Source organism: Dyella amyloliquefaciens, assembly GCF_004296575.1.
Classification (GTDB): Bacteria; Pseudomonadota; Gammaproteobacteria; order Xanthomonadales; family Rhodanobacteraceae; genus Dyella; species Dyella amyloliquefaciens.
Window position 1 is genome coordinate 113,784 of record NZ_SAYT01000001.1, and the last position, 57,671, is coordinate 171,454.

Below are 57,671 nucleotides of genomic sequence, written 5' to 3' on the forward strand. Positions count from 1 at the left end.
CAACGGCCAGGCCGCGCAGTCGCCGTCCACCACCGATCAGGACACCAGCCTGAAGGCGGCGGACAAGAAGGTGAAGGAACTGAGCACCGTCACGGTGACCGGTATCCGCAACAGCCAGGCATTGTCGCTGGACACCAAGCAGGCGGCCGACTCGCACGTTGAAGTGATCTCGGCCGAAGACATCGGCAAGCTGCCGGCCAAGAACGTGGCCGACACGATCGCGCAGATCCCGGGCGTGAACATTTCGGACGCCGCTGGTGCCGAAGGTGGCTTCGACGAAGCCGACCGCGCCAGCCTGCGCGGCAGCGCCCCGTCGCTTACCCTGACCACCGTCAATGGCCATGCCATCGCCTCGGGCGACTGGTTCATCACCGGTGGCGGCGGCAGCCGCTCCGTCAGTTACGCCATGCTTCCGTCGGAAGTGGTCAGCCAGGTGGTGGTGCACAAGACTTCCGAAGCCAACCAGCTCGAAGGTGGTTCGGCCGGCTCGATCGACATCATCACGCGCAAGCCGCTGGAGTTCGACAAGCCGTTCTCGGCCGAAGGCCAGGTGGGCGGCGTGTACTCCGACCTTCCGGGCAGCACCAAGCCGCAGTTCAGCGGCCTGGTCAACTGGAAGAACAACGACAACACCTTCGGCGTGATGGCGCAGGCCTTCTACGAAGATCGCGAGCTGCAGCGCAATGGCCAGGAAATGCTGGGCTATTCGTACATCCCGTCCGGTTCGGCCGCTGCCACGCAGCTGGGCCTGACCGACAAGGGCCATGGCAGCACGGGCGTGTTCTATCCCAACCTGCCGGGTGCCGCGCTGTTCACGCAGGAGCGCAAGCGCAAGGGCGGCCTGGTCGACATCGAGTGGAAGCCGCTCGACAACCTGACCTTCGATTTCAGTGGCTTCTACTCGCACCTCAACGCCACCGACTACAACCGCAACTACATGCTGCGCCTGCGTGATCGTCTGCCGGCCGACACGCTCTCCGGTACCTCGATCAACGACAACATCCTCACCTCGGCCATTCTGGCGCCGCAGGCGGGTGTGTCGCAGGGCATCTACGACATGATCTCGCGTCCTGACGAGAGCGAGTCGAGCCAGTACTACACGATCGATGCGGACTGGAAGACCACCGATCACCTGAGCTTCAAGTTCCAGCTGGGCTGGACCAAGGGCACCGGCAACACCCCGACCCAGGACATCATGGAGATGGACACGGGTTACGGCCAGGGCGCCGCTTACCAGATGAATGGTCTGGGCAAGCCGGTCAACTGGGGCATGACCGGCACCAACAATGCCTACAACCCGGCACAGGTCGGTCTCGACTGGATCTTCGGTGACCAGGGCATCCACGTGGTCGACAAGGAACGCTGGTTCCAGGCCGACGGCGAGTATGACTTCGACGACGCCGGCCCGCTGTCCAACCTGCAGTTCGGCGGGCGCATTGCACGCCACAACCACGACAGCCCGTTCGCCATCAGCCAGGGCCCGAACTGGGCTTCGGCGGTCGACTTCGTCCCGAACTCGTCGCTGTGGCCGGCCTCGACCCAGAACTATCCGAGCGGCTTTGCCGGTGATCTCGGCGTGGGCCAGATGCCCTCGAACATCTGGTACTGGACGCCCGCGCAGCTGAAGGAACTGAACGCGCTCTACGCGAACCGCGCCAGCAGCGGCCCGAACTCGCGCTTCTATCCGAATGACATCTATTCGATGAAGGAAGACAACAAGGCCGCCTACTTCCAGGCCAACTTCGTTGGCGATCGCTGGAGCGGCAACGTGGGTCTGCGTTACGTCTCCACCAACGAGAACATCGGCTACACCTCCGGCTCCATCCAGGAAACCGACCACAGCGGCCAGTACTGCAACTCGCCCTGGTATCCGTGTAATCCAGACGGCACGGGTGGCTGGTACTGGAACTACTACAAGAACCACTACGGCAAGCTGCTGCCCAGCATCAACCTGAAGTACAACCTCAACGAAGACGGCAGCCTGCTGACGCGCTTCGCGGCCTCGCAGACCATGACCCGCCAGGATTACGGCCAGCTGGCTGGCTTCCTGTCGCTGAGTGATCCGCAGGCGGTAGGCGAACTGGGCGGTGGTCTGGGTCCGAACCCGCGCCTGAAGCCGATGATCTCCACCAACTTCGACGCAGCGCTGGAGTGGTACTTCGCTCCGCGTGGCCTGGTATCGGCCAGCGTCTACATGATGGATCTCAACAACTACTACGACTACGGCACGGTCACCCAGACGTACCTCAACAACTACCTCACCTACGGCATCAGCAATCCGTCGCACACGCCGGTGTACAGCCAGTACCTGATCAGCCAGCCGACCAACGTCAACGGCACGCTGAAGGGTGTGGAACTGAACTACGTGCAGCCGATCGGCGAATACTTCGGTACGCAGCTCAGCTACACCTACGCCAATGGCCACACCTCCGGCGGTACCTACCTGTACAACGGTGACGGCACCTACGGCAACAACGTGGCTGCCGGCAACCGTCCGCTGTACGGCACGTCGCGTGACACGGTCAACGCCTCGGCGTTCTTCGAGAACGACCACTGGAACGCACGCATCAACTACACGTACCGCTCGTCGTTCTACGACGGCATGATGCCGGTCCAGGCGGGCACGCTCGGCAACACCATGCCGCTGCTGCCGTACTACCAGGCGGGTGCGGGTTACCTGTCGGCATCCATCGGCTACAAGCTCAACGACCACGTGAGCTTCTCGTTCGATGCAATGAACCTCAACAACCCGACGCTGCGTTACTACGTGTATGGCCACCAGGCCGGTCTGGACTTCGGCAAGGTGCCGGAGGCGTTCTACACGAACGGTCGCCAGTACTACCTGACGGCGAACTTCAAGTTCTAAGTTTCTTCCCGCCAAGGACCTGGCACGATTGCCAGGTCCGCTTTTTCCCGACCCATGGACGACGGGAAAGGGTGACGAAGAAAAGCATCAGGATGCCATCCGCTGCGATGTCGGGACACCGGCATCGCAGTTTTTGTGTCAGCACCCGCAATTTTCGCGCCGGTGTTGCATAGTGCATGACGATTGCGTGGTGGAGGACAGGTCGTGAGCGAACATTCCGAAGCGATACCTGCGCCCAAGGCCATCGAGGAATACCATGCGGAGCCCGGTCGACCCCTGAAGGTGGAAGACCTCATGGGTCGCGATCGCCCGCTGGTGATTCGCGGGCTCGTGCGCGACTGGCCAGTGGTGAAGCTGGCGCTGGAGTCGGACACTGCCTTTGCGCAGGGTATGGCCCAGTGGGACAACGGCAGCGACGTCAGCACGCTGATGGTCGCACCCGAAGCCGAAGGCATCGTCGGTTACACGCCCGACTTGAACGGTTTCAGCTACCAGCACTTCAAGGTGCCGATCACGCTGGGCCTGCAACGGCTCGCGAAATACAGCCGGCGTCCGGATGCACCGGGCCTGGTGATCCAGAGTGCCGTGATCCGCGACTGCCTGCCGGGTTTCCTGGCGGAGCATTCCCTGCCATTCCTGGACGCGAGCGTGGAGCCGCGCCTGTGGATGGGCAACAAGGTCACCACGCCGACGCATTTCGATTCGCAGCACAACATTGCCTGCGTGGTGTGCGGTGTACGCCGTTTCACGCTGTTTCCGCCGGAACAGCTGCCCAATCTCTACGTAGGCCCGCTGGACTACGCGCCGACCGGCGCGGCCATCAGCCTGGCTCGACTGGACCAGCCGGATGATCCCCGTTATCCACGCCTGAAGACCGCGCTGGCGGCCGCACAGGTGGCCGAACTGCATCCAGGCGATGCGATCTACATGCCGCCACTGTGGTGGCACAACGTCGAATCGCTGGAACAGCTCAATGCGCTGGTGAATTACTGGTGGGCCACTCTCGACGTGGAGGGCTATAGCCCCGGCCACGCAAGAGCGGCCCTGTACCACTGCCTGCTTGCCTTCCGCGCCCTGCCGGCTGCCGAGCGCGCCAACTGGGCCAACCTGTTCAACCACTATGTCTTCAGCGACGCGGATGCCGCATCGCATATCCCCGAGCATCGTCGAGGCGTACTGGGTCCGCTCACGCCTGAGACGGTGGAGCTGCTGAAGCAAGGGGCGCGCGCCCAGCTCTGACTCCACGCGTCGATCATCGCAATGCCGTCATGAAGGAACCGCCGGTTCGCCGGCAACCACCGCTATCAGGAAATGCATTCGTGAAAGCCATTGGCCTCCTCTTTTGTCTTGCCATGGTGGGTGTGACCCACGCCGCGACCTTGCCCGTGCTCCCGATGCCGGCACAAGTCAGCGTCGCCAGTGGCAATTTCACCGTAACGGCCGCCACGCCCATCGTGGTGGATGGCCATGACGCCGCGGCGCACCGCACGGCCGACTACCTCGCCGAGCTCACCGCGCGTACGCGGCATCTTTCGCTGAAGGTGGTCAACGGACCGGTGAAGGGGCCGGCCATCGTGTTGCAGCGTGATCCCCATGCGGCGGTGTCCAGCGACGAAGGCTATGTGCTCGACGTGACGCCCCAGGGCATTCGCATCGTTGCGCGTGGCGAGGCTGGCCTGTTCTATGGCGCCGTCACCGCGTGGCAGCTGCTGACGCCGGGCAGCGGCCAGGGCGACGTTCGGGTGGACGCCGTGCATATCCAGGATCAGCCGCGCTTCGCATGGCGCGGCTTCATGCTCGATTCGGTGCGTCATTTCCAGACGACCGGCGAGGTGCGCGCCATGATCGACCAGATGGCGCAGCACAAGCTCAACGTGCTGCATTGGCATCTCACCGATGACCAGGGCTGGCGCATCGAGATCAAGAAGTATCCCGAGCTGACCCGCATCGGCGCATGGCGTACGCCACCCGGGGCCGGTGAGAACGGCGAGCCGCAGCGCTACGGCGGGTTCTACACGCAGGACGAGATCCGCGCCATCGTCGCCTACGCGGCGGATCGGCACATCACGATCGTGCCCGAGGTCGATATGCCGGGCCATGCGCAGGCCGCGGTTGCCTCGTATCCCGCGCTTGGCGTCACCGGCAAGCGCCCGCCCGTGTCGGTGGACTGGGGCGTGCATCCCTATCTCTACAACGTCGACGACTACACCGTGCACTTCCTGCAGGACGTGCTGGACGAGGTGACGGCGTTGTTCCCATCGACCTACATCCACATCGGTGGCGACGAGGCGATCAAGGACCAGTGGGAAGCCTCGCCGTCCGTGCAGGCGCGCATCCGCGAGCTCAAGCTCAAGGACGAGAATGCGCTGCAGAGCTGGCTGATCGAGACGATGGGCAAGTACCTCACGGCGCATGGCCGCCGGCCGATCGGCTGGGACGAGATCCTCGAAGGCGGCGTGCCTCCCAGTGCGACGGTGATGTCGTGGCGCGGCACGCAGGGTGCGATCGATGCCGCCAGGCAGGGACATGACGTAGTGCTTTCGCCGGCGCCGCAGTTGTACCTCGACCAGATGCAGAGCAATCGCGACGACGAGACCACCGGCCGCCTGCCGGTGATGTCGCTGGAGAGCTACTACAACTTCGAGGCCGTGCCGAAGGAGCTGGACGCGGCGCAGGCCAAGCATGTGCTGGGCCTGCAGGCGAACATGTGGAACGAGCACCAGCCCACGATCCATCACGTCGAGCATGCCGTGTTCCCGCGCATGGCGGCCCTGGCGGAAGCTGCGTGGTCGCCGGCGTCGTCGCGCGACTGGCACGGTTTCCTCGATCGCATGCCGGCGCAGCTGGCGCGCTACCGGGCCCAGGATATCGGTTACGCCGACAGCGCCTTTGCGGCCGATATCGATGTGGATCGCAATGCGGCCATCGTCGCCGGTCAGGCGAAGGTGACGCTTGGCAACCAGACGCACTACGGCAACCTGCACTACACCATCGACGGGAGCCAGCCGACGGCCAGCTCGCCGACGTACGTCGGTCCATTCACGGTGAAGCTCCCCACGACGGTGAAGGCGGTGGCGTTTACCAACGACGGCACGCCACTGGCCGGAACGCGTGAGCGCGTGCTCGACACCGAAGCGCTGCGCACGCGCGGTACGGCGGAGATGGACAACTGTGCGGGCAGTGATTTCCGCCTGCGCGTGCAGCCGACCGCCGATGCCACCAGCATGGCGCCCAGCTACGTGATCAACGTGTTCGACAACTGCCGCATGTATCGCGCGGCGAAGCTCGACGGCATCACCCGCATCCGCGTGGACACCGCCCGCCTCCCGCGCAACTACCAGCTGGCGCATGAGGCCAAGCTGGTCGTCTCGCGTCCGGGCAGCACGCCCCAGGGCGAGCTGGTGGTGCGCATGGATGACTGCAAGGGCAAGACCCTGGCCACGCTGCCGTTGCCTGCGGGTGGGCCGATCGCCTTCGCCTTGCAGGGTGCGATGGCGGCGCAGGCCGGCGTGCACGACCTGTGCATGATGTTCACCGGACCCATCACCGGGCCGCTGTACGGCATCGGATCGGCCACGCTGATGCCGGCGACGGCCGCCAAGCCATCCATGTGACCCGGCGCCTCGCATCGGTAGACGCACTGCGCGGCTGCACCGTCGCGCTGATGCTGCTGGTCAACGATGCGGGCGACTGGGGGCACACCTATGCGCCGCTCGAGCATGCGCAGTGGCATGGCTGCACCCTGACCGACCTGGTGTTTCCGTTCTTCCTGTTCGTGGTCGGCGTATCCATTGCGCTGACGATCGGCCCGCGCATCGAACGCGGCGATGATCGCGGCGCGTTGGCACGCGCGGCGATGACGCGTGCGCTACGTATCGTGCTGCTGGGACTGGCGATCCATGTGCTGGGCTGGCTGCTCTATCCGGGGGGACATATGCGTTTCCCCGGCGTGCTGCAGCGGATCGGGTTCTGCTTTGCCGTTGCCGCACTGTTTGCCATCTACACAAGGGCGCGCGTGCAGTGGATCGCCATTGCGGTGATCCTGCCTGGTTACTGGGTGTTGCTGCTGGCCGGCGGCTCGCTCGAGCCCTTCGTCAATATCGCCAGTCGCACGGACTCGGCGATCTTCGGCCGCTTCGTCTACCTGATCGACCCGGCAACGGGCCGGGGGCATGACCCGGAAGGCCTGCTCAGCAGTTTTCCGGCGCTCGCCACCAGCCTGCTCGGGTTGCGCGCGGGCCAATGGCTGCGCGACGGCAGCACGAAATCGCTGCTCGTGGCTGGTGTGCTTGCACTGCTGCTGGGTTATGCGTGGTCGCTGGTGTTGCCCTTCAACAAGAACCTGTGGACGTCCTCGTTCGTGCTGTGGACCGGTGGCTGGGCCATGCTTGTGCTCGCGCTGTTCCACGCGCTGGTGGATCGCCACGGCTGGCCGGCCATGGGTCGCCGCTTCGGCATGAATGCCGTCGTCGCCTACGCAGGATCGGAGCTGATGCAGATCCTGCTGCCTGCATGGGGCATCCAGGACCCGCTCTACCGGCGTGCATTCGCCAGCTGGATCACACCCCTGGCCGGCCCTTACGTGGCATCGCTCGCCTATGGGGTGGCGTTCGTTGCCCTGTGGTGGGCCGTCGTCTACGCCATGGATCGCCGGCAGCTCTACCTCAAGTTGTGATCGGTGCACGGGCGAGGGATACATCCTCGTCGCCCGATTCGTCGGCCATGCAGACGCTGTTGCCGCCGATCTTCTTCGCGCGGTACATCGCGTCATCGGCGGCACGGGTCAGGCTGCGCGATTCGTCGCCGTGTTCCGGGTAGGTGGCCACGCCGATGCTGGCGCAGACCTGTGCCGATCCGACGGTGAGCTGGAACGGTTCGTCGAGTGCGACACGCAGCTTCTCCGCCACGATCAGGCTGTCCGCCGGGTGTTGCAGGCCATTCAGGAGCACGACAAACTCGTCGCCGCCCACGCGGCCCACGACATCGCCTTCGCGCACGGCATGCCGGATGCGCTGCGCGGCTTCGCACAGCAACACGTCGCCGACATGGTGGCCATGGCGATCGTTGACGTCCTTGAACTTGTCCAGGTCGAGGTAGAGCAGGGCAAGGCAGCCGCCAAACCGTCGCGCCTGTTCCAGTGCCGCGTCGAATTGCTGGTAGAACAGGTCGCGGTTGGCGAGATCCGTTAGCGGGTCATGGCGGGCGATGTGGTGCAATCGCGCTTCCGCTTGCTTGCGCTCGACAGCCGCCGCCACCTGCGTGGACACGAACTGCAGCAGCTCCTTGTCCGTCTCGGTGTAGTGCGTGGCGTTGGAGTAGCTTTGCACCACCAGGGCGCCGATGGTGATGCCGCGCGAGGTCAGTGGCGCGCCGAGCCAATGCACGGCATCCGTGCCGATGACCGGCAGCGAGGGATCGGAGGGATGAGTGGGCGTGAACAGCAGCGGCTGGCCGCTGCGGATCAGCTCGGCCGTCAGCGTGCCCGAATCGAGGGGGCGCGGCGCGGGCCGCTCATCGATCTCGTCCACCCAATAGGGAAAGCTCAGTTCGTTGCGCGCATGGTCGTACAGCGCCACGAAGAAGTTGTCCGCCGGCAACAGCTTGCCGATGATGCGATGGATCTGCTCGAACAGCGACGACAGGTTGTCGGTGGCATGCGCGGCCTCGGAAATGGCGTGCAGTGCCGAGGTCATCGATTCGGCCTGCTTGAGTTCCGTGATGTCGCGCGCAACGGCGATGCGCACGCGGTCGGTCTCCGACCAGCGCGCCGACCACATGATGTGAACCACCTTGCCGTCCTTGCGGACATAGCGGTTCTGGAAGTGCGGTTGCGGTTGCCCCTGCATGATCGCGGCCGCCGTGCGCAGGGTCAGGTCGCGATCGTCGGGATGCACCAGCTCGATCATCCTCCGCCCGATGACCTCCTGCGGCGCATATCCGAAGATGCGTTCGTAACTGGCACTGACGAACACATAGCGGCCCTGCTCATCGACCACGCAGATCGCGTCCCACAGGAGGTCCATGATCTTGGTGAGCGAGGAGGGCAGCACGGTCTGCATGTCGTCACCCGGCCCGATGGCGGGTGACAGGACGCGGAGGGACGCGGCACGGTATCGGGCGAGCGGTGCCCGATGAGAGGTGGAGCCAGACGTGGATGCAGTTGGCGGTCATGGCTGGCGCGGCGAAAGGGGCCCGACGTGGGCCCAATATAGGCGCTATGCCGCCACTGCGCACGTGAAAAGCAGGCCACCGGAGTATCCCGGTGGCCATAACGAGGCTTACTGGCCGATGTCGCGCAGGCGCTTGCCGGCCATCAGGTTCCGCTCGATCTGCTCCAGGGTGACGCCCTTGGTTTCCGGCACCAGCCAGAAGGTGAGCACGATGAACACGGCATTGAGGCCGGCGTAGAGCCAGAAGGTGTTGGCGTTGCCAATGCCGTTGAGCAGGCTCAGGAAGCTGATGCCGACCAGGTAGTTGCAGGCCCAGTTGGTGAAGGTGGAGCAGCCGATGCCGAAGTCGCGGCCCTTGAGCGGCTGGATTTCCGAGCACAGCGTCCAGATCAGCGGGCCGGCGGACATCGCAAAGCCGACGATGAACATCAACAGCATCGCCACGGTGAAGATCTGCGTGCCCTGGTCGTGGATGCCGTTGTGCATCATCAGGCCGACCACGGCGAGGCCGACGGCCATCACGGTAAAGCCGGTGTAAAGGATGGGCTTGCGGCCCCAACGGTCAATCAGCGCGATGGCGATGAAGGTGGCAAGCACGTTGGTCAGGCCCACCAGTGCGGTGAACCACATCTGCGCGGCCGTGTCGTAACCCATCACCTTGAAGATGCGCGGCGCGTAGTACATCACCACGTTCATGCCGGTGAACTGCTGCATCAGCTGCAGCAGCACGCCCAGCCACACCGAGCGGCGGAAGTTGCGGTTCTCAAGGAACATGTGCCAGCCGCGCTGCGGCGTCTTGAGCTGTTCGTCGATGTCGGCGACTTCGCTCGACACGACGTCGCTGTCACCGCGCAGGCGCTGCAGCACGTCGATGGCTTCCTGTCGGCGACCGCGCATCAGCAGCCAGCGCGGGCTGTCGGGTAGAAACAGCACGCCCAGCAGGAACAACACGCCCGGAACCGCGATGATGCCGAGCATCCAGCGCCAGGCGCCGCTGTAACTGAAGGCCGTATCGGAAAGAAACGCCACCAGGATGCCGATGGTGATCATCAGCTGGTAGGTGGAAATCATGGCGCCGCGAATGTATTCCGGCGCAACTTCGGCCAGGTACAGCGGCGCCGTGAAGGACGCAATGCCGATGGCAATGCCCAGCACGACGCGAGAGGCGATCAGCGTCTCCGGCGACCATGCCATGCCCGACAGCAGCGAGCCGATGACGAACAGCACGGCACCGAGCACCAGCGAACGCTTGCGCCCGAGATGGCCCGACAGCCAGCTGGCCGCCAGGGCGCCTACGGCGGCGCCCAACGTCATGGAACTCACGATCCACTCGATGGTGTGGTCGCTGACCTTGTATTCGGCCTGGATGAACTGGGTGGCCCCCGAGATCACGCCGACGTCGAGGCCGAACATGAGGCCCGCCAACGCTGCCAATACGCAGACGAAGACGACGGTGGCCTTGGATTGCGTCGAAGATGACGCGATGGCTTGGGCATTCATGGGTAAAGCTCCCCCGCTGGCGAGTGTTGCCTCTGTGGGCATTGGGTGGGCCGCGATCCCTACGCGGCGGCGATGACGTGTGGCGGCGGCCCGGGGAAACGCGGTTCGGGCAATCCACCGATATCCGAATGCACGGCGAACAAGGCGCCCGCATACGGTTGACTGGCGAGCGCGGCGTCGTCCAGACCGTCGCGCGCGCTGGTGATGTAAATCGTCGACAGCCCGGTGCCACCGAAGGCGACACGCGTGGGCTGCGATGCGGCGACGTCGATACAGCGATCCATCTTGCCCTCGCTGGTGTAGCGCACCACGCGGCCCAGTCCCCACTGGGCGTTCCACAGGCCACCATCGCTGTCGACCGACGACCCGTCCGGTTCCCCATGCGGACCGTCGAGTTCGACGAACACGCGAGGCGAACCGATGAGGTCGCCGTAGTCGCAACACTGGATCCTGCGCGTGAGCGAGTCGCAGAAATACATGGTGTCGCCATCAGGGCTGAAGGCGACGCTGTTGCTGATCGCCACGCCCGGCAGCGGCAGGCGCTCCAGCGAGAGATCGTGGTTCAGTCGATAGAACCCGCCGACCGGCTGCTTCGGCCCGCCACCGGGCGGCTCGTGCAGCGTGCCGAACACGAAGCGGCCCTGGCGGTCACATGCACCGTCGTTGAGGCGCGTGGGCAGCTCGGCCTCCACGTCCATGATCGGTGACAGGTGCCCGCTGGCCGGCTGGAAGAACGCCAGTTGCGAGGCCAGTCCGAGCAACAGCCAGCCGTCCGCTTCGCACAATGCGAATGAAGCCAGCCGCTCTGGCATGTCCCACTGGTGCAGTGCGCCGTCATGCGGACGGTAGCGCCACAGCGTGCTGGCGTGGATGTCGGTCCAGTACAGCACCTGGCCACGATCGCACCACAGCACACCCTCGCCCAGCGTGTTGTGCACCTGCATGGCGACGGTGGCGCGCGCGTTCATACCCAGCCACCATCCACGATGAAATCCTGGCCGGTGCACATGCGGCTGTCGTCGGCTGCGAGGAACAGCGCGGCACGCGCGAGATCGTCGGCCATCAGGTAACCGGACAGGCACTGCACACGGGCGATTTCCGCCTCGCCGTCGGCATCCAGCCACAGGCGGCGCTGCTTCTCGGTGATTACCCAGCCGGGCACCAGCGCATTGATGCGGATGCGGTCATGGCCGAGCTCACGCGCAAGTCCGTTCACCAATCCGTGCACCGCGGCCTTGGCCATCGCGTACATCGGGTAACCGGCGTTCTTCTTCATCCAGCCGGTGGAGCCCAGGCAGATTACCGAGCCACCGCCCAGTGCGCGCATGTCCTCGCGCACGGCCTGCGTGGCGAAGTACTGGTGGCGAAGATTGATGGCGATGTTGCGGTCGAACTCTTCGGGCGTCGTCTGGCCGAAGGTGTGGCGCACATCATTGGCGGCATTGTTGACCAGTGCGCCGATGGGACCATGCACCTTGCGCGCCTCGTCGATGGCCGACTGCAGAGAGCTGAGATCCGTGACGTCGCACGTGCTGAACAAGGGGCGATGGCGAGCGTCGCCGAGACTCTCCACCAGGGCTTCCGCACTGGCGCGGTCGATGTCGACGAAAGAGACGCGGCTTCCCTGGCGCGCGAAGTGCTCCACGAACGCGGCGCCGATACCGGTGGCTCCGCCGGTAATGAAGACGTGGCGATCGGCGAGACTGGGATAGGTAGCAAACGCGGACATGCTTACCACTCCGCCACGCTGCCATCGCGATGGCGCCACACCGGATTGCGCCAGCGGTGACCCACGACTGCGCGCTCGGCGACGTAGTCCTCGTTGACCGAAATACCCAGGCCCGGACCTTCGGGAATCGTCACGAAGCCATCCTGGTAGGCGAATACGCTGCGATCGTTGACGTAGTCGAGCAGATCGTTGGAAGCGTTGTAGTGGATACCCAGGCTCTGCTCCTGGATGAAGGCGTTATGGCACACCGCATCCAGCTGCAGGTTCGCGGCCAGTGCGATCGGGCCCAGCGGGCAGTGCAGCGCAATGGCGACGTCGTAGGCTTCGGCCATGGCGGCGATCTTGCGCGTCTCGGTGATGCCGCCCGAATGCGACGGGTCGGGCTGCAGGATATCCACGCCACCCATGCTGAGCACGCGCTTGAAGTCGTAGCGCGAGTACAGGCGCTCGCCCAGCGCGATCGGCGCGGGCGACAGCGCGGCGAGTTCCGGCAGCGCTTCGAGATGGTCGGACAGCACCGGTTCCTCGATGAACATCAGCTTGAACGGCGCCAGCTCGCGCATCAGCACCTTGGCCATCGGCTTGTGCACGCGGCCGTGGAAGTCCAGGCCGATGCCGATGTGCGGTCCCACCGCATCGCGGATCGCCTGCACGTTGGCCAGCACCTGCTCGACCTTGTCGTAGGTATCGACGTACTGCATCTCTTCGGTGGCATTCATCTTCACCGCGGTGAACCCGCGCGCCACGGCTTCCTGCCCGGCACGCGCGGTATCGGCCGGACGATCGCCGCCGATCCACGAATACACGCGGATGCTGTCGCGCACGCGGCCACCCAGCAGTTCATGCACCGGCACGCCCAGGTGCTTGCCCTTGATATCCCACAGCGCCTGGTCGATACCGGCGATCGCGCTCATCAGCACAGGGCCGCCACGATAGAAGCCGGAGCGGTACATCACGTTCCACAGGTCTTCGATGCGGCGCGGATCCTTGCCGATCAGGTAGTCGGACAGTTCCTCCACCGCGGCGGCCACGGTATGCGCGCGGCCTTCAACGATCGGCTCGCCCCAACCGCAGATGCCGGCATCGGTTTCGATGCGCAGGAACAGCCAGCGCGGCGGCACGAGGAAGGTGGAGAGGCGGGTGATCTTCATGCAGCAGTTCCTTTCGAAGCGAGATGTGCCTGCCAGGCACTGGCGAAGGCGCGCGCACGCGCGGCGACGTCGCTGGCCGGTCGGCCGGGAGCGTAGAGCGAGGAGCCGATGCCGAAGCCGCCGGCGCCAGCGGCAAGCCATGGGCCCATGTTGTCCGGTGCAATGCCGCCGACGGGCATCACCGCCGTACCGGCGGGCAGCACGGCACGCCATGCCTTGAGCACGGCAGGGCTGGCCTGTTCGGCCGGGAACAGTTTCAGTGCGTCCGCGCCTGCACCGAGCGCGGCGAAGGCTTCGGTCGGCGTGGCGACGCCAGGCACGCAATAGAGGCCGGCCTGCTTCGCTGCGCGGATCACTTCCACGTCGGCGTGCGGCATCACGATCAGCTTGCCGCCGGCGGCCGCCACTTCGTGGACGCGCGCAGGCGACAGCACGGTGCCGGCGCCGATCAGCGCGCGGTCGCCGAAGGCGTCCACCAGGCGACGGATGCTTTCACAGGGCTCGGGCGAATTGAGCGGAACCTCGAGCACGCGGAAGCCGGCATCGAGCAGGGCATGGCCCACGTCCAGCGACTCTTCGGGGCGCAGCCCGCGCAGGATGGCAATCAGCGGAAACGAAGCAAGCCAGGCGTCCATGGGAATCAGGTCGTTGTGGGGTGGGAAACAAGGGCGGCTTCGCGTGCGATACGCCACAGCCCGCGTGCGGTGGTGTCCTGGGGGGCGGTGCCCAGCGCGAGGCCGAATACTTCGGCAGCGCGCAGGTAGCGGGCGCACAGGGCGTCCTCGCCAACCATCTGCACCATGTCGCCCAGCTTGACCCAGCCGGCGGCGAGGGCCATGCGCAGCTCTTCGCCGATCAGCAGACCCGAGAGGTAATCAGCCACCGAGGACGGGGCGAGCGCACCGTTGAGTACCAGCGTGCGGGCGGAAAACACCCGCGAAAGCATGCCGGCGCCGCCGCTTTCGCGTGCGGCGACCACGCCGCGGTGGAACGCCTGCGGGTCGTCAGCCTGCTCGGACTGCGACGTGCTGAGCGCCGAATCGTCGCGCAGCAGGCCGTACAACTCGCCCGTCATGACGGTGGCGAAACTGGTGACGGCGCCATCGCGCACGCTCACCCACTTGCTGTGGGTGCCGGGCAGCAACAGGCGGCTTTCGCGCGCGGATGCCGGGCTCTGCGCCAGTACGCCGGCGACCTGGGTTTCCTCGCCGCGCATTACGTCCGGACGCGATGCGTCGCGCAGGCCGGGCACGATATGGATGATGTGTCCGCCGGCAACCAGCGGCGTAAGTGCGGCGGCCAGACGGTCCACCGCCACCGGCGTGTCGAGATACGGCACTTCCAGCCAGCCGTTGCGGCTGCCGACCATGCCGCAGGCGATCACCGGCAAGGATGGCCAGCCATCGACCGCCAACGCGAACGCTTTCAGGAAGCCGCCCTCGGGAAGCCGACGTACGCCATGCGGCAGTGTTCGCGACTCGACTACCTGGCCCTGCTCATCGAAGCGGTACGCGCGAAGCCGCGTACTGCCCCAGTCCAGACCGATCAAAGCTGAGGTCACGCGCCGGCCTTCTTTCGTGCGCGCTTGCGGCTGCGCTGCAGGTTGGCCTGCGAATCAACAATCATCGCCTGCATTGCCTTGCGGGCGACCTCCGGCTGTTTGCGCCGGATCGCTTCCAGCACCTTCTGGTGATGCGGCAGCGAATACTTGAAGTTGGTGGCGTTGCGCGCGGACAGGGTAAAGAAGGTGCCGAGCGCGGTTTCCACCACGGAGAACAGCGACTGCAGCAGTTCGTTGCAGGTGGCATGCAGCACCGCGTCGTGGAACTGCAGGTCGGCCTCGGTCCACTCGTCCAGCGTCTGGGCCGCATCCATCGCCTCGTACGCCTTCTCGATGGCGGCCAGTTGCTCCGGAGTGCGCCGGCGCGCAGCAGCGGCTGCGGCGGCCGGCTCGATCACTTCGCGCATCTCCACCAGCTTGTCGACGAAGTCGTCGGTGGGCATGGAGGCACAACGCCAGGCAAGCACGTCGGCGTCGAGCTGGTTCCAATAGCGCTCCTCGAGCACGCGGGCGCCTACGCCCGTGCGCGACTCGATCAGGCCCTTGGCGGACAGCACCTTCAGCGCTTCGCGCAAGGCGGTGCGGCTCACTTCCAGGCTCTCGGCCAAGGTTTCTTCGCGCGGCAGCACTTCGCCTGGCTTGACCTTGCCGCTGACGATGCGCTGCCCGAGTTCGTGCATGACATGCCCGTACAGGCTGCGAACTGCGATCGGCTTCCTCATGAAATCCTCTGGCCCCCGCCCTCTTTGATCGACGCGTCCGCGCGAGTGTCCCTCGTTTCGCGCGGTTTGTCATACAAACTGACTATAAGCACTTTGTCCGCGTCCTGCCAAGGTAGTTCGTGCCGATATTTGGCATCAGGCGGCCAAGGTCTGCCTTGCGCAGATAGGTAATCGATGACGCGTTGCAGAATTCTGACGCGATTTCTGCACAAGCCGTCACCGCCGGGATGGGTCGGCAGCTGCGGCATGGCAGCAGGACGGCGACCGCGAGCGGCCGCCTGGATGCTCCATGTTGCTGCGCACAAAGGAGTTTTTCGGGGCCGGTGGGTGGTTGCACGATAATCATACAATGTGCTTGCATGCCCTCATCCCGCGATACGCAAAGGGGGCAGGGAACATGCAGCGTGCAGGATGGATGGGCTCGATTCTTGGGCTGGCAACACTCTCGATGGCCGCGCATGCCTCGACGGAGGCGAAGCGCGAAACGTTCGGCAACATGCCCGACGGAACGCACGTCGAGGCCGTGGTGCTCGACAACGGTCATGGCATGACGGCGCGCATTCTTGCGCTGGGGGCCAGCCTGCAGTCGCTGACGGTGCCCGACCGCAACGGCAAGGGCGCGAACATCGTGCTTGGCTATGGCTCGCTCGATGGTTACCTGAAAAAGCCGCAGTACTTCGGCGCCACGGTCGGGCGCTACGCCAACCGTATCGCCAAGGGCCACTTCACGCTGGATGGCCATGCGTACACCGTGCCGGTGAACGACGGCGTCAACTCGCTGCATGGCGGTACGCGCGGCTTCGACAAGGAGCTGTGGACCATCGGCGACATCAAGCACGATGCCGACAAGGCCAGCGTCACGCTCAGCTACGTCAGCCCCGATGGCGACATGGGCTATCCGGGCAAGCTCACTGCCACGGTGACCTATACGCTGGACAGCGGCAACCGCCTGTCCATCGATTACGGCGCCACCACCGACAAGACGACCATCGTCAACCTCAGCAACCACGCCTACTGGAACCTGTCGGGCGAAGGCGCGGGCAGCGTGATGGACCAGCGCCTCACCATCGCCGGCGATGCCTATCTCCCGGTCGACGCAGGTTCCATTCCCACCGGCGAAGTGCGCAAGGTGGACGGCACGCCGTTCGATTTCCGCCAGGGCAAGCCGATCGGCCGTGACATCCGCACGAATGACACGCAGCTGCTGAACGGCCGCGGCTACGACCACAACTGGGTGATCAGTCGCACCGAGGCTGCCGCGCCGCGCGTCGTCGCGCGCGTGGAAGATCCGGCTTCGGGTCGCGTGATGACGCTGAAGTCGGCCCAGCCCGGCCTGCAGTTCTATTCCGGCAATTTCCTCGATGGCACGACGGTGGGTACGGGCGGTCATGTTTACCGTCAGGGTGATGCCTTCGCGCTCGAACCGCAGCTCTACCCGGATACGCCGAACCAGCCTTCCTTCGGCTCGGCCAGGCTGGAGCCCGGCCATGCCTATCGCAACCTGATCGTTTACGAGTTCACCACCGCGCCGTCGCACGGCACGCGCTGACCCGACACGTTGTCGCCGCAAGGGCGTCGCGAGGCGCCCCCAGGGGCCGTTTGTCTGGTGAGCGCGCAGGGCACGCCAGTCTTCGACGGCTGGCCCTGCGCATCGGCCGGATCACCTGGTTGCGGCGGCGTCGAGCCGCTGCATCAGTTCGATGCTGCGCGGCGCCGCCAGTCCACCAAAGCGCGCGTCGATGGCTTGCAGCCGGATGCGCGCCTGTTCGCTATCACCGTGGCTCAGCAAGGCATCGACGGCATCCAGTCGTTGGTTGAGGTCTGTGTCGATGTCCGTGCGACATGAGTCCAGTGCAGCAGTGTCGCCAGCAGCATGGCGCTCGAGCGAAGCGAGCGCGCGGTCAAGCGCCGATGGATCGGCCAGTTCGTGCCCGGTCCAGGGGATCGTCCGCGTGTCTATGTCAGTGATGCACCAGTGCCTCAGCGACTGGCGGCTCTCCCGGTCGGCCACCTGGCGCGCCGAATCGGTCGCACCCGTGAGGTAAACCACGCGAGTCGTCATCTGGAACTGATCGAGCAGTTCGCGCGGTGGCAGCGGAAGCTGTTCGCCGAGCATGTCGCTGCCGGCATCGAGCAGCACGCCGTGGAACAGGTCCGCATAGCCAAGCGCGATGCGTAGCGCCACGCGCGAGCCACCGGAAAATCCTCCGATGAACACCCGTCGCGGATTGATGTGATAGCGCGACATCGCATTGCCCGCGGCCAGCAGCGCGAGCGGCTCGCGCCGGTCGAGCACGTCCATGTCATTGCCTGAGCGTGCGGCGGTGACGAGCAGGATGCCGCGTCGCTCCAGCACGGGAATCCAGGTCAGCGGCACCTGTGCTTCATCCCAGGGCGGCACGAACACCAGCAGGGCATAGCCTTCGGCTGGCGCGTGGGTGGGCACGTAGAGCGTGAAGCGTTCCTGCGAGAGATCGAGCGGCTGCTCGCGGATGGTGATGCCGGTCGCGCTCGCCTGTTGGCGTATGCGCTGGGCGTTCAAGGGGCTCAGCAGCCGATGGATCAGCTGCGAGCTGGTGGCGGCATCGGTGTACTGGTCGAAGACCACATCCTGCTGCAGGCCGGTCTTGCTGTCCGGCGCATCGCCGGCGATGGCCACGAAGGAGGCCAGTGCGAGGATGGGCGAGAGCAGCGCACGCCAGGTCATGCCGCGAGGCTAGCATCGAAGAGCTCGCCGAAAGTGTCACAGCAAGTTCTTGCGACGTAGCTATGATGACCGATTCGTCTTTCATCCAAGGGATTGCTGATGTCGTTTCCGTCGCCGCGCACGCTGTTGCTGGCCCTGTTGCCGTTGCTTGGCGCCTGCAGCAGCCAGGCCGATTCGTCCGCCGCGAAGACGGCATCGATCGACGTGCCTGCCATCCAGCGACCGGAGGGCGAGACGCCGCAATGGTGGTTCCGCAACGGCGCGGCTGCGGCGGCGCAGCTGTCCGTGCAGGCCAACACCGGCAAGCAGCGCGCGAAGAACGTGATCGTGTTCCTGGGTGACGGCATGAGCCTTCCCACCATCGCGGCGGCGCATGTGCGCGCCGGCCAGCTGAAGGGCGTGGATGGCGAAAGCTATCGCCTCAGCTTCGAGCGCTTTCCGTTCAGTGCCTTGAGCCGCACCTACGAAACCGATCAGCAGACGCCCGACTCCGCCGGCACCATGACCGCCATCATGAGTGGCGTGAAGACGCGCGCGGGTTTCATCGGCGTATCGCAGGTGCCGCGTCGCCAGGACTGCGCCGCCACGCGCGGCCAGGAGCTGGTCAGCACGCTGGAACTGGCCTCCGCCGCCGGCATGGGCACGGGCGCGATCACCACCACCCGCATCACTCACGCCACGCCCGCGGCCACCTACGGCCATCTGCCGGAGCGCAACTGGGAAGTGGATGCCGACCTCACCGCCGATGCCAGGGCGCAGGGTTGCAAGGATTTCGCCGCACAGCTGATCGACTTTCCTGCTGCCGGTGGCCTCACCGTCGCGATGGGTGGCGGGCGCACCGAGTTCATGCGCGCCGGTGAGGACGATCCGGTCCAGCGCGGCATGGTCGGCCAGCGACTGGACGGGCGCGACCTGATCGCCGAGTGGAAACAGCGGAACCCGGGTGGCGCCTATGTATGGGGCCGCGAGCAACTCGAGGCACTGGACCCGGCGAAGACGCCGCGCCTGCTGGGCCTGTTCAATCCCTCACACCTCAGCTACGAGCATGAGCGCGTCACCGGCAAGCTGGACGAACCCAGCCTCGCCGAGATGACCACGCGCGCCATCGACGTACTGAAGCAGAACCCGAACGGTTTCTTCCTGATGGTGGAAGGTGGCCGCATCGATCATGCGCTGCACGGTGGCAACGCCTACCGCGCACTGGATGAAACCATCGCCATGAGCGAAGCGGTGGAGGCCGCGCTGCAGCACACCGATCCAAACGACACGCTGATCGTGGTCACCGCCGACCACAGCCACACCATGACTTTTGCCGGCTATCCCAAGCGCGGCAATGACATCCTGGGCCTGGTGCAGGGCCATACCGACAGCTACGATGAGGAAGGTGGCGCCGGGCTCGCCCGCGATGCGGGTGGCAAGCCGTACACCACGCTGGGTTTCGCCAACGGCCCGGGCTACACCGGTGCCAGCGACGTGCAGCCGGAAGGCGCCAAGCGCTTCCCCCACAACCCGCACGACTACTCGTACAGCACCAAGGGCCGGCCCGACCTCGCCCAGGTGAAGACCAACGATCCCGACTACATGCAGGAAGCCATCTTGCCTATGAAGGGTGAGACGCACGGCGGCGAGGACGTGGCGATCTTCGCCAACGGACCCGGTGCGGCGGCGTTCCATGGCGAGCTGGAACAGAACGCCATCTTCCACGTGATCGTGCAGCACACGCCGCGCATCCGCGAGGAGCTGTGCAAGCTGGGTAGCTGCAATGCGGCCGGCATGCCGGTGGATCGCCCGACTTACGAGGCGTGGCTGAAGCAGGTGAGTGCGGGCAAGCGCTGAAGCGGAGGGTGAAGTGCCCCGCTACCTTGTGGGAGCGCACCCTGTGCGCGACCGCAGCGCTTGATCACAACTCAGTCGACAGATTCCTACGGGCTCAATCCGCGCCAGCCTGAGGGGCGGCGCGTCGCGCACAGGGTGCGCTCCCACAGAATCTCTTCGACGCTGCCCCGCTGTTGTAGGAGCGCACCCAGTGCGCGATCGCATGGTTACGGTCGCGCCTGGTCATTCGCACGCTCTACATCGCCGCTTTCAAATCGTGCGTAATCCGGAACACTGGATCGCGCACTGGGTGCGCTCCTACAGGGAAGGTTGGGAAGGGCGCATGGGCAGGACGATGCGGCTCTCGCCATACGGCGTATGCAGCGCGCCCTTCGCGTAATCGATGGCCATGCGCATGTAGCCTTCCGAATAACGCGTGGAGACACGCTCACCTTTCGCGTCCGTCTCGAACTCCGTCATGCCGTGCTCGGCCTTCGGAAATACCGCGGTGGTGATGGGCAGCCCGTCGGCCTGCAGCGAAGTCAGCCGGCGCAACGTTTCACCGCTCGGCGCGTCGATGTCCAGGCCACCGAGCATCCACAGCTGCGGCGTATGCAGCTTGCTCAGCACCGCCATCGAGTCGTAGTGCCACGGCGTGTGGAACATGTACGCCTTGCCCTTCTCGCGGATATCCGCATCGCTCATCGGCAGCACGAGGTAGCTGAAGTCGCCGCGCACGTCCTTGTACCAGGGCTCCTTGCTGTACTTGGCGCGTGCGGCATCGAGCTGGTCGAAGCCCTGGGTGAGGCCGCTGGAGAGGATCAGGCCGATGGCGTCGGACAATTCCCAGGCCTTGTCGATCACCGACTGGTCATAGCCTTTGAGCTTCAGCTGGAACGCCACCGCTTCGCGATCCTCCTCCAGCGGCGAGATGGCGAGGCCGTAGCCGATGATCGCGAAGTCGGCTTTGGTGCGCTCCGCCGCCAGCGGTGCCACCCAGCCGCCCTGAGATCCGCCGCGGAAACCCACGCGGACCGCGCGTGCGCCGGCCAATTTGCGGGCCTCGTCCATGGCGGCCACCGCATCGTTCGCCAGCACGCTGTAGTCCTGCGTGTACTCGCCGGCCGAGTCGCCGGTGCCGCGCTTGTCGTAGACGAACGCACCCACGCCCTCGGCGGGCAGCTGGCGCTGCATGGCGTCCCAGATGCGTGCCGAATTGTGTTCCGAGCCATGCACCAGCACCACGATGGGGACCTTGCCCGAACCCGGCGGAAGAATCAGTCGTCCCACCAGTCGCGTGCCGCCCTCGCCGGTGAAGACCGTATCGTGTACTTCCAGTGGAATGCGCCTGGCGGCCATGCCGCCGAAAGTGAGCTCGCCCTTGGCGCAATTACTGAACACCACATCCTTGCCGTCTGGACGGTCGGTCCAGCCGAACGTGCTTTTCCACGCATCGTCGTGATCGCGATGCAGCTGGCCGCTGGCGCCATCGATGCGACGCCAGCGCAGCGTACCCTCGTCGCTGGGGGCGATATCCAGCGACTGGCCATCGGCGAGACGGTAGGCCCCGATGTGGCAGTCAGCGGCGGCAGGGGCGCTGGCGAGCAGGGCGGCAAACAAGAGGGAGAACATGGAATCCGGGTCCTTGCGAAGTGCCATCAAACTAGCAAGCGGGGCGATTCGCGCCATTGGCCGCAAGTCACGCCCCTGCCGGCAGTCATGCCTGATCATGCATGAGCCCGGCGTCAGGCTCACGTAGGTGGATGTCAAGGAATCGACATGCGGCCCGGTCACCATGAACGTTCATGGTGCCGATGCATCACAAGGGAGCAGGGAATGCCCGTGGTTCGTTTAAGCTGGGCCGTCTTCGCGGCTGGTGTGCTGTCCATGGGCAACCTGCAGGCCAACGAGGCGCCGCTGGCGCCGAAGGTGCTGGTGATCGGGCATCGAGGCGCCAGCGCGCTGCGACCGGAGCACACGCTCGCCTCCTATGGCAAGGCGATCGCCGACGGCGCCGACTTCATCGAACCCGACCTGGTGATGACGCGCGATGGCGTACCGGTGGCGCGCCATGAGAACGAGATCAGCGGCACCACCGACGTGGCGCAGCATCCCGAGTTCGCCTCGCGCAAGACCACCAAGACCATCGATGGCCAGCCGGTGAGCGGCTGGTTCACCGAGGATTTCACCCTCGACGAACTCAAGACCCTGCGTGCACGCGAACGCCTGCCGGAGTTTCGCAGCACCGCGTACGACGGGCAGTTCCAGATTCCCACGCTGGACGAGATCATCGATTTCGTCGCCACCGAATCGGCGACGCAGGGCCGCGTGATCGGCATCATTCCCGAGATCAAGCACGGCACCTATTTCCAGAAGGCTGGTTTGCCGATGGAAGACCGTGTGCTCGCCATCCTCGCCGCGCATGCCTATACGCGGACGGCGCCGGTGGAAATCCAGTCGTTCGAGATCGCCAACCTGCGCTATCTGCGTGGCAAGCTCGGCAAGGCGCATCCGAACATCCATCTGCTGCAGTTGCTGGACGGCGTGGACGAGCATCCGTACGACGTGGTCGCTGCCGGCGGCAAGCTGAGCTACGGCGACATGATGACGCCCAAGGGCCTGCGCGATATCGCCGGCTACGCCGACGCGATCGGTCCGAACATCCGCGCCATCATCCCGCTGGCAGCGGATGGCACGCTGGGCAAGCCGACTTCGCTGGTGCATGACGCGCATGCGGTGAAACTCGAGCTGCATCCCTATACGTTCCGCCCCGAAAACCATTTCCAGGCGAAGAATTTCTGGCAGGGCAGCGACCCGAAGACGTTCAACGAAGCCGGTTCGGTGGCCGAGATACGCGCCTATCTCGCCGCGGGCATCGATGCGTTCTTCACCGACGATCCGGCCCTTGGCCGCAAGGCCGTGGACGGGCGCTGACCTCGTTCGGCCCCGCCTTTCGTGCGCGGGGCGTTACCGCGTTTCCCCCTGAAGTGAGTGTCCCATGCGTCGACTGACCTGTCGTTTGCTCGCCAGCGTGCTGGCGTGCGCGGTGGTGCCGGTGGTTTCGGCATCGCCCGTGCTGATGATTTCCATCGATGGCCTGCGTCCCGCCGACGTGCTGCATGCACAGGAGCGGGGCCTGGCGTTGCCGAACCTGCAGGCGTTCCTCAAGCAGGGCAGTTACGCCGAGGCCGTGCGTGGCGTGCTGCCCACGCTGACCTATCCCAGCCATACCACCTTGATCACCGGCGTCACGCCGGAGGTTCACGGCATCGGCGGCAATCTCACCTTCGATCCCACCAACAAGAACCAGCAGGGCTGGGCCTGGTACGCCAGCGACATCAAGGTGCCGACGCTGTGGGATGCGGCGCATGCAGCTGGCCTGCGCACCGCCAACGTGCATTGGCCGGTGAGTGTGGGCGCCACGGTGGACTGGAACCTGCCGCAGATCTGGCGCACCGGCATGGCCGACGATCGCAAGCTGCTGGCCGCGCTCGCCACGCCCGGCCTGCTGCCGTCGCTGGAGCAACAACTGGGACCGTATGCCGACGGCATCGACGAAAGCCTGGCGGGTGACCAGACGCGCACGCGTTTCGCCGTGGCCTTGCTGGAATCGCGCAAGCCCGACTTCATGACGGCGTATCTCACCGCGCTCGATCACGAGCAGCACGCCAGTGGCCCGGATACGCCGGAGGCGCGCGCCGTGCTGCAGCACATCGATGCACTGGTGGGCGATCTGGTGAAGGCGGCGCGCACCGTCCATCCCGATGGCGTGGTGGCGATCGTGTCCGATCATGGATTTCTGCCGGTACAGAACGACGTGAACCTGTATGCGCCTTTCATCCAGGCCGGCCTGATCACGCTCAAGGGCGCCGATGTCGCCGACTGGCAGGCGATGCCGTGGAACGACGGCGGCTCCGCGGCCATCGTGCTGCGCGATCCGGCAAACGCCGGCGTGCACGCCAAGGTGGCGGCGCTGCTCGCGCAGCTGCAGAAGAATCCGGCGTTCGGCATCGAGCGCGTGCTCGATCATGCGGAAGTCGCGAAGGATGGCGGCACGTCGAAGGCGGACTGGTTCGTGCTGTTCAAGCCGGGCTACGAGATGGCCATTCGCCCCGATGCACCGCTGCCGTCGCCCAGCCACTATCGCGGCATGCATGGCTACGATCCATCGCTGGCGCAGATGCGTTCCACCTTCCTTATCGCCGGCAAGGGCGTGCCTGCAGGCGATGACCTGGGCGAGATCGACATGCGCGACATCGCACCGACGATCGCGCACGTGCTCGGTGTCAGTCTGCCGCAAGCGCAGGGCAAGCCACTGCTCCATTGAGCGTAAGTGCTAACGCGAAAACGCGGTTTTTACCGCGTTTTCGCAGATGTTTTAAATATGCGTGTCATCGCGGATACACACGCAAACTTCACGCTTTCCTGATGCCATCCGAGTGGTTCGGACGGCTATTTCCCCTCTGTATACCCATCACTTGATCGTGCGGATTCAGGGTGAATCCGCGCGCGAGGATTCGTCATGCCCAAGCTTTCCCTTCGCAGGACCGCGATCGCGCTGGCAACCCTGGCCGCCCTCCACGCTGGCGTCGCCTTCGCAGACGATGCCGTGCCCGCTGCCGTCGACGGTGCGGCCAGCGTCGACAAGGCCAAGACCATGGACGCGGTGTCGGTGGTGGCCTCCGGCGAAACCCGCCAGGTGCAGAAGATCACCAGCGAGGACATCCAGGCGCTGGCGCCGGGCACCAGCCCACTCAAGGCTCTCGACAAGCTGCCCGGCGTGAACTTCCAGTCGGCCGATCCGTGGGGCGCGTACGAGTGGTCCACGCAGATCACGCTGCACGGCTTCGACCAGAGTCGACTCGGCTTCACGCTGGACAATATCCCGCTCGGCAACATGACCTACGGCACCACCACCGGACTGCAGGTGACGCGTGCGATCAGCAGCGACAACATCAGCACAGTGGAACTGGCGCAGGGCGCCGGTGCACTGGGCACGCCGGCGAACACCAACCTGGGCGGCACCATCCAGTTCTTCTCGGCCGACCCGGACGCGGTGGCCGGCGCGCGAATCAACCAGGTGCTGGGCTCGGATTCCACCACGCGCACCTTCGTGCGCCTGGATACGGGTGACTACCACGGCTTCTCGATGTACGTGTCCTACGATCACGCTTCCACCGACAAGTGGAAGGGCTACGGCGACCAGCGCTCCAACCAGATCAACCTGAAGTCCGTGTACCAGTGGGACGGCGGTAGCGTGAGCCTGTTCTACGACGAGTCGCGCCGCAAGGAATACGACTACATGGACCTTTCCCTCACGAGCCAGAAGGCGCTGGGCTGGAAGTGGGACTACCTGCAGCCGGACTGGAACACGGCGGTGCAGATCGCCAACGCATACAACGGCAAGGGCAGCTATCCCGCTGTGCTGTCGCCGCTGCCGGCCGGCTATGACCTGGTGGATTCCACCTATTACGCGGGTGGCGGCATTCGTCGCGACACGCTGACGGGCCTGAGCGGCACCTTCAACCTGGCCGAACACACCACGCTCAACCTCGGCACCTACTACCACGACAATCGCGGCGAAGGTCAGTGGGCCACGCCGTATGTCGCTTCCTCGCCGACGGTGCCGCTGGCGATGCGCACCACCGACTACGGCCTCGATCGCTTCGGTGGCACCGGCTCGCTGCAGTTCACGCTGGGCGGCAACGAGATCGAAGTGGGCTTCTGGGCGGAAGACGCCACCACCAACCAGGAGCGCAACTACTTCTATCTGACGGGTGCGTACAACTACCTCAGCAACTTCTATGAGAACGAAGAGCCGTTCCTGCGTGGCTTCCTCCAGCACTACGACAGCAAGACGCGCATGGCTTATGCGTCGGACACGATCCGCTTCATGGACGATCGCCTGACGGTGAACTTCGGCGCGAAGGCGCTGGGAGTAACCAACAGTGCCGAGTCGCTGGTACCGAGCAGCGCGCTGGCACAGGGCCGCATCCGCGCCAGCGACGGCTTCCTGCCGCAGGTGGGCGTCAACTACAAGCTCGACGCCAACCAGGAGGTGTACGCCTCCTACAGCAAGAATCTCGCGGCCTACGGCTTCCTGCCCTTCAGCCAGTCGCAGGCGGCCTTCGATGCGAGCAAGAGCTCGTTGAGTCCGGAGCAGTCGCAGACCTTCGAGCTGGGTTATCGCGTGCATGGCGACACGTTCGAAGCATCGGCCGATGCGTACTACACGCGCTTCACCAATCGCCTGTTGGCGGTATCGCCGTGCAGCGCGGTGCAGACCTGTTCCGCCATCCTCAACAACGTCGGTTCGGTGAAGAGCACCGGTATGGACCTGGCGGTGATCTGGCGCCCGATCGAGCAAGTGCGCTGGCTCAACTCGCTCTCGTACAACAACTCCAAGTACCAGGACGACTACCTCAACAACGGCGTGGTGGCGACCGACGGCAAGTACGTGGTCGGCATCCCGAGCTGGATGTTCAGCAGTGACCTCAGCTACTCCTGGGGCGGCTGGCGCGCGAGCATCGATGGCAAGTACACCGGTCGTCGCTACATCACCTACCTCAACGATTCCGAGGTGCCCTCGTACTGGCTGTTCGACCTGGGCGTGAGCTATGACATCGGCACGGTGTCGGTGCTGAAGGACCTGAGCCTGGGTCTCAACGTCACCAACCTGCTCGACAAGAAATACTTCGCCACCACCGGCACCAACGGCTACGTGGCCTCCGACCCGCAGGGCTGGAACCAGACGCTGATGGCCGGCGCGCCGCGGCAGGTGTTCTTCAGCATCAACGCGAAGTTCTGAGATCGATGAAAGCCGGGCCGGGCGTCCTTCCTCCGGGAGGGGCACCCGGCTGCTGTGGCGCGGCGAGCGAAAGGCGCTGGACAGGCACTAAGATCAGGATTCGACCAGGGGTTGGGGGAATCCAGGCATGTCTGTTTCAAACGCCGCCATGGCGCCTTCTGTGCTGCGCGGAATCGATGTTGCGGTCGTGTTGGCCGCGGTGGCCGCGATCATCGGCGGCACCTTTGGCGCGCCCGGCATGGCCGATAGCTGGCACGTATTGCATTGGGTCACGAAACCGCTGGCCACGCTGCTGATCCTGTGGACCGCCTGGCGCGCGCAGCCGCCGGTTTCGATGGGTTATCGGCGCTGGATCGCCATCGGCATGCTGTTCTCACTGGCCGGTGACATCTTCCTGATGTTGCCTGTGGACGCCTTCGTGGCCGGCCTCGTGGCCTTCCTGCTGGGCCATCTGTGCTTCATCCGGGCCCTGGTCGGCGACACCCGTTTCGCGGCCCGGCCCCTCGCCCTGCTGGGTTGCCTGGCATACGGGCTGCTCAATCTATGGGCGCTATGGCCCACGCTGCCGGGTGCACTTCATGTGCCCGTCGTGGTCTATGTGGTGGTGCTGACCACCATGGGCGGGCAGGCCGTGGCACGGGCCTGGGCGCACGGTGGCGACCGGCTCGCAGGGCCGGCGCAGTGGGCGGCGGCGGGCGCGCTGCTGTTCATGCTCAGCGATACACTGCTGGCCTGGAACCGCTTCCGCCTCGCCATTCCGCTGTCGTCGCTGTGGGTGCTGGCGACCTACTACGCGGCGCTCTGGTGCCTGGCGCGTTCGGTTCGGCAGACGGGTGATTTCACGTGAATGTGCAAGCCATCATCATGACGTGGGCCACACCGGTGTTCTTCGTCCTGATCGGACTGGAACTGCTGGTGGGCAAGCTGCGCAAGCGCCGCGTGTACCACTCCAGCGATGCCATCAACAGCCTCGGGCTCGGCGTGATCTCGCAGGTTGTGGGTGTCTTCAGCAAAGTGCTGACGCTGGGCATCTATGCATGGTGCGTGGAGCACGTGGCGATCTTCTCGCTGTCGCCTACCAGCCTCTGGGTGTGGGTCAGCGCGCTGCTGTTCTACGACTTCTGCTACTACTGGCTGCACCGGGCGGGCCACAAGGTCAACATCTTCTGGGCCGCGCACGTCGTGCACCACCAGAGCGAGGACTACAACCTTTCCACCGCGCTGCGCCAGACCGGCAGCGGCGTGTTGCTGGGCTGGCTGTTCTATCTGCCGATGGCGATCGCCGGCTACCCGCTGGAAGTGTTCGCGGTGGTGGCGCTGATCGACCTGCTGTACCAGTTCTGGGTGCACACCGAACTGGTCGGCAAGCTGGGCTGGTTCGACCGCGTGTTCTGCTCGCCCTCCAACCATCGCGCGCATCACGCGGTGAACGATCGCTACCTCGACAGGAACTACGGCGGCGTCCTGATTCTGTGGGATCGCCTGTTCGGCACCTTCGTCGAGGAAGACGACAAGGATCCGCCGATCTACGGCACGCGCTCACCGCTGCGCAGCTGGAACCCGCTGTGGGCGAACGCCGAGGTGTATTGGGCCGCGTTGAAGGATGCATGGCATGCGCGGCGCTGGCGCGACAAGCTGCTGGTGTGGATCAAGCCGCCGGGCTGGCGGCCTGGCGATGTGGCCGAGCGCTTTCCCAAATCCGACTTCGACATCCAGCGTCCGCGTTACCAGCCGGTGCTGTCGCGCGGCCTCGTGATCTATAGCCTGGTGCAGTTCACGCTGCTGCTGGTGATGGCGGTGCAGTTCCTCGACCTGGCCAAGCATCTGCCGGCGGCTGCGCTGGCCGCCTATGCGGTGTTCCTCGTGCTCAGTCTCACCGCGCTGGGCGTGCTTACCGAGGGCAGGCGCAGTGGCGTGGTGATGGAGCTGGCGCGCCTGCTGATCACTGCGGGCATTCCGCTGGTCACCGGCGGCTGGTTCGGTGTCGCGGGGCTGGATACCGGCATCGTCGCCGCGCTGGTCGCTGTGCCCGCAGCGAGCGCCCTGGTACTTGGGTGGCTGGCCATCCATACGCCCGCGCAGGCGGACTCCGGACGCGCCATACCCGGCTGAGCCCCTGCCTTCGCGCAGCTGCAGCGTGGCAGGGCGGGGCGCATTCGTTATGATCGCCGCTCACTTTGCGGGGATGAGCGGATGGGTTTCCTGAACAAGCTGGTGCGGCACAAGCCGGTGGAGATGCTGCAGGCCGAGGCCGGCAAGCGTGGCGATTTCCGTCGTGTGCTGGGTCTCTGGCAGCTCACTGCGATCGGCATCGGCGGCATCATCGGCGTCGGCGTGTTCGTGCTGGCCGGCCAGCAGGCGGCGCTCAATGCGGGCCCGGCCGTGGTCCTCTCCTTCCTGATCGCCGGCATCGCCAGCGCCGCCGCGGCCCTGTGCTACGCGGAGTTCGCGGGCCTCATCCCGGTCACCGGCAGCGCCTATACCTATGGCTACGCAGTGCTCGGCGAGCTCGCAGCCTGGCTGATCGGCTGGGACCTGTTGCTGGAATACGCGCTGATCGTGGCGGTGGTGGCGATCGGCTGGTCCGGCTACGTGCAATCGGCGCTCACCAGCATGGGTATTCATTTGCCGGTGTGGGCGCAGGGCGCCATGGGCACCGGCGAAGGCCATGTGTTCAACGTGATCGCCGCGGCGGTGACCTTGGGCGTGTCGGCGCTGCTCACGTTCCGCACCGAGTGGGGTGCACGTTTCAATACGCTGGTGGTGACGATCAAGGTTGCCGCGGTGGCGCTGGTGATCGGCGTGGGCGTGTTCTACGTCAATCCGGCGAACTGGGTGCCGTTCATTCCGGAGCGCATCACCGGCGCCGATGGCGTGTCGCACTTTGGTTTCTCCGGCGTCGCCACGGCGGCGGCGGTGGTGTTCTTTGCGGTGTTCGGCTACGACACGCTCACCACGGCGGCGGAGGAATCGAAGAATCCGCAGCGCGACCTGCCGCGCGCGGTGCTGCTGTCGCTCGGCATCTCGATGGCGATGTATCTCGCGGTGTCGCTGGTGCTGACCGGCATTGCGCACTACGACACGCTCAATACCGACGCCCCGGTGTCCGATGCCTTCAAGGGCCTGGGCCTGCATTGGGTGGCGTTGACCGTGTCGGTATCGGCGGTGTTCGGCCTGATCAGCGTGCTGTTTGCCTTCATGCTCGGCGCCTCGCGCATCTGGTATGCGTTGGCACGCGATGGCCTGATCCCAGGCTGGTTCGCCCACGTGCATCCGCGCTATGGCACGCCGCATCGCCCGACCATCGCGCTTGGCGTGTTCACCGCGCTGGTGGCGGGCTCGACGCCGATCCAGAAGGTCGCCGAGCTGGTCAACATTGGCGTGCTGTCGGCCTTCATCGTGATCTGCAGCTCGGTCATGATCCTGCGCAAGCGCAAGCCGGACCTGCCGCGTGCGTTCCGCACCCCGCTGGTGCCGCTGGTGCCGCTGATCGGTATTGGCTTCTCGATCTGGTTGCTGTCCGAGCTGCCGGCGATCACCTGGAAGGTGTTCCTGATCTGGGTGAGCCTGGGCATGGTGATCTACCTTGGCTACGGCATGCGGAACAGCAAGCTGGAGAAGCTGTAAGGCGACATGCGCGCCGTCCCTGTGGGAGCGCACCCTGTGCGCGACCGCAGAGATTGGATGTATCGATGCATGCGGTCTTCGGTGCAAACAAGGAATCCGCATCACTGCTTCGTAGGTCGTCGCGCACAGGGTGCGCTCCCACAAAAATCGCTTCCAAAGAAAAACGGCCGCTTGCGCGGCCGTTTTTTTGTTTCACCTACCGCAATGCTTAGAAGCGGTATTCCACCGAAGCCGAGTAGGCCGCGATGTTGGTGTTGAGCTGCGACTCGCTGGAGCCAGCGCGGCCGTACTTCACGTGGTAGTTGTCGTAGTTCAGCGCCAGGCTGACGTTCTTGGTGACGTCGTAGCCCACGCCTGCACCGGCGTACCAGCCGTTGTTCCAGCTCTTCTGCGAGACGGACGCGTCGCCCACAGTGACGCCAGCGGTGGTGCGCGAACGCAGGTAGCCGCCGTGACCGGTGACGTACCAGTTGTTGTAGAAGTTGTACTTGGCGGTCACGCCAAGCTGTGCGACGCGCGGCTTGGCCCAGGTGCTGACGAAGTCAGCATCGTTCTTGGCCTTGCCAAGGTCGGCGTAGCCGAGTTCGGCGCCGACGATGCCGTTCCAGCGCCAACCGAAGCGCACGTTGTAGAACGCGTCGCTCTTGTCGGAGATGCCGCCGATGCGGTAGTTGCTCTGGCCGAGGTTGCCGGCGACGAAGAAGTTGTCGAGCTGGTTGCTCTCGTCGGCCTTGGCGGCAAACGGCGAAACGGCAGCGACGGCCAAGACGGCCGCAAACAAAGTCTTGTTCATGGAGTGCTCCATCATTTTCTTGTGGTTCCAATGCGGCGCCTAAGGGGGAAGGTCGCATTGGTCCGCGTGGGGATCGCGGTGACGAAAGGATACGGGCATTTAACGCGCACATAGCGGGTGCGACATTCTGTGGGACGGGCGAGGTTCAGACACCGCCATGACCAATGGCAGGGGGTGTGGTGTGCGTTGTCGCACTAGCATCAGAGGTTCATGTTCCGTGCAGCTTCGCATTTTGTTGCACGGATTTTCACAGGAGAACCTCTTGAAAGCCTCGCGTCTCGCTTCCGCCATCCTCGCTTCAGCCTTTGGCCTGGGCAGCTTCGCCGCACTCGCCGACGTGCCCGCGCCGCAAGACATTCCGTTCGACGGCGTGTTGAAGATCAATGTCGATGCCACCGATCTCGCGCATCGCGTGTTCCGCGTGCACGAGGTGGTGCCGGCGAAGGCCGGCCCGCTCACCCTGCTGTACCCGCAGTGGCTGCCGGGCAACCACTCGCCGACCGGCTCGATCGACAAGCTGGCTGGCCTGGTGGTGAAGGCGAACGGCAAGGTGATCCCGTGGAAGCGCGATCCGCTCAACGTGTTCGCGTTCCACGTGGATGTGCCGGAAGGCGCGAGCAACGTGGAAGTGGAGTTCCAGTTCCTCTCCGCGCAGGACACCCGCCAGGGTCGCGTGGTGATGACGCCGGAAATGCTCAACGTGCAGTGGAATTCGGTGTCGCTGTACCCGGCCGGCTACTTCGCCAGCCGCATCAAGGCCGAGACCAGCGTGACCTTCCCGGCCGGCTGGCAGTACGGCAGCGCGCTGGAGATGGCCTCGCGCAGCGGCGACACGGTGAACTTCAAGCCGATCGACTACGACGACCTCGTCGACTCGCCGATCTATGCGGGCAAGTACTTCAAGCGCGTGGACCTGGACCCGGGCGCACAGACGCCGGTCTTCCTCAACATCGTGGCGGATGATCCGAAGTTCCTCGAGATCAAGCCCGAGCAGCTGAAGGTGCACCAGAACCTGGTGCAGCAGATGTACAAGCTGTATGGCGCGCACCACTACAACCACTACGACTTCCTGTTCTCGCTGAGCGACAAGATGTCGGGCAATGGCCTGGAGCACCACCGTTCGAGCGAGAACGGCGTGGGCACCGGCTACTTCACCGAGTGGGACAAGAGCGTGGTCATGCGCGACCTGCTCTCGCACGAGTTCAACCACTCGTGGGACGGCAAGTACCGTCGCGGCGCCGACCTCACCACGCCGAACTTCAACGTGCCCATGCAGGACAGCCTGCTGTGGGTGTACGAAGGCCAGACCCAGTTCTGGGGCTACGTGATGGCCGCGCGCTCGGGCTTGTGGAAGCAGGAAGATGCGCTGGACATGCTGGCCAATGTCGCCGCCACCTACGACAAGGGCCGCCCGGGCCTGCAGCAGTGGCGCAACATCCAGGACACCACCAACGACCCGATCATCGCGATGCGCCGCCCGCTGCCGTATCGCAACTACCAGATGAGCGAGGACTACTATTCCGGTGGCCAGATGATCTGGATGGACGTCGACGGCAAGCTGCGTGACCTCACCGGCAACAAGCGCTCCATCGACGACTTCGCCAAGGCCTTCTTCGGCATGAAGAACGGCGAGTGGGACGTCAATACCTATACGTTCGAAGACGTGGTGAAGACGCTCAACGACATCACCCCGTACGACTGGACCACCTACCTGCGCGAGCGTCTGGACGGCCACGGCCCGCTGATCGGCGGCTTCGAGGCCAACGGCTGGAAGCTGGTCTACAACGACAAGCCCTCGGCCGTGTCCAAGGCCGTCGAAGCGCGCATGGGCGGCGCCAACCTCACCTATTCGCTGGGCGTTTCGGTGGGCAAGGGCGGCGACATCGCCGACGTGCTGTGGGACGGCCCCGCCTTCAAGGCCGGCCTGTCGCCGGGCATGAAGCTGGTTGCGGTGAACGGCAAGGAATACTCCAGCGACGCCATCAAGGACGCGGTGACTGCCGCGGCGAAGGACAAGAACCAGCCGGTGGAACTGCTGGTAAAGAACTTCGACGAGTACAAGACGATCCGCATCGATTACCACGATGGCCTGAAGTATCCGCACCTGGAGCGCATCGCAGGCAAGCCGGATCGTCTGGCGGATCTGTTGAAGGCGCGTTGATGAGGGGTTTGTCTCTCCTCTGAGAGACAGGTCCGTGGAGCGGGGCTCGCGATGATGTCGCGGGCCCCGTTTCGTTTTTGCTCTTGTAGGAGCGCACCCAGTGCGCGATGGCCTTTCGCCTCGGTCCTTCCGATCCGTCACTCCCGCGAAGGCAGGACAAGCGCGAAGCGCGCAGAACGCCCGTAGGGGCGAGCTTCGCGAGTAGTCCAGTGATTGTCGTTTCTGTTCTTGCGTGGCGCCAGCTGGCTCGCCTGCGGCGGGCTTCCGCCCTCCTGCCGGCGACGCGAAGCTAGTCCCCGTGGGAAGGCCGGGTCACTTTTCTTTGCTTGCTCACGCACGCGCAGGAGCGCGTGCGAACGGCGAAGCCGGCCCGAAGGGCGGAGGGCAGGATGCCCGGAGTAAAGAAAAGTAACCACCGTAAAGGTGGCAATGCCAAAAGAAAGAGCACCCCGCGTGGCGCTGGCCGGGCCTACGGCCCAGCCAGTCCGTGAGGGGCGGCCGGGCTTTTCGACCGGGCTCCTGCCCGGACGAAAAGTGCCCGACGTCCTTGCCGGGCACCCCTGCGGGGCCTGATCGTCCACCCCTCACCGCCACACAGGGGATGTTTGAAGGCTCGTGCCGCTGCGCGTCACATCGCGTTGCAGAGATGGTTGGGGGGCATCGTTCGTTGTGGGAGCGCACCCTGTGCGCGACCGCAGAGGTGATGCATGGCACCGCGGTTGTGCACTGGGTAGTGCTCCTACAGCGGCGTGCCATAGATGGTGTTATCGCGAGCATCCACCCCTCCCCCAACCCTCCCCCCGGAGGGGAGAGGGGGCGAAGCGGGAGCCTTACATCGTAGCCTTGCCGTCCTGCTTGTAGACCACGCCATCCTTCATCACGAAGCTGACCTTCTGCATCAGCGTGATGTCATCCAGCGGGTTGCCCGGCACCGCGACTACATCCGCGCGACGGCCCACGGCGATCTGGCCCAGGTCGTCCTGTTTGTGCAGCAGTTCGGCCGCATGGGTGGTGGCAGCCTGCAGCACGAACATCGGTGGCATGCCGGCCTGCACCATGTATTCGAATTCCTTGGCGTTCTGGCCGTGCGGGTAAACCGCCGCATCCGTGCCGAAAGCGATCTTCACGCCGGCCTTGTAGGCCCTGCCGGCGGTGGCCTGGATGAGCGGACCAACCTTCATGGCCTTGGCGGCGACCTGCGGCGGGTAGTAGCCCGGCTTGGCGGCCATTTCCTGCACGTATTTGCCGGCGATGATGGTGGGCACGAACCAGGTGCCGTGTTCCTTCATCAGCTTCATGTCCTCGTCGTTCATGAAGGTGCCGTGTTCAATGGAGTCCACACCGGCGAGCGTCGCGCGGCGGATTGCTTCGGCGCCATGCGCATGAGCCGCCACGGTGAAGCCGTAATCGTGCGCGGCGGTGACCACCGCCTTGATCTCATCGATGGTCATCTGCGCGTTATCCGCGCTGGCGCTCTCATCGAGCACGCCGCCGGAGGGCATGATCTTGATGACGTCCACGCCGTCCTTGTAGTGCTGGCGCACGGCCTTGTAGGCGTCATCGGCGCTGTTGATGACGCCTTCCTTCGCGTCCGGGTCGCCGGCCAGGTCAGAGCGATAGCCATCCGTCGGGTCCGCGTGGCCGCCGGTGGTGCCGATCGGCCGACCTGCAGTGAAGATGCGCGGGCCCGGCACGATGCCGGCGTTGATGGCGTTGCGCAGGGCGATCGTTTCGTTGTTGCCGTCACCGAGGTTGCGCACGCTGGTGAAGCCGGCGAGCAGGGTGCGGCGGGCGAAGACGGTGGAGCGCACCGCGTAGTCGGCCACGTTCCAGCGGAACTGGTCGGAGTAGCTGCTCGGGCTCGTCTCGAAGGACAGGTGCGTGTGCGAGTCGATCAGGCCGGGCATGCAGGTCGCATTGGCGAGTTCCACGGCGGCGAAACGGCCGCCCGCGGCGCTGGCGCCATCGCGGTACGGTGCATCGTCGGCACGGCCGCTCTTGATCTCCTTGACCCGGTTGCCCTCGATCACCAGCGTGCTCTCGCCCAGCAGCTTGCCGGCCGCGGGATCGACCAGTCGTGCGCAGTGCAGCACGGTGACGTCGTGGTTGGCGGTGGGCGCCTCGGCCGCGATGGCGGCGGGTAGCGCGAGCGCGGCAGCGATCGCGAAGGCAACGCGTGTGGTCATGGTGTGCTCCCCGGGTGGAAGCAGCCATCTTAGGGGAGCGGCCGATACGAAGAGGGGTGACTTTAGTCACCCCTCTGGATCGTCACTGCTTGCCGGCGATGTCGCCCGGCGTTGCTTCTTCCGTCGCCGGGACGGTCTCCACCGGGGTGACCTCCTCGGGCGCGTGGGCATGATGCTCCGCCGCCACGTGCCGCTCGTGCAGCGCTTCGCTGGACGCATCCGCCGGCACCGGCTTGCCGTCCGCATCCTTGTCGTTGTCGCCGCCCGGGGTGATCTTGAGGATCGAATGGCGCACCTCGCGCGCCAGGATCACGCGCGCATCGCGCACCATGTCCTCCAGCGCGTGGTCGTAGTCCAGCTTGCCGGCGTCGTCGGTCCACACGATGCGGCTCTCGCGCAGCTTCTGGATGAAGCCGCGGAACAGCGCCTTGTCGAAGAACTCCGGCGCCGACAGTTCGTTGAGCAGGCTGAGGCGCTGCGCGGTGAGCGTGCAGGCGTTCTCCAGCTCGGCGCCCGTCATGGTGTGCGGGCCGTTCTTCACCAGCGCGGCGATGGTGATGTAGTAGCGCTCGAAGGCCTGGATCAGGCTGCGCGCGATGATGCGCAGCTGGAAGGCACCATCGTCCTGGCCAGGGCCACGCTCCAGCACGCGGCCATCGCCGGTCGCTTCGAGCAGGCCGCGGCGAACGAAGAAGTCGATGGTTGCCTGCAGCTGGTTGCAGAAGCCTTCCGCGTCCCACGGCAGGAACAGCTCGCCCTGGATGAACGGATAGATGATGCGGCCCAGGCGCAACACCGAGGCGCGCGACATGCGGCGGTTGTTGAGGAAGCAGCACGCCACCCACGCAGCGGTCGCCGTCAGGTGCAACACGTTGTTGCGGAAGTAGCTGAGCAGTACCGCCTGCTCATCCTCGGTGACCAGCACGTCGCCCAGCGAGTGGCGCACGCGGCGGATCCAGCCCATCTGCTCGCCGTAGGCGATGATGCCGGCCGGATCCATCGAGGTCAGCGTCACGCGGTCCGAGAAGGGTTGTTCTTCCAGCAGCGCCTTGGTCAGTTCCAGCTGCGCCAGCAGGTCGTTCTCCGCCATCGCATGCTTGGGCGTGGCCAGCAGGGCCAGCGCCAGCAGGTTGATCGGGTTCACGTCCGCCGCGCGGTTGATATTGATCTGGATACGTTCGGCCAGGTCATCCACCACGCGGCCCAGCCACTCGGGCTTGGCATCGGGATCGGCGGCAATGGCGGCGCGCCAGTCGGGGCTGGCGGCATCGAGCATCGGATTGAGCTCGATCGGTTCGCCGAAGTTGAGCGCGACATGGCCGTAGCGCTGGCGCAGCACCTTCAGGCCACGCAGCAGGCCGAGCAGCGATTCCTTCTCCTTGGGCTTGCCGGAGAGTTCGCCGATGTAGCTCTTGCCTTCCATCAGCTTCTCGTAGCCGATGTACACGGGCTGGAATATCACCGGGCGGCGCGGCGCGCGCAGGAAGGCGCGCACGGTCATCACCAGCATGCCGGCGCGCGGCGCCAGCAGTCGTCCGGTACGCGAACGGCCGCCTTCGATGAAGTACTCGATCGGCACGCCGCGATCGATCAGCTGTGCCAGGTATTCGTTGAACACTACCGAGTACAGCGCGTTGCCCTTGAAGCTGCGGCGCAGGAAGAACGCACCGCCGCGACGCAGGATCGGGCCGATGCCCGGCAGGTTGAGGTTCACGCCAGCCGCGATGTGCGGCACGACCACGCCCGACATGTGCAGCTGGTAGGACAGCAGCAGGTAGTCGGCATGGCTGCGATGGCAGGGCACGTACACCACTTCATGGCCCGGCGCGGCAGCGCGGGCCTTCTCGAAGTGGTGCATGGCGATGCCGTCGTACAGCTTGTTCCAGAAGTTGGAGAGCAGGAACGACACCGAGCGCACCACCGGGTGCGAATAGTCGGCGGCGATCTCCATCACCATGTCGTGCGCGCGGCGCCAGGCCTTGGCGTGGCTGATGTTTTCCTTCGCGGCGACGGCAGCGATGGCGGTGCGCACCGGCTCGGCGTTGAGCACCGCGTCGACCACGGTACGGCGGTGCGACAGGTCGGGGCCGATCACCGCCGCACGGATGCGGCGGAAGTGCGTGCGCAGCACGCGGGCGATCTTGCGGGTGAGGCGTTCGGGGCGGACCTCGGCGGCTTCGTTCACCACCGTGCGCAGCGACACCGGCGTGGAGAAGTGCACCACGGTGTCGCGGCCGTTGAGCAGCAGCGCCAGCATGCGGCGGAAGCGGCCCACCACCACCCAGTTTTCGGAGAACAGCACGCTGAACCAGCCCGACTCGCGGGTAGGCGCGCGCCCGACATAGATGGACACCGGCACGATCTGGATGTCGCGCTCGGGGTCGCCCTCGAGCGAGCGCACCAGCTGGCCCAGCGGCTCGTTCGGCGAGCGCTGGCGGCTGCGCCCGAACAGCCAGCCGTCACGGCGGGCCAGGGCGAACACCGAGCGCCTGCGGCGGGTACCCGTCAGCGGCTGCATCGGCGAGGGCAGGCCGGCCTCGCGGCAGGCGCGCTCGAGGATCAGCCCATCGGAAAAGCCATCGCGCTCGATCACATAGCAAACGGGCACGCCCGCCTGCAGCAAGGCAGCGGGTTCGGCAGGTTCGCGGCGGATGCGCACCCAGGGTTCGAGCAGTTGCCCGGCCAGGTTGAACCACCAGGGCGCGCGGCTACGGGCGGGAGTGTCCGTGGTCGACATATTCAGCATCCCCTGATTGTAACCGGTGAGGCGGAGAAACCTGTTCGACGGATCAATGCTTGTTGGTGGAAGCCTGCGCGGGCGCTACCGGCGCTGGCTTGACCTGGAGCGCCGAGGTGGTTGCGGGTGCCGGTTCCGGCGCGCTGCTGCCCGACGCGGGCGCGGCCAGCAGGCGGTCATGTGATTCGCGCACGTTCTGCAGCATGTCGGCGCTGTACCAGCGGCCGTCCTGCTGGACCAGATCCGACTCGGTGGACAGCGGCTTGCCCAGCAGCACGTAGTCGAGGCGCACGTGGGCGTGGCCGTTGCGGTTCTCCAGCGTGGTCACCTTCACCGAATCGAGCACGTCGTCGATCGACAGGCCATAGATGGCCAGGGCCTGCTTGATGCCGAGGAAGCCGGCGCTGTACTTCTGCATGGCGGTGTCGAAGTCCATCGTGCGCAGCTGCTCGGGTGTCTTGATGTCCAGCTTGCGCGCCGTCGCCACTGCCACCGAGATGGTCTGCTTCGCGCGCGCCTGGTCGAACCACGGCACCTGCTGCGCCCACGGCGCCAGCACGTTGATGACCTCGGTGGCCTGCTGCTTCTGCGGGTTGGTGAGTTCCTTGCTCTGCGCTACGCCGGTGGCGGCAATGGCCTGGGCGATGCCGATCATCACCGGCACCTGGTCGCTGTACTGCGCCTTCAGCTGGGCGAGCTTGGGCCGGGCGAGGGCATACAGCTTGGTCTCCGCGTCCGGCTCCGTGAGCATCTGCATGTTCTTGATGAAGTCCTCGCGGTCTTCCGGCGTGATCGGGTGATCGTCGGGGCGCGGGCGGGTCCAGTCGGTGCGCAGCGTGTCGTAGTCCGCCGGCGGCAGGGCGTGCTTCCAGAAGCCGGCGAAGTCACCCGTCTTGATCAGGGCCACGGACTGCTGCACGGACGCTTCGGGCGTGTCGCCACCGACCACCACGGGCACGGGCCCGGTGCCGGCGGGCTTGTGCGCGGTGAAGAACAGCGCGGCAACGGTGGCCAGCACCAGCAGGGCGACGAACGCGCCAACGGCATAGAAAACGGATGAGCGACGCATGGTGTCTCGGCGTATGTGGTGCCCGTCGACCTGCACGAGGCTCGGGGCTGTCGGCGGAGGGTAAGGGCGGGGGCTTCGCCCGAACAAGAGCCGGAGCGCGGGTCTGAGAGCTCGTTCAAGAGCTTTTCAGGCGCCCAAAAAGAAAACCCCGCGGGCGTTGGGCCTCACGGGGTAATCCGGCAGAGCCGGAAGGGAAATGGCCTTGCCTGCGGAATTATCAAGGTCAGCAGGTGTTGGCGGGGGAGATATTACTTCCCCGTTAAAGTTAAAGCAATACTTTAGATTATGCTGCGTAACTTGATGATTTTATTTGATTGATGGTCAATCGAAACGCAGCGACTGGATCTTCTGGCGGCGGCGCTCGTCGCGCGGTGCCGTCCAGTCATTATTAAACAAAGAAGGCTCCCAGGCGCCATAGGTCGGATTGGGCAGGGTGAACCAGCGGGTGCCGATCCAGTCCATGTACGGCGCCATGGCTTTCTGGCGGCCCTCGGCGTTGTTGGCCAAAACGGTCACAAAATCGCCGATCTGGTCGCCAAACTGCATCAATACGCGGTATTTGCGACTGACCAGCTGGCGGCGGCAACCCTTCTCGGTACCCACCTGCTCGCAGTCTTCGACGAAGGTGCCCAGGCCCAGGAACGCTTCGGGGCCCGAGACCGGCAGGCCTTCCTTGCGCAGGTTGGCCAGGGTGTCCTGGTCCAGATCCTTGGCGCGATTGGAAATGTAGATCACCGCGACGCCGTGCTTGGCGGCGAACTGGGTGAACTCGACCACGCCCGGCAGCGCGCGGGCGTGCTGTTCCTTGCACCAGGCCGCCCATTCGGCCTCGTTGTATTCGCCGCCGCTCTTCACCAGGCGTGCCTGGTACGGCGAGTTGTCCAGCACGGTCTCGTCGATGTCGAGCACCACGGCCGGTTGCAGGCCCTTGGCCGGCGCGGCGCGATCGCCCTTGGGCAGCGCGTCCCAGTTCGGGTCGGCCTTGGCGATGAGCAGGCGTGCCTGGGCGTCGCGGTAGGTCTGCAGGTAGATCAGGTCGTGTTCGATCGCCGTCTGGCTCCAGGCCACCGCATTGAGATTGTCATCGGCGGGCGTGGTCGGAGCAGCGGGCGCTGCGGGTGCTGGCGCTACAGGCGCGACCGGGGCGGGCGCCTTGTTTGGGGTGCTGGAGCAACCGGCAAGCAGGATCAAGGCGGCAAACGCCGCCGGCAAACGAACGGACATGAAGGGATTCCCTGTGAGACTGAACGATCAGGATCGGGCAAGTTTACGACAGCCACATGTCGCCACCTTCAGGGCTGGCGGTCGCAACGTCCGACTGACAGACTCGGGGCTCCCCACCTTCGCATGAACTTGCATGGAAACCGCCCCGTCCCTCGTGCGCCCTCCTTCGACGGCGATCCGCACGGCCAGCTACGTACTGGCCGCTGCCGCCCTGGTGCTGGTGCTCGGGTTGCGCCTGTTGCCGGCCCTGTTCGCCGGCCTGCTGGTCTACGAGCTGGTGCAGTCCACCGCGCCGCTGCTGGGCAAGCGGATCCCGGGTGACCGCGCGCGCGTGCTGGTGGTGGCCCTGCTGGGCACCATCGTGGTCGGCCTGCTGGTGCTGCTGATCCTCAGCGCGGTGAGCTTCCTGCGCAACGAGATCGGCAACCCCGAAGTGCTGTGGCAGCAGCAGCTGATGCCGCTGGTGGAGAAGGCGCGAGAGCAGCTGCCGGCGACCATCGTGGGCTGGCTGCCTGATAGCGTGGACGACCTGCGCGTGATGGCGCTGGAGCTCACCCGCAAGCACTCGGTGAGCCTGCAGACGGTGGGCAAGGAAGCGGCGCGCGTATTCGTGCACATCCTCATCGGCATGGTGCTGGGTGCCATCGTCGCGTTGAGCCGCACGCGGCCTGCGCACCAGGTCGGCCCGCTCGCCGCGGCACTGGGCCTGCGCTGCCAGCGCCTGGCCGAGGCGTTCCACAACATCGTGTTCGCGCAGATCAAGATCTCGCTGATCAACACGGTGTTCACCGCGATCTTCCTGCTCGGCGTCTTGCCGCTGCTGGACATCCACGTGCCGTTGGCCAAGACGCTGGTGGTGGTCACCTTCATCGTTGGCCTGCTGCCGGTGATCGGCAACCTCATTTCCAACACCGCCATCACCATCGCCGGCCTGTCCATCTCGCTCGGCGTCGGCGTTGCCGCGCTGGGTTTCCTGATACTCATCCACAAGCTCGAGTACTTCCTCAACGCGCGCATCGTGGGCGGCCAGATCCGTGCCCGCGCGTGGGAGCTGCTGGTGGCGATGCTGCTGATGGAGGCAGCGTTCGGCCTGCCGGGGCTGATCGCCGGGCCGATCTATTACGCCTATCTCAAGAGCGAGCTGGAAGCCGAGCGACTGATCTGAGCGCTGGCGGCGAATTCAGGCCGGCTTCCCGTTGGCGCCGTCGATCACGGCATCCACGAGTGGGGCATCGTCCACCGGGTCGCCCCAGCGATTGCCGTGCAGCAGGTTCTCCAGCGGGAGGCGTGAGCGCCAGCCGGCCGTCTCCAGTTCGGGGCGTGCCAGGAATTCGCTGACATAACCCAGGCACAGGTACGCCACCGGCACGACGTGTTCCGGCAGGCCCAGCAAGGTGGCCAGCTCCGCGGGATCGACGATGCTCACCCAGCCCACGCCGATACCTTCCGTGCGGGCTGCAAGCCACAGGTTCTGCACCGCCAGGCAGGTGCTGAACAGGTCGGCATCCAGCATGGTGTTGCGGCCCAGCACATGCGGACCGCCACGCGTGCGGTCGCAGGTGATGCACAGGTTGATCGGGCTGTCGACGATGCCTTCGAGTTTCAGGCGTCGATACAGCGCGGCACGGTCGCCGTCGAAACGTCCAGCGGCATCGGCATTGGCGCGCTCGTACAGCGCCTTCATCGCCTGCTTGGTGGCGGGACTGTCGATGACGATGAAATCCCACGGCTGCATGAAGCCCACCGAAGGTGCGTGATGGGCGGCACGCAGCAGGCGGGCCAGCACCTCCGGTGCAATGGGGTCAGGCAGGAACTGCGAGCGAACGTCGCGACGCTCGTGGATGGCGCGGTACAGGCCGGCCCGCTGTTCTTCGGAAAACGCGTGTTCGCTCATGCTGCTTGATCAGCCCGCCAGCATCGCGGCGATCTTCGCCATGTGCGATTCGGCCGTCTCGCGCACCACTTCCTTGTCCGCTTCCGGATCCTTGCCCTGCCAATGCAGGTCGTCCTGCGGCAGCTCGTGCAGGAAGCGGCTGGGCTGGTTGCTGTTGATTTCGCCATAGCGCTTGGTCTTGGACGACCACGACAGCGTGAGCATTTCCTTGGCGCGGGTGATGCCCACGTACATGAGGCGGCGCTCCTCGTCGATGCGCCCCTCGTCGATGGCGCCATCGTGCGGCAGCGTGCCTTCCTCGCAGCCGACGATGAAGACGAAGCGGAACTCCAGGCCCTTTGCCGCATGCAGGGTCATCATGCGCACCGCGTTGCCGGGTTCGTCGCGATCGGCGTGGCTGAGCAGGGCGAGCTGCGCGGCAAGGTCGCCGGCGGTGTTGTTGCCGCGCTGCATGGCGCGGAACCAGTCCGCCAGTTCGCGCAGGTTGCCCAGGCGCCTTTCGCGCAAAGCCGGATCGGTGGTGCTGGCGGCGATCTGTTCGGCGTAGCCGGTGCGCTTGAGCACCATCTCGACGAGGTCCGCGGCGCTGTTGTGCAGTGAAGCGCTGCGCAATTCGTCCATGAGGTTGGTGAACGAGGCGAGCGCGGCGGCCGGGCGCGGCGTGAGCTGGCGCAGCACGGCATCGCTGCGTGCGGCATCGAGCAGCGAGGCGTGGCGCGTCTGCGCGATCTGGCCGAGCTTCTCCAGCGTGGTCGAGCCGATCTCGCGCTTGGGCACGTTCACCACGCGCAGGAAGGCGGCGTCGTCGCTGGGGTTGGTGAGCAGGCGCAGGTAGCAGAGCAGGTCCTTCACTTCCGCGCGATCGAGGAAGCTCAGTGCGCCGGTAAGGTGGTACGGCACGCGCGCGAGGCGCAGTGCTTTTTCCAGCGGACGCGCCTGGAAGTTGCCGCGGTACAGGATGGCGATGTCGTGCCAGCGCGCCTTGTGCTTTTCCGCCAGCGTCACGGCGATCGCGGCGACGCGTTCGGCTTCGTGCTCGTTTTCCTTGCACTCAAGCACGCGGATCTGTGCACCTTCGGGGTGCTCGCTCCACAGCTTCTTTTCGTGCAGGTGGGGGTTGTTCGCAATCAGCTTATTGGCGGCGCGCAGGATGCGCTTGCCGCAACGGTAGTTCTGCTCGAGCTTGATCACGCGCAGCGCCGGCCAGTCCTTGCCGAGCTGGTCGATGTTCTCGGGGTTGGCGCCACGCCACGCGTAGATCGACTGGTCGTCGTCGCCCACGCAGGTGAAGCGGCCGCGCTCGCCGGCCAATGCCTTGAGCAGGCGGTACTGCGCGTCGTTGGTGTCCTGGTATTCGTCGACCAGCAGGTAGCGCAGGCGCTCGCGCCAGGCCATGCGGCATTCCTCGTCGGATTCGAGGATGCGCAGCGGCAGGCGGATCAGGTCGTCGAAATCCACCGCGTTGAACGCGGAGAGTCGCTGCTGGTAGAGATCGTAGATCGTGGCTGCATCCAGCTCACGCGGACTGCGTGCAGCCGCCAGCGCTTCTTCAGGCGACAAGCCTGCATTCTTCGCGCGGCTCACCAGGTTGCGGATGCCGAACAGCACATCGGGCTTGATGCCCTTGGGTGCGAGTTCCTTGATGATGCCTTCGCTGTCGTCCGCATCGAGCACCGAAAAGCCTTTGCGCAGGCCCGCGCGCTGGTGCTCCATCTGCAGGAACTTCAGGCCCAGCGCGTGGAAGGTACACACGGTGAGCGCGGCGGCATCTTCGCTGGTGATCAGCTTGGCCACGCGCTCGCGCATTTCCTTCGCCGCCTTGTTGGTGAAGGTGATCGCGGCGATCTTGGACGGGGCGAGCTTCTTGCGGGCGATCAGGTACGCGATCTTCTGCGTGATCACGCTGGTCTTGCCCGAGCCCGCGCCGGCCAATACCAGCAGCGGACCGTCGCAGTGTTCGACGGCGGCCAATTGTTGCGGGTTGAGCATGGTGTGTGCGCAGGCTGGAGCGGCGGACGATGGTAACAGAGGCCGTCCACCTGGCCGACACGCCGGGGCGTAGTATGGTCGGCGGGTCGGGCCAGAGATGCCGGCGACACCGGCGACCGTCCGCCTCACAGGAGCGTGAGATGCGCAGGTTCGCGAAGCATTCGATGTTGCCCGTGGCCGCTGTCTGCAGTGGCGCCGACTGGGCGCGACAAGCGGCCTCCTCAAGGAGCGACTTCAAGCACAATGGCGCCGTGCTGGCCGATATGGCCGCCAGCTGCTTCGTCGACGCGCTCCCTCAAGCAGCAACCCACGGGGGATGAGCGTCGTGGCCGGAAAGCCGATGGTGGTGATCCTGGGTGTGTTGCTTGGCGCAAGTTCAGCCGTGCCTGCCCAGGAGGCCGGGCCCGAACAGTCGCCCGTGCCCGATGGTGTGACCACCGACCCCAAGGCGATGAAGGAACTGCAGTCGTTTGAATCGATGCTGGCCATCCCGAGCGTGGTCAACCAGCACCCGGATCTGCGCTACCGGGACCTGGCGATGGCTGCCTACAAGAACGGCGACAAGGAACGAGCCCTCCGAATGTTCATGCGCGCCAGCAGCTATGCGGACAAACCTTCGCAGGCCGCGGTGGCCAACATGTACTGGGAGGGCGTGGGTACGCCCGTCGATCGCCCACGTGCCTATGCCTGGATGGATCTTGCCGCCAGTCGGGGCTACAACCGCTTCATTGCGCAGCGCGAGTATTTCTGGGGCCAGCTGACCGAAGCCGAGCGCGCGCAGGCATTGCGTGTTGGCCAGGACATCTATGCCGAGTACGACGACAAGGTGTCGCTCCATCGCCTGCAGATGGAACTTGAATTTGTGCGGAGGAACGTCACCGGGAGCCGCGTGGGTTTCGTCGGCCCTGGCAAGGTCTATGGCGCCGGCGTGACCAGCGCGTACAACCCGAACGCCACCTCCTGGATGGACTTGACCGAGCTCTATCGCCCTTCGGTCTGGAATGTCGACAACTACGCGAAGATGAAGGACCTGCAGTGGAAGGTCCAGGTCGAGTCCAGGCCGACGGTGGAAGTGGGTGGCCTGCAGAATGTGAAGCCATCGGAACCATCCTCGGGCAAATAGCCAAGGGCCATGGGGACGGGTGCCGCAGTACTATGTGCGCTCGTTTCCGGGACCATCCATGGCCAAGCTTTACTTCTATTACTCGGCAATGAATGCCGGCAAGACCACCACCCTGCTGCAGAGCGCTTACAACTACCACGAGCGCGGCATGCGCACGCTCATCCTTACCCCGGCGCTGGACAATCGCTTCGGCGAAGGCGTGGTGGCCTCACGCATCGGCCTGAAGGCCAATGCCCGCCGCTTTGGGCCGGATGAGAACCTGCTGGCCCTGGTGCAGGCGGACATCGCCGAGCGCGGTGCGCTGCACTGCGTGTTCGTGGACGAGGCGCAGTTCCTCAACAAGACGCAGGTGTGGCAGCTCAGCGACGTGGTGGACAAGTTGAACATCCCGGTGCTTGCCTATGGCCTGCGCACGGATTTTCGCGGCGAGCTGTTCGAGGGCAGCCGTTACCTGCTGGCCTGGGCGGACAACCTGGAAGAGATCAAGACCATCTGCCACACCGGCCGCAAGGCCACCATGGTGGTGCGCGTGGACGGGCAGGGGCGTGCGGTCACCGAAGGCCCGCAGGTTGAGATCGGCGGCAACGACCGCTATGTCTCGGTGAGTCGCGCCGAGTTCAAGAACATTACGGAAGGACACGGCAGGATAGAGTTGCAGCAGACGGTGCTGCCGCTGGGCGAGGGGCATTGAGCCTCCCGCATCCATCTAAGGAACGGTATGTCCAAGATCCAGTTTCCCGCCTGGCAACGCCCCCACTGGCAGCCCAGTGACGAGGAAGTCCTGCTGCAGTTCTTCGTGTTCGGCAAGTTCCAGGCCGGCCGTGCACCGTCCGTCGAATACGGCAGCGAAGGCCTCCCCGAGAGCGTGGAGCTGACCAGCCATCACCACACGGCGCTGCGCCAGTGGGAGGGCTATCCGCTCAGGGGCTCCGTGGGCCGCATGTTCAAGGAGGACGCCCCCGAGGCGTACAAACTCGCGCTGGACGCTCCGGAAGTGCTGGTCGTGCGCGGCCGTCTCCCGGATGCAGGCGACACGGGCTATATGCGCGACACCCTGGGCGTGCTGGCGGCCCTGCTGGACGTGGGTGGCACAGCCATCCTCGATCCGCAGATCCTCACCTTGTTCGATGCGAACAGCTGGCGCCAGCGCTTCCTGGTGCGCGACGGCGCGCCGATCCGCAATCACCTGCTGATCCTGTGCGATGGCGAGGAGCAGGAGGGCCGCCATTGGGTGCATACGCGCGGCATGCGCAAGTTCGGTCGCCCCGACATCAGCATCCGCAACGTGCCCGAGCGCGACATCGATCGCGCGGGCGTGCTGTGCGAGCGGCTGGTGGAACTGGAAGCGCTGGGTGCGCACTTCACCGAAGGTCAGTCGCTCGATGCCGAAGGACTGCATGGTGGCCTCGTGGCGCACCTTGGTGGTGGTGAAGAAGACCCGGATTTCAACAACACCTTCGTGGAATTCCGCTGGCCGGATTGAGTCGGAAGCGTCATCCCTCCCTGCCGGAATCCAGTGCGCGCCAATCTTGGCCGCGCTTTTTGCTCGTCATCCCCGCGAAAGCGGGGATCCAGCGACCCAGCACTTTTCGCTGGCGGCAGAATCAGGCTAAGAGCAGAAGGTCACTGGATCCCCGCTTTCGCGGGGATGACGAGCGCAGAGCGGAGCACCTCACCGTTGGCAGCGCGGACACCAGAACGTCGAGCGCTGTCCCAGCACGACCTGTCGTATCGGCGTCCCGCATGTCAGGCAGGGTTCGCCTTCGCGCCCGTATGCCTGCAGTTCGCGGAAGAAGTATCCGGGCGCACCGTCCGGGTTGATGAAATCGCGCAACGTGGTGCCGCCGCGCTCGATCGCCCACGCGAGGATGCGTTTCACCTCTGCCGCAAGACGCGCGTAACGCACCCGCGACACCGTGCCGGCCGGCTTGCGCGGATCGATGCCCGCCGCGAACAGCGCCTCGCTCGCATAGATGTTGCCCACGCCGACCACGATGGCGTTGTCCATCAAGAACAACTTCACCGCCGCGCTGCGTCCACGCGAGAGGCGCCAGAGCAGGTCGCCATCGAAGTCATCGGTGAGCGGCTCCGGCCCAAGTGCGGAGAGCAAGTCATGTGTTTCGCCCGCGGGCTGCCACAGCAGGCAGCCGAAGCGGCGCGCGTCGGTGAAACGCAGAATGCGCGGGCCTTCGGTGCGGGTGGCCTCGAGTGCGATATCCACGTGGTCGTGCTTGCCGACCAGGGCATCCGGCGGCAACACGCGCAGCACGCCGGTCATGCCCAGGTGCAGCAGGGCGCTGCCTACCTTGGTGTGCAGCAACAGGTATTTCGCACGACGCTCCACGTCGAGTATGCGCTGGCCAGGCAGGAGGTCCGTGATCTCCGGCGGAATCGGCCAGCGCAAATCGGGACGCCGCAGCGTCACGCCGGTGACGTGGCGTCCGATCAGGTGCGGGGCGATGCCGCGACGGGTGGTTTCGACTTCGGGAAGTTCGGGCACGGGGTGTCTCGGTTTAGCGAATCACTGTGGGAGCGCACCCTGTGCGCGACAACCTTACGAAGCGGCGACGCCATGCGCCGCAGTCGCGCACAGGGTGCGCTCCCACAGATAGACTGCCGGCGTATCAGCTCCAGTCGTTATGGAAACTACCGGGCTTGTCCACACGCTCGAACGTATGCGCACCAAAGTAATCGCGCTGCGCCTGAAGCAGGTTCGCGGGCAGATGTTCGGCGCGATAGCCGTCGTAGTAGGCGATGGCGGAAGAGAAGCACGGCACCGGCACGCCGGCATTCACCGCAGCGGCCACCACCTCGCGCAACGCGCTCTGGTATTGCGCGGCGATGTCGCGGAAGTACGGATCGAGCAACAGGTTCTTCAGCTGCGCATCGCGCTCGTAGGCATCGGTGATCTTCTGCAGGAAGCGCGCGCGGATGATGCAGCCCGCACGGAAGATGCTCGCGATGGTGCCGTAGGGCAGATCCCATTGGTATTCATCGGAGGCCGAGCGCAACTGCGCGAAGCCCTGCGCGTAGGAAACGATCTTGCTGAAGTACAGTGCGCGCCGCACCGCTTCGATAAACGCCTTGCGGTCACCGCTGAAGTTCACCGGGCCCGGGCCGGGCAGCACCTTGCTGGCGGCCACGCGTTCGTCTTTCAGTGCAGACAGCAGACGGGCGAACACCGACTCGGTGATGAGCGGCAGCGGCACGCCAAGATCCAGCGCGCTCTGGCTGGTCCACTTGCCCGTGCCCTTCTGCGCGGCGCGGTCGAGGATGATGTCGACCATCGCCTTGCGCGTTTCCGGATCTTTCTTGGTGAAGATGTCGGCAGTGATGCTGATGAGGTAGCTGTCCAGCTCGCCCTTGTTCCAGTTGGCGTAGACCTCGGCCAGTTCGTCATTGGTGAGGCCGAGCACATGGTGCAGCACCGCGTAGCTCTCGGCGATCAGCTGCATGTCGCCGTACTCGATGCCGTTGTGCACCATCTTCACGTAATGGCCGGCGCCGTTCGGGCCCATGTAGGCTACGCAAGGATCGCCATCGGGCGCGCGTGCCGCGATCTCGGTGAGGATGGGCGCGACCAGGTCATACGCATCGCGCGGGCCACCCGGCATGATCGAGGGGCCGTGCAGGGCGCCTTCCTCGCCACCGGAAACACCGGTGCCGATGAAATGCAAACCGGCCGCATGCATCTCGCTCTCGCGGCGCATGGTGTCCTTGAAGAAGGTGTTGCCGCCGTCGATGACCACGTCGCCCTTGTCGAGCAACGGCTTGAGCTGCGCCAGCGTGTCATCGGTGGGCTCGCCGGCCTTCACCATCAGCAGGATGCGGCGCGGCTTTTCCAGCGAGTCGACGAACTCCTGCAGGGTGTAGGTGGGAACGAGCCGCTTGCCCGGGTTCTGGGCCACCACCTCGTCGGTACGGTCGCGGTGGCGGTTGAAGATGGACACCGCATGCCCACGGCTCTCGATATTGAGCGCCAGGTTGCTGCCCATCACGGCCATGCCCACTACGCCGATCGCCTGCTTCGTCATGTCATCGCTCCACACTGGGGATGCGCCTTGATATGGGGAAGGCCACGCCTGGTGCAAGTGGCTCCCATCGGCACAAACCTCGATCCTGACCTGCGCGATGCGATGTCGGCGTGAGGCTAACGGGCCTTGGTGGCGTCCTGCGTGGCCGGTCGCGGCGTATAGCGCACGGAAATCAGCGCGACACGCTCGCCCACGCGCACATAGCGCTGCGGGCCGGTGACCGAGGTTTCGCCAAACTCCAGGCGTTGCCCGTCGAGGGTCAGCACGGCCACCGGTGGTGCGAGGCCGATGCGCGCGGGATCGAAATCGCTGAGTGGTCGCCAGCTGAGTACGTTCGCGGCAGCGGTATCAGCCAGCTCGGCCAGCCGGCCATCATCAGTCCGCACGGCCGTGCCGTCGGTGCGCCACCAATGGCCATCGCGACGCGCAAAGTGTTCTTCAGGGCCGCTGCCGATCTGCAGGGCTATCTGCGTCACGGTTTCGGGGGCCGCACCCAGCAACGTGCCTGGGGCCTCGTCGCTGTCGCGTTTCCACTGCCAGGTGGCGAGCGCGACCAGCACGACCGCGATCGCCAGCATCACCAGTCGCTGTCGCGCGGCTCGCTTCATGCGCGGCGACGGCGCCAGGCGATCCAGCCGCCCAGGGCGAGCAGCAGCAGCGGCAGCACCACGAGGAAGCCCAGCGTCGCCGTGCTGAGCTGGGCCTGCGAAATCTGCAGGATGCGATCGGGTGCGCCGCGCGGCGGCAGCTGCACCAGTGCATCGTCACCGAGCAACCAGTCGAAGATGCGTTCGCCCAGCGCGCGATTGCCGCCGTTGCCGAGGAAGGTATTGGAGAGGAAGTCGCCGTCGCCGATCACCACCACGCGCTGCTCGGCCTTGTCGGGGCTGGGCGACAGGCGGCTCAGCGAGAAGCCGAAGTCGAGCGGTCCCTTCAGTTCGCCCGCGCTCGCGTCGTAGGCGATGGTGGAGGCCTGCTCGTTGTCGATCGGCTTGAACTCGGTCCAGCTCTGCGCGCTGGAGCGCAGGAACGGTGCCACCTGCCAGTCGGTGCGCGCGGCAAGCGCCAGTGCGGAGGCCTGCGGGAACAGCGTGGTGAGCGTGAAGTTGCGGGTGATCGCATGCTTGGGATAGTCGCCAAGGGCGAGCATGCGCGGATCCTTCAGGCCCAGCGCGGCGCCCTGGCCGTCCACCAGTACGCCCGGCAGGATGCGGATGCCGAGTGCATTGGCCAGCGGTTCCAGGTGCAGGTCATCGTTGGTCGGATCGCTCAGCCACAGCAGGTTGCCGCCGTTGGCGAGGTAATCGGTCAGCGCCTTCACCGCACCTTCGGGCAGCGCCAGTTCGGGGCTCGCCAGCACCACCAGGTCGGTGTGCTGCGGCACGGCGGTGACCTGCGCGAAGTTGAGCGGCACTGCGCGCATGCCGCGGCCTTCGAGTTGCGCCACGAACATGCCGAGGTCGGCGTTGCCCTTTTCGTTGGGACGACGCTCGCCGTCGCCCGACACGAACGCGACGATGCGCTCGCCGCCACGCGCGAGTCGCTCCAGTGCGTTGGTGAGGCTGCGTTCGGACAACTCGTCCAGGCGCTGCTCGCGGCCCTGGTAATGCAGGATCAGCGCGCCGTCCACGGTGATGCCCAGCTCGCGCATCGCGGCCGGATCCTGCTGTGGGTCAACGAAGCGCAGGGTGAGATCGGGCTTCACACGCTGGTAGCGCTGCATGAAGTTGGCGACGGTGTTGCGCAGGTCGCCCTGCGGGTTGGCGTAGCTGACGATCTCCACCGGGCCTTTCAGCGTTGCCAGCACGGCACGGCTTTCCGCCGAGAGACTGGCGCGACCGCCGTAGGTCCAGTCGGCCACGTGGTCGTAGCGCGTGGTGAGGTAGCCGGCGGCGCCTGCCGCCAGCAACAGCGCCAGCGCCAACAGCCATCCATTCAGATGCCGGAAGAAGCGCGTCATCAGCCACGCTCCTTTTCGGCGGCGAGCCGCTGCGTGGCGAGCGCGAGCGCCACCACGATCACGATCAGGAACCAGGCGACGTCGGCGGTGGATACCAGACCGCGCAGCATGGATTCGAGATGGCTGCTCAGCGCGACCCAGTTGAACACACCGTTGGTGGCGCCGGCCTTCTGCGCTGCGAGGTTCACGCCCGCCATGGCCAGGCCGAGGGTGAGCGCCACGCTGGCCGCGATGGACGCATGCGAGGCATAGGCCGAGCACGCCACGCCGATCGCGGCGAGCGCGGCCAGGGTCAGCAGCAGACCCAGCGAAGCGGAGGCGAGCTTGCCCCAGTCCAGCGTGACGCCGTGCGCCAGGCTCAGCGGCATGGCCAGCGCGAGTGCCAGCCACAGCACCAGCCACAGCATCAGCGCGAGGTACTTGCCCAGCACGATGCGCGAAGCGGGCAGGCCGGCGGCGAACCACAACGGCAACGTGCCGTTGCTGCGTTCACCGGCAATCACCGACATGGTGAGCAGCGGCACAATCACCAGTGCGAGTTCCGCCACGCCGAACGGCAGCACACCGCCGGTGAGGATGCTGCTGAGCATCGGCACGCCGACCAGGTCCGTGTAGCCGGGGCCACCCGGCAGCGCGGCCAGCTTGATCTGTCCCGCGAGGAAACCGCCCAGCAGTAGCGTGAAGCGCCAGGCGAGCTGACCCAGTGTCAGTGCGGCGAGTACCCAGGCCAGCGGGCGGACGAACAGGCGGCGCAGCTCCAGCCGCGTCACGGCGATCACGCTCATGCAGCCTGCATCCTGTCGTTGCTCCCGTTGCCGCGCATGGCGATGTCGAAAAAGGTCTGCTCGAGCGCCTTGTGGTCGGCGCCATCCAGCGCGCCGTCGTAGCGCAGCTGGCCTTCGTGCAGGATCGCCACGCGATCGCATGCGGCGGTGACTTCGGCCAGCAGATGGGTGGAAAGAATGATGGCGGTGCCCGCGGCAGCCTGCTCTCGGATCACCTCGCGCAGCGCCGCCACCTGCACCGGATCGAGCGCGTTGGCGGGCTCGTCCAGCACCAGCAGTTGTGGAGAGTGCAGCAAGGCGCAGGCGAGTCCGAGACGCTGGCGCTGTCCCTGCGACAGCACGCCGGCCAGGCGGCGCGACAGCGAACCGAGTTCCAACCGTTCGACAATCCGTCGGTGCGCCTGGGCGAGCCCGGTGCCACGGAGGCCGCGCAGGCGACCATGCGCATCCAGATGTTCGCTGACGGTCAGTTCTGGCCACAGAGGGGCACGTTCGGGCAGCCACCCAATGACGCTGCGCGCCAGTTCCGGGTGCTCCATGAAGTCCTTGCCGTTCAGCCGGATAGCACCGCTGTCGGGTGCCAGGGCCCCGGCAACCATGGCCAGCGTAGTGGACTTGCCGGCGCCGTTGACGCCGAGCAAACCCAGTACCTGTCCGGAGTCCAGGCGTAGCGTGAGACCGGAAACAGCCGGTCGGCCCGCACGATGACGGGTGATGTGATCCAGTTCCAATACGGCAGTAGGCGCGCTCATTGCATGATTGTCATGGCGCCCCCACCTTCACACAACGGGGTGAGGCCGTCATTTGCGTGACACAGCACATTAACTTCGTCGCTTCCTTGAGGTGCGACAATATTTTGCGCTGTCCATGCTGGCGGGTACGGAAACCCCTCGTTTAGACTGAAATTTCATATACCTGGGTGCTTTTCCCATGCTCGACGCAGTCCTCAATTTCCTGTCCAACGGCCTGACGCACGCCGGTTGGCTCAGCATGACGATCTACATGCTGATCATGACCCAGCTCACCATCTTCACGGTGACGCTGTACCTGCACCGCTGCCAGACCCATCGCGGCGTGGATCTGCACCCGGTGGTGTCGCACTTCTTCCGCTTCTGGGGCTGGCTCACCACGGGCATGGTCACCAAGGAGTGGGTGGCGGTGCATCGCAAGCACCACGCCAAGGTCGAGACCGAGGAAGATCCGCATAGCCCGCAGATCTACGGCATCAAGAAGGTGTTCTGGGACGGCGTGTCGCTGTACCGCGACGCCAGCGAAGTGAAGGAAGACCTCGAGAAGTACGGCCGCGGCACGCCGGACGACTGGCTCGAGCGCAACCTCTATGGCGCCCATCCGTATTGGGGCCCGACCCTGATGCTGATCATCAGCCTCGCGCTGTTCGGCGTGATCGGTGCTGCCCTGTGGGCCCTGCAGATGATCTGGATCCCGTTCTGGGCCGCCGGTTTCGTCAATGGTGTCGGCCACTGGTGGGGCTACCGCAACTTCGAGAGCGCCGACACCGCGACCAACCTCATTCCGTGGGGTTTCTGGATCGGTGGCGAAGAGCTGCACAACAACCACCACGCCTTCCCGAGCTCGGCCAAGTTCGCCCTGCGCAAGTGGGAGTTCGACATCGGCTGGGCTGCCATCTGCGCGCTGCGCGCCGTTGGCCTGGCCAAGGTGCTGCGCGTGGCGCCGACGCTCGACGTCCGCCCGAACGTGCACCTGCCCGATGCCGAGACGCTCAAGGGCGTGCTGACGCACCGCTTCGCCGCGATGACGGACTTCTACCGCAACGTGATCATGCCGACCCTGCGCGATGAAGCGCAGCACGCCGGCGAGAACATCAAGGCGGTACCGCGTCGCATGCGTCGCGCGCTGGCCGACGGTGGTCGCTGGCTGGACAGCGAAGGTCGCGATCGCATGCAGGCGGTGCTGGCCAAGCGTCCGACGCTCAACACCGTGTGCGATTTCCGCGCCCGCCTCGCCGCCCTGATGGAGCAGCGTGGTGCCGACCAGGCTCTCAAGGGCCTGCAGCAGTGGATCGCCGAGGCCGAGCAGAGCGGTATCCGTGCCTTGCAGGAATTCGCTGGCCGCCTGAAGAGTTATTCAGTCGCCAACGCCTGATCGACGCGATGCGTTGCATCGAAAAGCCCGCCGCAAGGCGGGCTTTTTTGTGCGCGGCATTTCCATGTGGCCCCCGGCTCGGTTTTAATCGGGAGTGAGTCGGCGACGGGAAGGGTGCGCGGATGGGCTTGCGGGTGGTGGTGATCGGTGCAACCGGCGTATTCGGGTCGCGCATCGCGCGGCGGCTCGCGCACGATGCCCGCTTCGAACTGATCCTGGCGGCGCGGCGCGCAGAGTCGCTGGAAGCGCTGTATGCATCCATCGGCGATTCGCGGCTGCAGGTGGCCACGCTCGATGCCGGGCATCCGAACTTCCGCCACGCGCTGGCGGCACTGCGCCCGCAGCTGGTGATCCACACCGCCGGCCCGTTCCAGGGGCAGGACTATGGCGTCGCCGAAGCGTGCATGGCATGTGGCAGCCACTACATCGATCTCGCGGACGGGCGCGGTTTCGTCAGTGGTTTTGATCGGCTCGACAAGCAGGCGTGGCGTGCGGGCTGCCTGCTGGTGAGTGGTGCTTCCAGCGTGCCAGCGCTCAGTGCCGCGGTGGTCGACGCCTTGCTGCCGCGCTTCGCCAAGCTCGAAGCGATCGAGCACGCCATCAATCCGGGCAACCGCACACCGCGCGGCGATGCGACCGTGGCTTCGATCCTCGGTTATTGCGGTCGTCCGATCCGCGTGTGGCGCAACGGTGGTTGGGATGAAGCGCATGGCTGGATGGACAGCCGGCGCCAGGTGTTCCCTTTCGGCCAGCGACGCGTGGGCGTGTGTGATGTCCCCGATCTGGAACTGTTCCCCGCGCGCTACCCGCAGGTGCGCACCGTGTTGTTCCGTGCCGGCCTGGAGTTGCCGCTGCTGCAATGGGCGACCTGGAGCATGGCAGTGCTGGTGCGGATGGGTGTGGTTCGCGATCTCTCGCGCCACGCGCCGACGTTGCGTCGCCTGAGCGAGCGTTTCGTGACTTTCGGCTCGGATGTGGGCGGCATGGCCGTGGAGTTGCGCGGCCAGGATCGGGCAGGTGAGCCGCTGCATCTTCGCTGGTGGCTCGATGCCGACGCCGGCGATGGTCCGCAGGTGCCGGTAACGCCCGCGATCGTGCTGGCGCGCCGCCTGGCCGATGGATTGATCGATAAGAAAGGCGCGATGCCCTGCATGGGCCTGCTGACGCTGGAGCAGATCGTCGAGGGCTTCGACGGGTTCGCGTTGCGGACGGGGCTGGAGACGGTCAGTCGATGAAACGCCAGGCCTCGTCCGGTGCTGGCAACCGGCACTGGTCGCGCTTGCCGAACAGGCGATAGCGGTGGCGTGCGACCCACCGGTAGAGCGGATCGCGCAGCGCCGTGGGCACGGTGCGCATCAGCGAGCCGGCGACGTGCCAGCGGCCGCCGAGTTGCCGCAGCACGCGGGCGATCGCGTCGGTATTGCTGTAACCGATGCCGTCCTGAACCAGCAGGAACGATGACGGATCATCCGGCGACAGGCCGTGCGCCATCAGCAGCGCGCGTCCTTCCACGCCTTGCATCGCGGCCAGCCGGAAACGGCCTTCGCGATCGTGGCGCAGGATGAAATCGACCCAGCGGCTGCACAGCATGCAGACGCCATCAAACACGATGACGGGATGACTGAGGTCAGCGGACATGGTCGATCTCCAGCCAGCCACGATAGGCGATCAGTCGACCGATGCCCGGCAGGCGGGTGTCGATGTCGAAGGCATAGCGACCTTCGTGCGCACCGCTGCGTGACAGCACATGGCCGCAAAGTGCGCGTGGCAAAGGCAGGCCCAGCATGCTGACGCGCCGCAGCTGCCAGTCGATGGCGTGGCCGTCGCGATGCAGGGAGAAGTGCAGCGATACCGGTCCCAGTCGCTCGCGCAGCGCGGTCCCGTCGCCGGGCTGCAAGGTGGAGCGCATCTGTCCGCGCGCAAAGCGACGGGTCCAGGTTTCCCGCTGCCCGTTGCGCTCGATGGTGAGGGCGATGGCCTGGTCGGCGCCGGGTTCGGGCAAGCTCAGGATCCGGCGCAGCAGGCGCGCCAGCAGATGCGTGTCGCCGTCGACCTGCGCGGTGCCGCTGGCCTCCAGCACTTCGCCTTCGCCGTGCATGCGTTGCACCGTCGGCGCGAGCTTCGACCAGTCCGTGGCGTCCAGCAGGGAGGGAAACAGGGCAGGTGCCATGTCGCCATCATGCGGTGGGCTCGCGATGTCCGGCAAGCGCCAGCTCGTCATTCCGGTGCAGGCCGGAATCCAGTGCGACGGTGGCCGGATTTCGCGATACGACAGCCGGCGACTGGCGTTGTCGCCAAGAGCACGTTGTGGCGGTAACTGGATGACCAGCCTCCGGCTGTTATCAGGGCGTCGCCGGTCTGCGCCGGAATGACGGGGTGCAGAACATGGGCAACAAAAAACCCGCCTTGCGGCGGGCTTTTTGTTGGTAAGGCACAAGTCGCTGGACCCCTGCGTTCGCAGGGGTGAACAACGGTAAGCCACGCGCTAGGCGCGTGGACCGTTGTTCACTTGATCTTGCCTTCCTTGTAGATCACGTGCTTGCGAACCACCGGATCGTACTTCTTGAACTCGAACTTTTCCGGGGTGTTCTTCTTGTTCTTCTGCGTGGTGTAGAAGTGGCCGGTGCCGGCCGAAGAGATCAGGCGGATCTTGTCTTGCTTGCTGTTAGCCATGGCTCAATCCTCAGATCTTTTCGCCGCGGGCACGCAGGTCGGCGAGGACGGACTCGATGCCGTTCTTGTCGATCGTGCGCAGGGCGTGGTTGGAAACGCGCAGCTTCACCCAGCGGTTTTCGCTCGGGACCCAGAAGCGGCGCTCGTGCAGGTTCGGCAACCAGCGGCGGCGGGTCTTGTTGTTAGCGTGCGAGACGTTGTTACCAGTCTGCACACCCTTTCCGGTGACTTGGCAAATACGGGCCATGATGACCTCCTGTAGG

At 65.5% G+C, this 57,671-nt stretch carries 46 protein-coding genes (1 of these 46 only partly in view); 19 read left to right on the forward strand and 27 right to left on the reverse strand.

Annotation, left to right across the window (positions count from 1 at the left end):
- From EPB08_RS00500 to EPB08_RS00515, 4 genes are all read left to right on the forward strand, one after another.
- On the forward strand, nucleotides 1-2,866 hold the 3' portion of the coding sequence (locus EPB08_RS00500) for a TonB-dependent receptor (protein ID WP_130617111.1). It extends 77 nt beyond the left edge of the window; the window shows 2,866 of its 2,943 coding nt (coding positions 78-2,943); its start codon lies beyond the left edge, outside the window; its stop codon occupies nucleotides 2,864-2,866.
- Between the two features lie 204 nt (nucleotides 2,867-3,070).
- Nucleotides 3,071-4,105, forward strand: a complete 1,035-nt coding sequence (locus tag EPB08_RS00505; RefSeq protein WP_229238161.1) for a cupin-like domain-containing protein — start codon at nucleotides 3,071-3,073, stop codon at nucleotides 4,103-4,105.
- Between the two features lie 80 nt (nucleotides 4,106-4,185).
- On the forward strand, nucleotides 4,186-6,480 hold the full coding sequence (locus EPB08_RS00510; protein WP_324615115.1) for a family 20 glycosylhydrolase: 2,295 nt from the start codon (nucleotides 4,186-4,188) through the stop codon (nucleotides 6,478-6,480).
- Entirely contained in the window at nucleotides 6,477-7,541 is a 1,065-nt protein-coding gene (locus tag EPB08_RS00515) for an acyltransferase family protein (protein ID WP_130617113.1), read from the forward strand. The genes EPB08_RS00510 and EPB08_RS00515 overlap by 4 nt, the downstream gene beginning before the upstream one ends.
- Here EPB08_RS00515 and EPB08_RS00520 read toward each other — a convergent pair.
- The 8 genes from EPB08_RS00520 to EPB08_RS00555 form a co-directional block, all read right to left on the reverse strand.
- Nucleotides 7,531-8,925 (reverse strand): sensor domain-containing protein, encoded by a 1,395-nt coding sequence (locus EPB08_RS00520; protein ID WP_130617114.1) that lies wholly within the window; start codon nucleotides 8,923-8,925, stop codon nucleotides 7,531-7,533. The two genes, EPB08_RS00515 and EPB08_RS00520, sit on opposite strands and share 11 nt — an antisense overlap.
- A gap of 219 nt (nucleotides 8,926-9,144) precedes the next feature.
- On the reverse strand, nucleotides 9,145-10,536 hold the full coding sequence (locus tag EPB08_RS00525; RefSeq protein ID WP_130617115.1) for a sugar porter family MFS transporter: 1,392 nt from the start codon (nucleotides 10,534-10,536) through the stop codon (nucleotides 9,145-9,147).
- A 59-nt stretch (nucleotides 10,537-10,595) separates the two neighbouring features.
- Nucleotides 10,596-11,504 carry an SMP-30/gluconolactonase/LRE family protein gene (locus tag EPB08_RS00530; RefSeq protein ID WP_130617116.1) on the reverse strand — a complete coding sequence of 303 codons (909 nt, stop codon included), beginning with the start codon at nucleotides 11,502-11,504 and terminating at the stop codon, nucleotides 10,596-10,598.
- Nucleotides 11,501-12,265: an SDR family NAD(P)-dependent oxidoreductase gene (locus tag EPB08_RS00535; protein WP_130617117.1), complete on the reverse strand. Its 765-nt coding sequence runs from the start codon at nucleotides 12,263-12,265 to the stop codon at nucleotides 11,501-11,503. Before EPB08_RS00535 ends, EPB08_RS00530 begins: the two co-directional genes overlap by 4 nt.
- 2 nt (nucleotides 12,266-12,267) lie before the next feature.
- Nucleotides 12,268-13,416 carry a galactonate dehydratase gene (gene dgoD, locus EPB08_RS00540; RefSeq protein ID WP_130617118.1) on the reverse strand — a complete coding sequence of 383 codons (1,149 nt, stop codon included), beginning with the start codon at nucleotides 13,414-13,416 and terminating at the stop codon, nucleotides 12,268-12,270.
- Nucleotides 13,413-14,051, reverse strand: coding sequence for a 2-dehydro-3-deoxy-6-phosphogalactonate aldolase (locus EPB08_RS00545; protein WP_130617119.1), 639 nt, complete (start codon nucleotides 14,049-14,051; stop codon nucleotides 13,413-13,415). Before EPB08_RS00545 ends, dgoD begins: the two co-directional genes overlap by 4 nt.
- Nucleotides 14,052-14,056: 5 nt before the next feature.
- Nucleotides 14,057-14,977 (reverse strand): 2-dehydro-3-deoxygalactonokinase, encoded by a 921-nt coding sequence (locus EPB08_RS00550; RefSeq protein WP_130617120.1) that lies wholly within the window; start codon nucleotides 14,975-14,977, stop codon nucleotides 14,057-14,059.
- Nucleotides 14,974-15,699 (reverse strand): FadR/GntR family transcriptional regulator, encoded by a 726-nt coding sequence (locus EPB08_RS00555; RefSeq protein ID WP_130617121.1) that lies wholly within the window; start codon nucleotides 15,697-15,699, stop codon nucleotides 14,974-14,976. The genes EPB08_RS00550 and EPB08_RS00555 overlap by 4 nt, the downstream gene beginning before the upstream one ends.
- Before the next feature lie 397 nt (nucleotides 15,700-16,096).
- On the opposite strand from EPB08_RS00555, the gene EPB08_RS00560 reads away from it, so the two are divergent.
- Entirely contained in the window at nucleotides 16,097-17,248 is a 1,152-nt protein-coding gene (locus EPB08_RS00560) for an aldose epimerase family protein (protein ID WP_130617122.1), read from the forward strand.
- A 111-nt stretch (nucleotides 17,249-17,359) separates the two neighbouring features.
- On the opposite strand, the gene EPB08_RS00565 is transcribed toward EPB08_RS00560, so the two are convergent.
- Nucleotides 17,360-18,406 (reverse strand): alpha/beta hydrolase family protein, encoded by a 1,047-nt coding sequence (locus EPB08_RS00565; protein ID WP_130617123.1) that lies wholly within the window; start codon nucleotides 18,404-18,406, stop codon nucleotides 17,360-17,362.
- A 99-nt stretch (nucleotides 18,407-18,505) separates the two neighbouring features.
- Between EPB08_RS00565 and EPB08_RS00570 the strand changes: the two genes are divergently transcribed.
- A complete protein-coding gene (locus tag EPB08_RS00570) occupies nucleotides 18,506-20,242 on the forward strand; it encodes an alkaline phosphatase (RefSeq protein WP_130617124.1) in 1,737 nt (578 codons plus the stop codon).
- Nucleotides 20,243-20,539: 297 nt separating this feature from the next.
- Here the strand turns inward: EPB08_RS00570 and EPB08_RS00575 are convergent, their stop codons facing one another.
- Nucleotides 20,540-21,853 (reverse strand): alpha/beta hydrolase family protein, encoded by a 1,314-nt coding sequence (locus EPB08_RS00575; RefSeq protein ID WP_130617125.1) that lies wholly within the window; start codon nucleotides 21,851-21,853, stop codon nucleotides 20,540-20,542.
- Between the two features lie 255 nt (nucleotides 21,854-22,108).
- On the opposite strand from EPB08_RS00575, the gene EPB08_RS00580 reads away from it, so the two are divergent.
- The 6 genes from EPB08_RS00580 (at nucleotide 22,109) to EPB08_RS00605 (ending at nucleotide 30,656) form a co-directional block, all read left to right on the forward strand.
- The gene (locus tag EPB08_RS00580; RefSeq protein WP_229238215.1) at nucleotides 22,109-23,155 is read left to right on the forward strand and encodes a glycerophosphodiester phosphodiesterase; all 1,047 of its coding nucleotides are present in this window, start codon (nucleotides 22,109-22,111) and stop codon (nucleotides 23,153-23,155) included.
- 64 nt (nucleotides 23,156-23,219) lie between these two features.
- Nucleotides 23,220-24,548 (forward strand): alkaline phosphatase family protein, encoded by a 1,329-nt coding sequence (locus tag EPB08_RS00585; protein WP_130617127.1) that lies wholly within the window; start codon nucleotides 23,220-23,222, stop codon nucleotides 24,546-24,548.
- Between the two features lie 195 nt (nucleotides 24,549-24,743).
- Nucleotides 24,744-27,029: a TonB-dependent receptor gene (locus EPB08_RS00590; protein WP_130617128.1), complete on the forward strand. Its 2,286-nt coding sequence runs from the start codon at nucleotides 24,744-24,746 to the stop codon at nucleotides 27,027-27,029.
- Between the two features lie 127 nt (nucleotides 27,030-27,156).
- Nucleotides 27,157-27,876: a lysoplasmalogenase gene (locus EPB08_RS00595; RefSeq protein ID WP_229238162.1), complete on the forward strand. Its 720-nt coding sequence runs from the start codon at nucleotides 27,157-27,159 to the stop codon at nucleotides 27,874-27,876.
- A complete protein-coding gene (locus EPB08_RS00600) occupies nucleotides 27,873-29,141 on the forward strand; it encodes a sterol desaturase family protein (protein ID WP_130617129.1) in 1,269 nt (422 codons plus the stop codon). Before EPB08_RS00595 ends, EPB08_RS00600 begins: the two co-directional genes overlap by 4 nt.
- An 81-nt stretch (nucleotides 29,142-29,222) precedes the next feature.
- Nucleotides 29,223-30,656, forward strand: coding sequence for an amino acid permease (locus EPB08_RS00605; protein WP_130617130.1), 1,434 nt, complete (start codon nucleotides 29,223-29,225; stop codon nucleotides 30,654-30,656).
- 208 nt (nucleotides 30,657-30,864) lie between these two features.
- Here the strand turns inward: EPB08_RS00605 and EPB08_RS00610 are convergent, their stop codons facing one another.
- Nucleotides 30,865-31,449, reverse strand: a complete 585-nt coding sequence (locus EPB08_RS00610; protein ID WP_165418345.1) for an outer membrane protein — start codon at nucleotides 31,447-31,449, stop codon at nucleotides 30,865-30,867.
- A 262-nt stretch (nucleotides 31,450-31,711) separates the two neighbouring features.
- Between EPB08_RS00610 and EPB08_RS00615 the strand changes: the two genes are divergently transcribed.
- The gene (locus EPB08_RS00615; RefSeq protein ID WP_130617132.1) at nucleotides 31,712-33,610 is read left to right on the forward strand and encodes a M61 family metallopeptidase; all 1,899 of its coding nucleotides are present in this window, start codon (nucleotides 31,712-31,714) and stop codon (nucleotides 33,608-33,610) included.
- Nucleotides 33,611-34,440: 830 nt separating this feature from the next.
- Here EPB08_RS00615 and EPB08_RS00620 read toward each other — a convergent pair.
- The 4 genes from EPB08_RS00620 to EPB08_RS00635 form a co-directional block, all read right to left on the reverse strand.
- Nucleotides 34,441-35,796: a metal-dependent hydrolase family protein gene (locus EPB08_RS00620; RefSeq protein ID WP_130617133.1), complete on the reverse strand. Its 1,356-nt coding sequence runs from the start codon at nucleotides 35,794-35,796 to the stop codon at nucleotides 34,441-34,443.
- 82 nt (nucleotides 35,797-35,878) lie between these two features.
- Entirely contained in the window at nucleotides 35,879-38,542 is a 2,664-nt protein-coding gene (gene plsB, locus EPB08_RS00625; RefSeq protein WP_425598234.1) for a glycerol-3-phosphate 1-O-acyltransferase PlsB, read from the reverse strand.
- A gap of 43 nt (nucleotides 38,543-38,585) precedes the next feature.
- Nucleotides 38,586-39,602 carry a hypothetical protein gene (locus EPB08_RS00630; RefSeq protein ID WP_130617135.1) on the reverse strand — a complete coding sequence of 339 codons (1,017 nt, stop codon included), beginning with the start codon at nucleotides 39,600-39,602 and terminating at the stop codon, nucleotides 38,586-38,588.
- 321 nt (nucleotides 39,603-39,923) lie between these two features.
- On the reverse strand, nucleotides 39,924-40,826 hold the full coding sequence (locus EPB08_RS00635; protein ID WP_130617136.1) for a 5'-nucleotidase, lipoprotein e(P4) family: 903 nt from the start codon (nucleotides 40,824-40,826) through the stop codon (nucleotides 39,924-39,926).
- Nucleotides 40,827-40,959: 133 nt separating this feature from the next.
- Here EPB08_RS00635 and EPB08_RS00640 point away from each other — a divergent pair, with 133 nt between their 5' ends.
- The gene (locus EPB08_RS00640) at nucleotides 40,960-41,991 is read left to right on the forward strand and encodes an AI-2E family transporter (RefSeq protein WP_130617137.1); all 1,032 of its coding nucleotides are present in this window, start codon (nucleotides 40,960-40,962) and stop codon (nucleotides 41,989-41,991) included.
- 15 nt (nucleotides 41,992-42,006) lie between these two features.
- Here EPB08_RS00640 and bluB read toward each other — a convergent pair whose 3' ends face one another.
- Together bluB and EPB08_RS00650 are read right to left on the reverse strand one after the other, a co-directional pair.
- Nucleotides 42,007-42,720 (reverse strand): 5,6-dimethylbenzimidazole synthase, encoded by a 714-nt coding sequence (gene bluB / locus EPB08_RS00645; RefSeq protein ID WP_130617138.1) that lies wholly within the window; start codon nucleotides 42,718-42,720, stop codon nucleotides 42,007-42,009.
- Nucleotides 42,721-42,729: 9 nt separating this feature from the next.
- A complete protein-coding gene (locus EPB08_RS00650; protein ID WP_130617139.1) occupies nucleotides 42,730-44,709 on the reverse strand; it encodes a UvrD-helicase domain-containing protein in 1,980 nt (659 codons plus the stop codon).
- A 325-nt stretch (nucleotides 44,710-45,034) separates the two neighbouring features.
- Here EPB08_RS00650 and EPB08_RS00655 point away from each other — a divergent pair, with 325 nt between their 5' ends.
- Genes EPB08_RS00655 through EPB08_RS00665 form a run of 3 tightly spaced genes read left to right on the forward strand, consistent with a single transcriptional unit; the run spans nucleotide 45,035 to nucleotide 47,315 of the window.
- A complete protein-coding gene (locus EPB08_RS00655; protein WP_130617140.1) occupies nucleotides 45,035-45,832 on the forward strand; it encodes a tetratricopeptide repeat protein in 798 nt (265 codons plus the stop codon).
- A 58-nt stretch (nucleotides 45,833-45,890) separates the two neighbouring features.
- On the forward strand, nucleotides 45,891-46,523 hold the full coding sequence (locus EPB08_RS00660) for a thymidine kinase (RefSeq protein ID WP_130617141.1): 633 nt from the start codon (nucleotides 45,891-45,893) through the stop codon (nucleotides 46,521-46,523).
- Between the two features lie 27 nt (nucleotides 46,524-46,550).
- Nucleotides 46,551-47,315: a hypothetical protein gene (locus EPB08_RS00665; protein WP_130617142.1), complete on the forward strand. Its 765-nt coding sequence runs from the start codon at nucleotides 46,551-46,553 to the stop codon at nucleotides 47,313-47,315.
- A 189-nt stretch (nucleotides 47,316-47,504) separates the two neighbouring features.
- Here EPB08_RS00665 and mutM read toward each other — a convergent pair whose 3' ends face one another.
- From mutM to EPB08_RS00695, 6 genes are all read right to left on the reverse strand, one after another.
- Complete coding sequence (mutM, locus tag EPB08_RS00670; protein WP_130617143.1) at nucleotides 47,505-48,332, reverse strand: bifunctional DNA-formamidopyrimidine glycosylase/DNA-(apurinic or apyrimidinic site) lyase; 828 nt, start codon at nucleotides 48,330-48,332, stop codon at nucleotides 47,505-47,507.
- 124 nt (nucleotides 48,333-48,456) lie between these two features.
- Entirely contained in the window at nucleotides 48,457-49,866 is a 1,410-nt protein-coding gene (gene gndA / locus EPB08_RS00675) for an NADP-dependent phosphogluconate dehydrogenase (protein WP_130617144.1), read from the reverse strand.
- A 116-nt stretch (nucleotides 49,867-49,982) separates the two neighbouring features.
- Nucleotides 49,983-50,474 (reverse strand): hypothetical protein, encoded by a 492-nt coding sequence (locus EPB08_RS00680; protein WP_130617145.1) that lies wholly within the window; start codon nucleotides 50,472-50,474, stop codon nucleotides 49,983-49,985.
- Nucleotides 50,471-51,826: a GldG family protein gene (locus tag EPB08_RS00685; protein WP_130617146.1), complete on the reverse strand. Its 1,356-nt coding sequence runs from the start codon at nucleotides 51,824-51,826 to the stop codon at nucleotides 50,471-50,473. The genes EPB08_RS00680 and EPB08_RS00685 overlap by 4 nt, the downstream gene beginning before the upstream one ends.
- On the reverse strand, nucleotides 51,826-52,611 hold the full coding sequence (locus tag EPB08_RS00690) for an ABC transporter permease (protein ID WP_130617147.1): 786 nt from the start codon (nucleotides 52,609-52,611) through the stop codon (nucleotides 51,826-51,828). The genes EPB08_RS00685 and EPB08_RS00690 overlap by 1 nt, the downstream gene beginning before the upstream one ends.
- The gene (locus tag EPB08_RS00695) at nucleotides 52,608-53,363 is read right to left on the reverse strand and encodes an ABC transporter ATP-binding protein (protein WP_130617148.1); all 756 of its coding nucleotides are present in this window, start codon (nucleotides 53,361-53,363) and stop codon (nucleotides 52,608-52,610) included. The genes EPB08_RS00690 and EPB08_RS00695 overlap by 4 nt, the downstream gene beginning before the upstream one ends.
- Before the next feature lie 178 nt (nucleotides 53,364-53,541).
- Between EPB08_RS00695 and EPB08_RS00700 the strand changes: the two genes are divergently transcribed.
- Both EPB08_RS00700 and EPB08_RS00705 read left to right on the forward strand, forming a co-directional pair.
- Nucleotides 53,542-54,735: a DesA family fatty acid desaturase gene (locus EPB08_RS00700; protein WP_130617149.1), complete on the forward strand. Its 1,194-nt coding sequence runs from the start codon at nucleotides 53,542-53,544 to the stop codon at nucleotides 54,733-54,735.
- Between the two features lie 122 nt (nucleotides 54,736-54,857).
- Nucleotides 54,858-55,970, forward strand: coding sequence for a saccharopine dehydrogenase family protein (locus tag EPB08_RS00705; RefSeq protein ID WP_130617150.1), 1,113 nt, complete (start codon nucleotides 54,858-54,860; stop codon nucleotides 55,968-55,970).
- Here EPB08_RS00705 and EPB08_RS00710 read toward each other — a convergent pair.
- The 4 genes from EPB08_RS00710 to rpmB form a co-directional block, all read right to left on the reverse strand.
- Nucleotides 55,960-56,373 (reverse strand): thiol-disulfide oxidoreductase DCC family protein, encoded by a 414-nt coding sequence (locus tag EPB08_RS00710; RefSeq protein WP_130617151.1) that lies wholly within the window; start codon nucleotides 56,371-56,373, stop codon nucleotides 55,960-55,962. The two genes, EPB08_RS00705 and EPB08_RS00710, sit on opposite strands and share 11 nt — an antisense overlap.
- Nucleotides 56,363-56,905, reverse strand: coding sequence for a DUF4166 domain-containing protein (locus tag EPB08_RS00715; protein WP_130617152.1), 543 nt, complete (start codon nucleotides 56,903-56,905; stop codon nucleotides 56,363-56,365). The genes EPB08_RS00710 and EPB08_RS00715 overlap by 11 nt, the downstream gene beginning before the upstream one ends.
- A 335-nt stretch (nucleotides 56,906-57,240) precedes the next feature.
- On the reverse strand, nucleotides 57,241-57,408 hold the full coding sequence (gene rpmG, locus EPB08_RS00720; protein ID WP_008211962.1) for a 50S ribosomal protein L33: 168 nt from the start codon (nucleotides 57,406-57,408) through the stop codon (nucleotides 57,241-57,243).
- 10 nt (nucleotides 57,409-57,418) lie between these two features.
- Entirely contained in the window at nucleotides 57,419-57,655 is a 237-nt protein-coding gene (gene rpmB / locus EPB08_RS00725) for a 50S ribosomal protein L28 (protein ID WP_109127083.1), read from the reverse strand.
- Nucleotides 57,656-57,671 lie beyond the last annotated feature (16 nt).

What these genes read in the sequence shown, in the direction of transcription:
- EPB08_RS00520 (WP_130617114.1), bottom strand. Translation starts at nt 8,925, where the DNA reads ATGCAGACCGTGCTGCCCTCCTCGCTCACCAAGATCATGGACCTCCTG.
- EPB08_RS00525 (WP_130617115.1), bottom strand. Translation starts at nt 10,536, where the DNA reads ATGAATGCCCAAGCCATCGCGTCATCTTCGACGCAATCCAAGGCCACC.
- EPB08_RS00530 (WP_130617116.1), bottom strand. Translation starts at nt 11,504, where the DNA reads ATGAACGCGCGCGCCACCGTCGCCATGCAGGTGCACAACACGCTGGGC.
- EPB08_RS00535 (WP_130617117.1), bottom strand. Translation starts at nt 12,265, where the DNA reads ATGTCCGCGTTTGCTACCTATCCCAGTCTCGCCGATCGCCACGTCTTC.
- dgoD (WP_130617118.1), bottom strand. Translation starts at nt 13,416, where the DNA reads ATGAAGATCACCCGCCTCTCCACCTTCCTCGTGCCGCCGCGCTGGCTG.
- EPB08_RS00545 (WP_130617119.1), bottom strand. Translation starts at nt 14,051, where the DNA reads ATGGACGCCTGGCTTGCTTCGTTTCCGCTGATTGCCATCCTGCGCGGG.
- EPB08_RS00555 (WP_130617121.1), bottom strand. Translation starts at nt 15,699, where the DNA reads ATGAGGAAGCCGATCGCAGTTCGCAGCCTGTACGGGCATGTCATGCAC.
- EPB08_RS00560 (WP_130617122.1), top strand. Translation starts at nt 16,097, where the DNA reads ATGCAGCGTGCAGGATGGATGGGCTCGATTCTTGGGCTGGCAACACTC.
- EPB08_RS00565 (WP_130617123.1), bottom strand. Translation starts at nt 18,406, where the DNA reads ATGACCTGGCGTGCGCTGCTCTCGCCCATCCTCGCACTGGCCTCCTTC.
- EPB08_RS00570 (WP_130617124.1), top strand. Translation starts at nt 18,506, where the DNA reads ATGTCGTTTCCGTCGCCGCGCACGCTGTTGCTGGCCCTGTTGCCGTTG.
- EPB08_RS00575 (WP_130617125.1), bottom strand. Translation starts at nt 21,853, where the DNA reads ATGTTCTCCCTCTTGTTTGCCGCCCTGCTCGCCAGCGCCCCTGCCGCC.
- EPB08_RS00580 (WP_229238215.1), top strand. Translation starts at nt 22,109, where the DNA reads ATGGGCAACCTGCAGGCCAACGAGGCGCCGCTGGCGCCGAAGGTGCTG.
- EPB08_RS00585 (WP_130617127.1), top strand. Translation starts at nt 23,220, where the DNA reads ATGCGTCGACTGACCTGTCGTTTGCTCGCCAGCGTGCTGGCGTGCGCG.
- EPB08_RS00590 (WP_130617128.1), top strand. Translation starts at nt 24,744, where the DNA reads ATGCCCAAGCTTTCCCTTCGCAGGACCGCGATCGCGCTGGCAACCCTG.
- EPB08_RS00595 (WP_229238162.1), top strand. Translation starts at nt 27,157, where the DNA reads ATGTCTGTTTCAAACGCCGCCATGGCGCCTTCTGTGCTGCGCGGAATC.
- EPB08_RS00605 (WP_130617130.1), top strand. Translation starts at nt 29,223, where the DNA reads ATGGGTTTCCTGAACAAGCTGGTGCGGCACAAGCCGGTGGAGATGCTG.
- EPB08_RS00610 (WP_165418345.1), bottom strand. Translation starts at nt 31,449, where the DNA reads ATGAACAAGACTTTGTTTGCGGCCGTCTTGGCCGTCGCTGCCGTTTCG.
- EPB08_RS00620 (WP_130617133.1), bottom strand. Translation starts at nt 35,796, where the DNA reads ATGACCACACGCGTTGCCTTCGCGATCGCTGCCGCGCTCGCGCTACCC.
- plsB (WP_425598234.1), bottom strand. Translation starts at nt 38,542, where the DNA reads ATGCTGAATATGTCGACCACGGACACTCCCGCCCGTAGCCGCGCGCCC.
- EPB08_RS00630 (WP_130617135.1), bottom strand. Translation starts at nt 39,602, where the DNA reads ATGCGTCGCTCATCCGTTTTCTATGCCGTTGGCGCGTTCGTCGCCCTG.
- EPB08_RS00635 (WP_130617136.1), bottom strand. Translation starts at nt 40,826, where the DNA reads ATGTCCGTTCGTTTGCCGGCGGCGTTTGCCGCCTTGATCCTGCTTGCC.
- EPB08_RS00640 (WP_130617137.1), top strand. Translation starts at nt 40,960, where the DNA reads ATGGAAACCGCCCCGTCCCTCGTGCGCCCTCCTTCGACGGCGATCCGC.
- bluB (WP_130617138.1), bottom strand. Translation starts at nt 42,720, where the DNA reads ATGAGCGAACACGCGTTTTCCGAAGAACAGCGGGCCGGCCTGTACCGC.
- EPB08_RS00650 (WP_130617139.1), bottom strand. Translation starts at nt 44,709, where the DNA reads ATGCTCAACCCGCAACAATTGGCCGCCGTCGAACACTGCGACGGTCCG.
- EPB08_RS00660 (WP_130617141.1), top strand. Translation starts at nt 45,891, where the DNA reads ATGGCCAAGCTTTACTTCTATTACTCGGCAATGAATGCCGGCAAGACC.
- EPB08_RS00665 (WP_130617142.1), top strand. Translation starts at nt 46,551, where the DNA reads ATGTCCAAGATCCAGTTTCCCGCCTGGCAACGCCCCCACTGGCAGCCC.
- gndA (WP_130617144.1), bottom strand. Translation starts at nt 49,866, where the DNA reads ATGACGAAGCAGGCGATCGGCGTAGTGGGCATGGCCGTGATGGGCAGC.
- EPB08_RS00680 (WP_130617145.1), bottom strand. Translation starts at nt 50,474, where the DNA reads ATGAAGCGAGCCGCGCGACAGCGACTGGTGATGCTGGCGATCGCGGTC.
- EPB08_RS00685 (WP_130617146.1), bottom strand. Translation starts at nt 51,826, where the DNA reads ATGACGCGCTTCTTCCGGCATCTGAATGGATGGCTGTTGGCGCTGGCG.
- EPB08_RS00690 (WP_130617147.1), bottom strand. Translation starts at nt 52,611, where the DNA reads ATGAGCGTGATCGCCGTGACGCGGCTGGAGCTGCGCCGCCTGTTCGTC.
- EPB08_RS00695 (WP_130617148.1), bottom strand. Translation starts at nt 53,363, where the DNA reads ATGAGCGCGCCTACTGCCGTATTGGAACTGGATCACATCACCCGTCAT.
- EPB08_RS00700 (WP_130617149.1), top strand. Translation starts at nt 53,542, where the DNA reads ATGCTCGACGCAGTCCTCAATTTCCTGTCCAACGGCCTGACGCACGCC.
- EPB08_RS00705 (WP_130617150.1), top strand. Translation starts at nt 54,858, where the DNA reads ATGGGCTTGCGGGTGGTGGTGATCGGTGCAACCGGCGTATTCGGGTCG.
- EPB08_RS00710 (WP_130617151.1), bottom strand. Translation starts at nt 56,373, where the DNA reads ATGTCCGCTGACCTCAGTCATCCCGTCATCGTGTTTGATGGCGTCTGC.
- EPB08_RS00715 (WP_130617152.1), bottom strand. Translation starts at nt 56,905, where the DNA reads ATGGCACCTGCCCTGTTTCCCTCCCTGCTGGACGCCACGGACTGGTCG.
- rpmG (WP_008211962.1), bottom strand. Translation starts at nt 57,408, where the DNA reads ATGGCTAACAGCAAGCAAGACAAGATCCGCCTGATCTCTTCGGCCGGC.
- rpmB (WP_109127083.1), bottom strand. Translation starts at nt 57,655, where the DNA reads ATGGCCCGTATTTGCCAAGTCACCGGAAAGGGTGTGCAGACTGGTAAC.